This window comes from Pantoea sp. ARC270, from assembly GCF_003236725.1.
GTDB lineage: Bacteria > Pseudomonadota > Gammaproteobacteria > Enterobacterales > Enterobacteriaceae > Pantoea > Pantoea anthophila.
Genome location: NZ_PUGA01000052.1, coordinates 1 through 54,291, shown reverse-complemented (window position 1 = coordinate 54,291; position 54,291 = coordinate 1). Strand labels below are relative to the sequence as shown.

Below are 54,291 nucleotides of genomic sequence, written 5' to 3'. Positions count from 1 at the left end.
TTTTCTTGCGCGCCGCGCTGCCGCGTCCGAATCCCGCTATTCCCCTGCCGAACTTAAACCGTTGCACAACTCAGTAACAGATTAAGAGCGCGATGATGGACGAAACGCATCGCAATCAGCAGGATAGAGTGCTGTGAAATTAGCTATTTGTGCTGATTAACTGGGCGAGCGCGCTGGTGCTGACTGTTTTATTGCCGCTGTTATCAGAAGGCTGACCGGGTAGCGTCAGCCACTGTTAGCCGGGCTGTCTGCTGAGGAATCTATACCGGAATGGAAGAACTGAACCACTCACTGTTTACTGCCATTAATGCCACACCAGCGTCACCTGCCTGGTTACTGCAACTGGCGACCTTTATTGCCAAAGATCTGATTGCCATCGTGCCGCTGCTCATCGTGGTGATGTGGCTGTGGGGGCCACGCGATCAGCTCTCTTCGCAGCGGGCACTGGTGCTGAAAACCGGCATGGCGCTGATCTATGCACTGACGATCTCCTGGTGTGTGGGCCAGCTGCTGCCCCATCCGCGTCCGTTCGCCATTGGTTTCGGTTATCAGTTCCTGCATCATGCGGCGGATGACTCCTACCCCAGCGATCACGGCACCACGATTTTCACTTTTGCCCTGGCCTTTATTTTCTGGCATCGCCTCTGGTCGGGGGTGGTTCTGATGGGTGTGGGTTGCGCTATCGCCTGGTCACGGGTCTATCTTGGCGTTCACTGGCCGCTGGATATGCTGGGTGGATTCCTTGTCGGGCTGCTGAGCTGTCTGGCTTCGCATCTGGCATGGCAGTTCTATGGCGAGCGGATGCTGGCTGTTATCCATCCCCTCTATCGGGCGCTGTTTGCGGTGCCGATTCGCAAAGGCTGGACGCAGGACTAAGCTCCCTGTTTATTCAGCTCAGAAACGTCAGACAGCGTAATTTTTGCAGCGATAAACAAACCTGAGGCACAGGGAGCAGGGTCAGAATAGGAAAGCGTCCCGCGCCAGGGATGGCGCGGGCCGAGCAGTCAGGGATGACGGTTTTGCGTCTTTCCGATCTGACCCTGCTTCCTGTGCAGGCACGATCTTACCGCCAGAGGAATTTCTGTTATCAGGGACGCGTCAGCGTCCCGGATAACTTATGAAAACCATTTCCCAAACCAGCCGTTAAATTTCATCATCACGAAGTCAATCATCCGGCTGAAGAATCCGCCTTCCTGCACATCCTGCATCACCACCAGCGGGCGCTGTTCAATGGTTTTGCCGTCCAGCTGAAAATCGATCGTGCCCACCACCTGATTCTTCTTCAGCGGTGCTTCCAGCTGAGGTGTGGTCAGTTTAAAACTCGCCTTCAGGTTCTTCATCTGCCCTTTAGGGATGGTCAGCGCCGCATCTTTGGCGACGCCAAGATTGACCTGGCTGCGATCGCCGAACCAGACCCGCTGCTGAGCAAAAGGTGCATCGGCTTTAATGGGGGTTACCGTTTCAAAGAAGCGGAAGCCCCACGTCAGCAGCTTTTCACTTTCGCGGAAGCGGATCGCATCGCTGGTGGTGCCCAGCACCACGGAGATCAGGCGCATGTCACCTTCGGTCGCAGAGGCAACCAGATTGTTGCCCGCCCCGGAGGTGTGGCCGGTTTTAACGCCATCGACCTTGAGATTGGTGCTCCACAACAGACGGTTACGGTTGATCTGGCGGATATTATTGAAGGTGAACTCTTTCTCTTTGTTCAGCGCATACTCATCGGGGACATCGCGGATCAGCGCCTGCGCAATCAGGGCCATATCCCGTGCGGTGCTGTACTGCCCTTCTGCATCCAGGCCGTGAACCGTCATAAAGTGGGTGTTCTGCAGGCCCAGCGCTTTCACGTAGTTATTCATCAGGCCGATAAACGAATCCTGACTGCCCGCCACGTAATCCGCCAGCGCAATACAGGCATCGTTGCCGGACTGAATCACAATGCCTTTGTTCAGCTCATGCACCGGGATGCGGTCACCCGGCTTGAGAAACATCAGGGATGAACCGCGCAGCTTAGGATTGCCGGTCGCCCAGGCATCCTGTCCTACGGTAACCATATCATCCGGTTTAATTTTGCCCGCTTTAATCGCCTGACCCACCACGTAGCTGGTCATCATTTTGGTCAGACTGGCGGGATCGAGACGCTGATCGGCGCTGGATTCAGTTAAGACTTTACCGCTGGCGTAATCCATCAGGATCCACGCTTTTGCGTCAATGCCTGGCGCGGCGGGAGCCTGTTCAGCATAGGCGCTGATCGGGGCGATAATCAGTAATGAGGTAGCAGCGAGAAGCCGCAGGCGTGATGGGAAGCGAGTGTTTGTCATGGGCGTGGCCGGATTGTCCTTGTTAACGCGAAATTCCAGGGGCAGAAAATTCTCACTCAAACGCTAACCGTTGACGGCAGCGAAAAAAACCGCCGAATCGTAAAGTTTTTTAGAGTTTAGTCGATTTACCCTGGCACAACGGCCGCGCGCGTGCCCTTTCGCCTCGCTTCTGTCATTCCCAAAACTGCGTGAAATTCCGATTTTTCGCAGAAGAGTTAAGTCGGTCACAATTATCCGCTAACCTGAAAGCCAGTCAGCCGAGGAGACCGACCATGGACTTAGCCCTTTTTGATCTGGATGAAACACTTATTTGTGAAGACAGCACCAGCCTGTGGCTGCGCTGGCTGGTATCACAGGGGTTCGCCCCCAGCGAACTGATCGATCAGGAACAGGCACTGATGGCCCAGTACTATGCCGGCACGCTATCAATTGAAGAGTATATGAATAAAACCCTCTCACCGCTGTCGGGTATGGCTACCCTCACGGTGGAAGGCTGGGTGCGCCGCTTTATTCATCGCGACATCATGCCCCGCGTTTTTCCCGCAGCGCGGGAACGCATCGAGTGGCACCGGGCGCGCGGCGACCGCGTCATGATTATCTCTGCCAGCGGTGAGCATCTGGTGGTGCCGATTGCTCAGCAACTGGGGGCCTGCGGTGCGCTGGCGATTGGCGTTGAAATCGTGGACCAGCGTTACAGCGGCAATACCTACGGCACCATGACCTATAAAGAGGGCAAAGTGACCCGGCTGGGTGACTGGAAAGCGCTGCAGGCGGAGGAGACGTTTGACCGCACCTGGGCCTACAGCGATTCGATGAATGACCTGCCCCTGCTGGAGCAGGCCGATCACGCCCATGTCATCAACCCGGACGAAAGACTGCATCAGGAAGCGGTCAGCCGGGGATGGCAGGTTTATCACTGGGCACGCTGAATCAGCCGCGGGACGCGCCAGCGTCCTGCGCTAATCCCACTTTCAGCAGTTTGCCATTGGCCTCATCGGTCAGCACATAGAGCCAGCCATCCGGCCCCTGCCGCACATCGCGAATCCGCGCATTCTGGTCACCCAGCAGACGCTGCTCTTCCACCACTTTTTCACCGTTCACACTCAGCCGAATCAGGTTCTTCTCTTTCAGCGCGCCGATAAACAGCGAATTCTTCCACTGCGGAAAACGAGCGCTGTTGTAAAACGCCATGCCGCTGATGGCCGGAGAGACTTTCCAGTGCCAGATCGGCTGCTCGGTGCCTGCAACATGGGTACCCTTTGACTCCGGCACTTTATCGCCGCTGTAGTCAATGCCGTACGTCGCCAGCGGCCAGCCATAGTTTTTGCCACGGCTCATGATATTCACTTCATCGCCGCCGCGCGGGCCATGCTCATTTTCCCATATCATGCCGGTCCAGGGATTCAGCGCCAGCCCCTGCGGATTACGCAGGCCAAGCGCCCAGATCTCTGGCCGCGCGCCGGGCTGTTTCACAAACGGGTTATCATCCGGCACACTGCCGTCAGCATTCAGCCGCAGCAGTTTGCCCTGCAGTTTATCGAGGTCCTGCGCGGCGCTGCTGACAAAATTATCGCCGAAGGCGATCCAGAGATAGCCCTGAGTATCAAACGCCAGCCGGGTGCCGATGTTATTACCGCTGGAGAGCATCGGCGTCTGCCGGATCACCTCGCGGAAATCGCTGAGCTGGCGATTATCCCTGCTCAGTGTCCCGACACCTACCACCGCCCCCGCTTTGCCCTTGCTGTCAGCCTCGGTGTAACTGAGCCAGACACGACGGCTGCTGGCGAAGTCGGGAGCCAGCACCACATCCAGCAGGCCGCTCTGCCGCTGTGCCCAGACCTCTGGCACGCCCTGAATCGGCTGCGACAGGCCGCTCTCCGGGTTCCAGCTGCGCAGCTGCCCGCTCCGTTCGGTTATCAGCAGCGTTTTGTTGTCGGGCAGAAAGGCAACCGACCATGGATGTTGTAACTTATCCTGTAACACCTCAACCTGCAGGTTAGCGGCAAACAGCGGCGGGACTGAGAGCAGCGAACCGGTCAGCAGCAGAACGGTTGAAAAACGGGACATAGAGTTCTCCTCATGGGATAGCGTGCCTTAAGCGTAGTCAGCCCGCGCGCAGTGAACCTGAGGATTTACAAAAGATTAAACAGGAAAACCCGCCGCAGGACGCAGCGGGTGAGAGGCATTACTCGAAGCAGGTGTCCGGATTCTCAGACAGGGTGATGAACTGCTTGCCACCCTGGGTCAGCGCCATAATGGTGCCGCTTTCGATATCGTAAACCCAGCCATGCAGACGCAGTTTGCCGTTACGCAGCGCGACGGAAACCGAAGGGTGGGTTTTCATGTTGTTCAGCTGCGCGATCACGTTCTCTTTAACCATCTCATTCAGCTTCTTCTCCGGTGAGTCATACTCACGCTGCTCGACCACCGCTTTTGCCGCATCGGCATAGCGCAGCCAGTGCTCTACTGCGGGCATGGTGTCCATGCAGGCGCAGGAAGCAATGGCGTTCATGGCACCACAGTTGGAGTGACCGCAGATGATGATGTCGGAAACGCCCAGCGCGACCACGGCATATTCGATTGTCGCGGACACACCGCCAGGCTCCGGGCCAAATGAGGGAACGATGTTGCCCGCGTTGCGGATAACGAATAGCTCTCCTGGCTCCTGCTGCGTCACCAGCTCAGGCACCAGACGGCTGTCTGAACAGGAGATGAACAGGGCTTTCGGATTTTGATTTGACGCCAGGCTTTTGAAAAGATCCTTCCTTTCAGGAAACACATTCTGCTGGAAATTCAGAAATCCTTTGATGATCTCTTTCATTATTTAGCTCTCACATTATCCATTTCATTACCTGAGGGGCATAGCCCCCTCAGTGGGGTTAGCGGGTTTATTATTAATGAAAACAAGTGAATATCAACCCGCGTTTTTCATTCACTGTTCAGCCGGGGTTACGGACAGCGCTTCGCTTATCCGCCAGATAGCGGTCAAGGCGGCGATTTCTTTTTATAGCACGGTGAGTTACCACGACGCGCCCGTTTTTCTCTGAGCCTGATGCGGGTCTGCAAAGCGAACAGGCTTTTACGCGTTTTTTCACTACTTTACGTCGTGCGCCAGGCTGAAATCGTTTTCAGTCATTCACGCTCAGCGGACGCATCGCATCCGGCGGATTGCTGCGCCGTGCGCGTCATCCGCCGGGTGCAGTCAGCCAGCAGGGTTTTGACGGGAAGAAGCAGGAAAGATGAAGTAGCGCGGAAATAGGAGGCACTGCGGCGTGAAATGAATTTCGCCTCCCCGGCGCTGCAGACGCGCCGGACAGAAAAACGGTCATGCTGGTTCAGCGCTCAGCCATAAAGTTGCTGATGCGCCTTTTTCCGTTGCAGATAGTCCTCATCGGCCCGGAGACGGTCCCAGTAAGCTTTGAAAATGGCCGCCGCCGCGGCTTTTTCTTCGTTGACGCCACGCGGCAGCTCCTTGCCTTCCGCGTCATATTTTCGTCCGCCCTTGTGATTGCTGTAGCGGCGGGCACGGGTATAGCCCATCTGGATAAACTTGCGCGCCATATCCATGCCGACAAAATCATCCTGACGCCGGTAATCTTCAAACAGCGCCATGATCTTTTCTGCCGACTCTTCAGCAATGGGAACGGTGCGAAATCGCCAGTGAGGCAGTATTTCGCTCTTATAAGGCTCGACCATCAGCACACCCTGCTCCCCGCGGCCGACCTGATATCGCTCAGGGTGCTTACGGAAGTCGATAGTGCTGAAGTCCTGATCATAATCGAAAGGTTTCATGTCTTTAGTTTAGGATCAAGTGCGTCGCGCAGCCCGTCTCCGAGTAAATTAAATGCCAGAACAGTGAAGAAGATCGCCAGACTGGGGAAAATCGCCACGTGCGGCGCGATAACCATGTCGGCGCGCGCCTCGTTCAGCATGGCGCCCCACTCCGGCGTGGGCGGTTGTGCCCCTAAACCCAGAAAGGAGAGACTGGCAGCGGTGATGATGGAGGTGCCGACGCGCATGGTAAAATAGACCACAATCGGTGAGACCGTCCCCGGCAGGATATGTCGCATCAGAATGGTCCAGTCAGAGGCGCCGATGCTGCGCGCTGACTCAATAAAGGTCTGATGCTTGAGTACCAGCGTATTGCCGCGCACCAGGCGGGCAAAAGCCGGGATGCTGAAGATGGCTACCGCCACAATCACATTGCTCATGCCGCTGCCCATAATGGCGACGACCGCTATCGCCAGCAGAATGCCGGGAAAGGCAAACAGCACATCACAGATGCGCATGATGATGCGGTCCCACCACCCTTCATAATATCCCGCCAGCAGGCCAGAGAGGGTGCCAATCAGCGCGCCGATCAACACAGAGAAGAAGCCGGCAATCAGGGAAATACGCGTGCCGACCAGTACCCGGCTGAAGATGTCGCGCCCCAGCGAGTCCACACCAAACAGGTGCATCAGTGACGGCCCCTCATTGAGCCGGTCATAATCGAAATAGTTCTCCGCATCGAACGGCGCAACCCACGGTGCGATAAATGCCAGTACAATCAGCATCAGCACAAACAGGCCCGCCAGCAGCGCCACCGGCTGCCGTCTGAAACGCCGCCAGAACTCACGCCACGGCGTCCGCACCCGATTCTCCGCGAGCAGCGGCATGCTTTTCAGTGCCGCTTCGCGTCGCCAGTTTTTCATCGCGACTCCTTAAAGCGAATAGCGGGATTGATAACCGCATAGAGCATGTCGGTAAACAGATTGATCAGAATAAACTCCAGTGAAAACAGCAGGACCTCTGCCTGAATCACCGGGTAGTCGCGCATCGTCACAGAATCGACCAGCAGACGTCCCAGGCCAGGCCAGTTGAAAACCACTTCAACCACAATCGAGCCGCCCAGCAGAAAACCGAACTGCAGGCCCATCATGGTCACGACCGGGATCATGGCATTGCGCAGGCCATGTTTGACCACCACCAGCGACTCGCGTACCCCTTTGGCCCGCGCCGTCCGCATGTAGTCTTCCTGCATGACCTCGACAAAGGAGGCGCGGGTAAAACGGGCCATCACCGCCGCGACCGCGGCACCTAAGGTGATCGAAGGCAGGATGTAGTGTTTCCAGCTCTCTGCACCTACCGTCGGCAGCCATCCCAGCTCAACCGAGAAGACCTGCATCAGCAGCATGCCGAGTGCAAAGGCGGGGAACGAAATGCCCGACACCGCCAGCGTCATCCCCAGCCGATCGGGCCAGCGGTTGCGCCAGACGGCAGAGACAAGGCCAATCGCCATGCCAAAAATCACCGCCCAGACCATGCTGACCAGCGTCAGCCAGAGGGTCGGCATAAAACGCGTGGCGATCTCTTCAGCGACCGGCCGTTTCGACACCATCGACTGGCCAAAATCGCCCTGCAGCGCATTCAGTAAAAAGTGCCAGAACTGCTGCGGCAGCGGCAGATCCAGCCCCAGCTCCTGGCGCACCAGCGCCACCACGGAGGCATCCGCTTCCGGCCCGGCGATCAGGCGTGCGGGATCGCCCGGCAGCAGGTGCACAAACAGGAACACCAGCACCGCCACAATCAGCAGCGTCGGGATCAGCCCGAAAAGTCGTTTAATGAAATAGTTAAACATGCAACATCCTGCAGCTGCGGCCAGCCCGCGGGCTGGCCGGCTCCGTTACTTCAGAGTCGCCTCATCAAAATTGAATGAGGTATCGGGCATCACATAAAAACCGCTGAGGTTTTTGCTGTTAGCAGAGACCAGCTGCTCAACCACCAGCGGGATCCACGGGTGATCCTGCCAGATGGTATCCTGCGCATTTTTGTAAAGGCGCGCTTTCTCAGTACGGTCGGTGGTTTTCAGCGCATCGGCCAGATCTTTATCGACCTTTGGATTGCTGTAAAACGCGGTGTTGAAGATGGCCGGTGGCCAGGCTGCGGTGGCGAACAGCGGCGTCAGCGCCCAGTCTGCTTCGGCGGTTGAGGCGGACCAGCCGGTATAGAACATCCGCACGCCGCTCTCTTTCTGCCCTTTGCCCTCCACTTCCGCCGCACGCTGACCGGCATCCATCGCCGTGACCTTAACCTTCACGCCCACCTGTGCCAGCTGCTGCTGGGTGAACTGCAGCACCTTCTGCGCAGTACTGTGGTTGTGCGACGACCAGAGCGTGGTCTCAAAACCGTTCGGATAGCCCGCCTCTTTCAGCAGCGCTCTGGCTTTAGCCGGGTCGTAGCTTATCGCCGGATAGCTCTGTGCAAAGTCGATGGAGGGCGGCACAACGCCGGTCGCTGGCGTCGCATATCCGGAGAACGCCACTTTCGCCAGCGCCTGACGATTGATGGCGTATTCCAGCGCCTCGCGCACTTTCGGGTTATCGAACGGCTTCTGAGTCACGTTGAGGCTGATGTAACGCTGCATGATGGATGGCGTGGTCACCACATCCAGCTTGCTGTTCTGCTCCAGCCGCTTCGCCTGCTCATAAGGCACCGGGAAAGCGAAGTTCGCCTCACCGGTCTGGAGCATCGCCGCACGGGTGTTGTTATCCACCACCGGACGCCAGGTGATGCTGTCCAGCTTCGGATAGCCCGGCTTCCAGTAGCCATCCCACTTCTTCACCTTCACAAAGTCAGTCTGATTCCAGGTTTCAAACAGAAACGGACCGGTCCCGACCGGATGGAAACCGATCTCTTTGCCATATTTTTTCAGCGCAGTGGGCGAAATCATTGCCGCCGCCGGGTGCGCCAGGATGTTGATAAAGGCGGAGAACGGCTCCTTCAGCGTCACTTTAACCGTGGTCGGATCCACCACTTCGGTACTGGCGATATGTTTAAACAGGTTGTAGCGCTTGAGGTGATTATCGGGATTGCTGGCGCGATCGAGGTTGACCTTCACGGCTTCGGCATTGAAGTCCGTGCCGTCCTGGAATTTGATGCCGGAACGCAGCTTAATGGTGTAGGTCAGTCCGTCCGGGCTGGCCTGATAGCTTTCCGCCAGCACGTTGGTCAGCTTCATCGCTTTATCAAAGCCGAACAGGCCCTGATAGAAAGATTTGGCGACCGCCTGCGACAGCGTGTCGTTGGCATCATAGGGGTCGAGCGTCGTGAAATTGGACGCGACGGCAATCACCGCATCCTGTGCTGCCCAGGCGGGCAGTGCCATTGCGCTGCTTAACACGCCAGCCGCCAGTAACCCTTTACGCATCGTCATCTGCATCTTGTTCTCCTGTAATCCCTGTCGGGTTGGTCGCCGGGGCGACATCGTCACTGTTCAGGTCGCACTGATAACGTGGCGCGCGACGAAATGGCCCGGAGCCACCTCCATCAGCGGCGCCACTTCAGGCTCATCCCCTAATGCATGGATCGGGCTGGGGATCTCATCGACCAGTAAGGCTCGTTCACGACGGCGGTGAGCCGGATCGGCTACCGGCACCGCCGCCATAAGTTTGCGGGTATAGGGATGCTGCGGCTGCTCAAAGACCGCCTGACGCGGCCCTATCTCGACAATCTGACCGAGATACATCACCGCCACGCGGTGGCTGATCCGCTCGACCACCGCCATATCGTGAGAAATAAAGAGAAAGGCGATGCCAAACTCGCGCTGCAGGTCGAGCATCAGATTGATAATCTGCGCCTGAACTGACACATCCAGCGCAGAGACGGACTCGTCGGCGATCACCACTTTAGGGTTCAGCGCCAGCGCACGGGCGATGCAGATTCGCTGACGCTGTCCGCCGGAAAATTCATGCGGATAGCGCTGAGCATGCTCCGGCAGCAGACCCACTTTATCCAGCAGCCAGGCGACGCGCTGCTCCGCCTCGCGTCGCGGCATCACCTTATGTACCAGCAGCGGCTCCATAATTGAAAAACCCACCGTCAGGCGCGGATCGAGTGAGGCATAAGGGTCCTGAAAGATAAACTGAATGTCGCGTCGCAGATGGGCCAGCGCGGCACCGGAAAGCGTATCTATCCGCTGTCCGTCGAAGGTCAGCGTACCGCCCTGGCTCGCCACCAGCCTGAGCAGTGAACGTCCGGTGGTGGATTTACCGCAGCCTGATTCGCCCACCAGCGCCAGTGTCTCACCGGCATAGAGGTCAAAACTGACTTTTTCGACGGCGTGAACCCGGCTTTTAACCCGATTCAGCAGCCCGCCGCGAATATCGAAGCGGGTCACCAGATCGCGCACCTGTAAAATCGGGGGCTGCCGACGGCGTACCGTATCCTGCGGCACGTCGTCGGCCGCGTCGCTGTGCAGCAGGGGAAATTTCGCGGGCAACGGCTGGCCCTGCATGGCACCGAGCTTTGGCACGGCGGCCAGTAGCGCCTGGGTGTAAGGCTGTTCCGGTGCGCTGAACAGCCGGTCGACCGGGGCTTTTTCCACCACCTCGCCGCGGTACATCACCTGAACCCGGTCAGCCATTTCAGCCACTACGCCCATATCGTGAGTGATAAAAATCACCCCCATCTGCATCTCTTTCTGCAGCACGCGGATAAGCTGCAGAATCTGCGCCTGAATCGTCACATCGAGCGCCGTGGTTGGCTCATCGGCAATCAGCAGGGCGGGTTTACAGCAGAGAGCCATTGCAATCATCACCCGCTGGCGCATCCCGCCTGACAGCTGATGTGGAAACCGGGAGAGGACATTTTGCGCATCAGGGATCCGCACCAGGTCCAGCATCCGGCGCGCTTCCGCCAGCGCGGCGGCATGACTCTGTCCCTGATGCAGACGAATCGATTCGGCGATCTGCTCGCCGACGGAGAAGACGGGATTCAGCGAGGTCATCGGCTCCTGAAAGATCATCGCCATATCGGCGCCGCGCACCCGGCGCATCTGCTGCTTTGAGGCACGCATCAGATCCAGCACCTCCCCATTGCGACGGCGGAGCAGCGCTTCGCCACTGACCTGGCCTCCCGCCTGCTCAATGAGCCGCATCAGCGCCAGAGACGTGACCGATTTGCCTGAACCTGACTCGCCCACCAGCGCCAGCGTCTCGCCGCGAAACAGATCGAGTGACAAATGGCGCACCGCGCGGGTCAGAGTCGCCTCATGCTGAAATTCTACGCTGAGATCGCGCACCGCCAGCACCTGCTCAGGGGCCAGGGTCGGATGCGTTTGCCTGTCGCTCATCTCTGCTCCTTAACTTTCGCGGTAGATAGCGACTTCCGCTGGCTCGCCCACCCGGGCGACGCCGCGGTACATTCCCTCGCTGTTAAACGGCAGGGCCACATTGCCCGCACGATCGACAGCAATCAGGCCGCCGCTGCCGCCCAGCTCCAGCACGCTGTCATGAATGACATTGACGCTGGCCTGCTGCAGCGTACGACCGGCATAGCGCATCTGTGCCGCCACGTCATAAGCGGCCAGCGTGCGCATAAAGACTTCACCGGTGCCGGTACAGGAGACCGCCACGCTGTCGTTGCTGGCATAGCAGCCCGCACCCGGCAGCGGCGAGTCGCCTACCCGTCCGGCCTGTTTATTGGTCATGCCGCCCGTTGAGGTCGCCGCAGCCAGATTGCCCTCCAGGTCCAGCGCCACCGCGCCCACCGTGCCAAACTTGCGGTCAGGGTCGAGCGGGTCGTCGTGGTGAGCCGCGCCATCATGGTCCAGCACCGCCGAATCGCTATTCAGCGCGCGCTGCAACTGTTCCCACCGTTCCGGCGTCGAGAAGTAGTCGGGGCTCACCGGCGCCAGCCCGTTCGCCACCGCGAACTGTTCAGCACCTTCACCGATGAACAGCACATGCTCGCTTTTTTCCAGCACGGCACGCGCCGCCAGAACCGGATTGCGCACCCGCGTCACGCCGGCAACGGCGCCCGCCTCCAGCGTGCGCCCATCCATGATGCAGGCATCGAGTTCATGCGTGCCCTGATGGGTAAATACCGCGCCCTTACCGGCATTAAACAGCGGACACTCTTCAAGCAGCCGCACCGCCTCCGTTACCGCATCCAGTGCGCTGCCACCCTGCGCCAGGATCTGCTGGCCCTGAGTAACAATTTCGTGCAGCGCCTGACGATATGCCTGTTCTTTTTCAGCGCTCATCGCTGAGCGCGTAATGGCACCCGCGCCGCCGTGAATGGCAATCACTGCTTTAACCATAACGCTCTGCCCTGTTGCATCCGCATGAAAAACACTGATTTAAAATGGTTTTCATCCATTTTTGATGATTTTTGACTATAGAAAGCCTGCTAAGGGTTGTAAAGCGGAAACTGTTCCTGTGGTTATAACCTTTTCTTACCACCCTATATCATTTTGGCCCTTGTCGCGGGCAAGCCCGGGGTGACACCGATGTGACTCAGCGGCCAATTGCCACCATAATAGGCAGCATCTGAATTCACCAGGCTGGACCCTTATGGAAAGTTTTACTGCAGGTTTGATCTCCCTTGAGGAGGCGCAACAAAAAATGCTCGCGCAGCTGACGCCCATCGCCGACGCTGAGAACGTGTCGCTGGCCGCGGCGGCTGGCCGCATTACGGCAAAAGCGGTGACCTCCCCTATCGCCGTACCGCCCTTTGATAACTCCGCGATGGATGGTTACGCCGTCAGGCTGGCAGATATCAGCCGCGGTGAGCCGCTGCCGGTGGCCGGTAAAGCCTTCGCTGGCGCACCCTTCAGTGGTGAGTGGCCGCAGGGCAGCGTGATCCGCATCATGACCGGTGCGCCGGTTCCCGCAGGCTGCGACGCGGTGGTGATGCAGGAGCAGACGGAAACGCGGGAGGGGGCCGTTGTGATCACCGCACCGGTGCGTCCCGGCCAGAATATCCGCCTGACCGGCGACGATATTCAGCCCGGTCATGTCGTGCTGGAAGCGGGCACGCGGCTGGGCGCGGCGGAACTGCCGCTGCTGGCTTCGCTGGGGATCGCGCAGGTCAGCGTAGTGCGAAAAGTGCGGGTGGCGATCTTCTCCACCGGTGATGAACTGCAGCCGGTGGGGGAACCGCTGGCCGAAGGCGCAATTTACGATACTAACCGTTTCGCCGTGTCGCTGATGCTGAATAAGCTCGGCTGCGACGTCATCGACTTGGGGATTATCAAAGACGATCCGGCGGCCCTGCGGGCGGCTTTCGCAGAGGCGGATCGGCAGGCGGATGTGGTGATCAGCACCGGCGGTGTCTCGGTCGGGGAAGCGGACTTTACCAAAACGATGCTGGAAGAACTGGGGGCGATCAGCTTCTGGAAGCTGGCGATCAAACCCGGCAAACCCTTTGCTTTTGGCCGCCTCAGCCACAGCTGGTTCTGCGGTTTACCGGGTAATCCGGTCTCGGCGGCTGTCACCTTTTATCAGCTGGTTCAGCCGCTGCTGGCGAAACTTACCGGCCTGCAGAAATCGGCTCTGCCACCGCGTCAGAAAGTGCGCTGCGCCTCTGCGCTCAAAAAATCACCGGGCCGGCTCGACTTCCAGCGTGGCATCCTGCGCCAGAACGCGCAGGGTGAGCTGGAGGTGCAGACCACCGGCATGCAGGGTTCCCACGTCTTCAGCTCTTTTGCGCAGGCAAACTGCTTCATAGTGCTGGAGCGGGAGCGCGGCAATGTGGAGCCTGGCGAATGGGTTGAGGTGGAACCCTTCAACGCCCTGCTGGAGGCGTAAATGCTGCCTGAATTAAGCGATGAGGAGATGCTGCGCTACAACCGGCAGATCGTCCTGCGCGGTTTCGATTTTGACGGTCAGGAGCGACTTAAAGCCAGCCATGCGCTGATCGTCGGGCTGGGCGGACTTGGCTGTGCCGCCGCGCCCTGGCTGGCGTCAGCCGGGATCGGCAGCCTGACGCTGCTTGACTTCGACACCGTGTCGCACTCTAACCTGCAACGGCAGATACTGCATCATGACGCCGATATTGGCTGTGCCAAAGTCGAATCGGCGGCACAAAGCCTGGCGGCCATCAATCCTCACTGTCAGCTGCATCCGGTCAACGGCCAGCTGGATGATACGGCACTGCTGGCGCTGATAGCCCGCCAGCAGGTGGTGCTGGACTGTACCGACAATGTTGCGGTGCGGGAGCAGCTCAACCGGCTCTGTCGCCAGCAGGGCGTCCCGCTGGTCTCCGGGGCGGCAATTCGTATGGAGGGCCAGATCAGCGTATTCAACTGGCAGCCCGGCACGCCCTGCTATCGCTGTATCAGCCGCCTGTTTGGTGAACAGACCCTGAGTTGTGTCGAAGCAGGCGTCATGGCCCCGCTGGTTGGGGTGATTGGTGCAATGCAGGCGATGGAAGCGATTAAGGTCCTGACGGCCTTTGGCACGCCGGCCACCAGCCGGTTGCTGATGTACGATGCCATGAGTGCAGAATTCCGCAGCATGAAAGTGGCGCAGGATGCGCACTGTGAAGTGTGTGGCGATGGGGCATAGGCTCCCTGAAGCTGGCTCTGGCCTCAGAGTGATTACGTCACGGCCCATTCCGGGCCAAAAAAAGGGGTGGCCTGCGCCACCCCCTTTTATCAGACGATTCCCTGACTGCGCAGGTAATCTTCATAGTTGCCGGTGAAGTCCACCACCTTGTCTGCTTTCAGCTCAATCACGCGGGTTGCCAGCGAGCTGACAAATTCACGGTCGTGCGACACAAACACCAGTGTGCCTTCATACATCTCCAGCGCCATATTGAGCGATTCAATCGACTCCATATCCAGGTGGTTAGTCGGCTCATCCATAATCAGGATGTTCGGTTTCTGCATCATCAGCTTGCCGAACAGCATGCGCCCTTTCTCACCACCGGAAAGCACCTTCGCCGGTTTCTTAATATCATCCTGTGAAAACAGCAGGCGACCCAGAATACCGCGAATCGTCTGCTCATCATCACCGGGCTGTTTCCACTGACTCATCCAGTCAAATACGGTCAGATCATTAGCAAAATCTTCGGCGTGATCCTGCGCGTAATAACCAATGCGCGCATTCTCTGACCATTTAACGCTGCCATTATCGGGCTCAAGTTGCCCTACCAGCGTCTTCAGCAGCGTCGATTTACCAATACCGTTGGCGCCAATGATCGCCAGCTTTTCGCCCACTTCCATCAGCAGATTTAAATTCTTAAACAGCGGACCGTTATCAAACCCTTTGGTTAATCCTTCCACTTCCAGGGCATTTCGGAACAACTTCTTATCCTGCTCAAAACGGATAAACGGGTTCTGACGACTGGACGCTTTCACTTCTTCCAGTTTAATTTTATCCATCTGTTTTGCGCGCGATGTCGCCTGACGCGATTTAGAGGCGTTGGCGCTGAAACGGCTGACGAACGACTGCAGGTCAGCAATCTGCGCTTTTTTCTTGGCGTTGTCAGATAACAGACGTTCACGCGCCTGGGTTGCGGCGGTCATATATTCGTCATAATTACCGGAATAGACACGCAGCTCACCATAATCCAAATCCGCCATGTGGGTGCAGACCATATTAAGGAAGTGACGGTCATGCGAAATGATAATCATAGTGCTGTCACGTTCATTCAGCACCTGCTCCAGCCAGCGAATGGTATCGATGTCCAGGTTGTTGGTCGGTTCATCGAGTAACAGAATATCAGGATTGGAAAACAGCGCCTGCGCCAGCAGCACGCGTAATTTAAAGCCCGGCGCAATTTCGCTCATCGGGCCATAATGCTGTTCAACCGGAATACCGACACCGAGTAATAACTCACCGGCACGGGATTCGGCGCTATAGCCATCCATCTCACCGTAAAGCGCCTCAAGGTCACCGACCTTATACCCCTCTTCTTCGCTCATTTCTGGCAAAGAATAAATACGGTCGCGCTCCTGCTTAACTTCCCATAATTCATGGTGCCCCATGATCACGGTGTCCAGCACGCTGAATTGTTCAAAGGCGAACTGATCCTGACGCAGCTTACCGATACGCTCGTTGGGATCGTAAGAGACGTTGCCGGCTGAAGGCACCAGATCGCCACCCAAAATCTTCATGAAGGTGGATTTTCCGCTGCCGTTCGCACCGATTAAACCGTAACGATTACCGCCGCCAAATTTAACGGAGATATTCTCGAACAGTGGCTTGCTGCCAAACTGCATGGTGATATTGCTGCTAACTAACACGGCATTGACCTTTGTGAAGAGAGTGGATGAAAAAACGGCGGCTATTATGCCAGATGTGACGCAGCGCACGCCAGCGTCGGGGATGGATTGCCGGCCGGGTGATTGATATCCCGACAGAAATAAAAAAGCCGGCAGGCCATCATGGCCCCCGGCTCCCACTTACAAGGATTGTGTCGATCAATCGATCAGGAAGCTGTCCAGGCTTTTACCGGAATCCAGCGCTTTTTTAATCGCTGCCGGGGTACGGCCCTGGCCAGTCCAGGATTTCTGCTCACCGTTTTCGTCGGTGTAAGTATATTTAGCCGGACGCGGCGCACGCTTGGTGCGTTTTTTTCCGCTTTCCAGGGCACCTAATAATTCATTAGGATCGATGCCGTCAGCCAGCAGCATTTCGCGATATTTAGAGAGCTTTTCTTCTTTTTCGCGATTCTGCGTCTCTTCTGCTTCTGCTTCTTCGCGGCGCTCAGTCACAACAACAGTTAATTTTTCCAGGATCTCTTCAAGATCGGTCAGTGGCAGTTCACGAGCCTGGGCACGTAATGTGCGAATATTGTTCAGTACCTTAAATGCGTCACTCATCACAATGTCCTTGATTAAGGGGGGTTAATAAAACTGTAGCGGCAAGATTACCTAATTCAAATAAAAAAATAAATTATTTTTACGCCCCAGATAATTCTTAAGTATTAATTATGCCGAAATATGGCTTTTAAAATCGGACCCGCCTGAGGTTTATTAACGATGAATTAACAACAAACCGGGCCTGTGTCCCTGTATTGAAAACGATTTCAGCCGGACGATACCGCCTGCAGAGGCATAACCGCATCTGCGAAAGCGTGCAGGCTCAGGCCCGTTATTTCCGGTTTATCGCCCGTGCTCTGGCGATAAAAAAAAGCCGGAAAGGCTACCTCTGTCACAATAGTTTACAGTTCATGATTAAAAATTGCCCTTCTCATCGGGCCATAACGTTAAAGAATTATCGCCCTATTCGATTTTATTATGACAGTCGCGACGTTCCCGGCATGTTTTACCGCTGCGTTTTTCAGCAGCGTCAGATTATTCGCAGAGGAGACCGTTGAACAACAGCGGTCGCGTTCTGCAGACGCTGGCGAATAGTCATGCGCGTTCTGAGTGGCATTAAAAAAGCATCCTGAAATAAACGCAGAAAGGTGATGCAGCTCAAAATCTTAAATTGAACTGATGCCAGCCACATAAATAATAACGCCCTGACCGGTGCGCAGATAATAGCCCTGCTGTCAGGCCTGTTTTATTTTCGGCCATTTTATCCTGATGAATTCCGGCAACGATTGCCGCTGATTCAATGAGTTAGATTATCGGTAAACGGAAGATGGCGGGCTGACCGCGCAGTGGAGAGGGATAAGCAGGCGGTCACGGCAGCAGCGCCGCGACCGCCTGAGAACTAATTGGCCTGGGTGGCCGGACCGAAGACGGAGTAGTGCGGCATCTCAACAGTCTGGTATGTTTCCCAGCCGCCGCCCAGTGCTTTATAGAGCGCCACCAGATCGAGTGCGCTCTGCATCCGTGCCTGGGTTGCCTGCTCCTGTGCCTGTGCCAGCTGGCGCTGTGCATCCAGCACCTCCAGGAAGGTGGAGAGCCCCTGACGGTAGCTGTCGCTGGCGAGATCAAAGGCACGCTGAAGAGCACCGGTTGTCTCATCCAGTGCGGTAACACGCTGCTGATCGGCGCGATAGCTGACCAGCGCATTCTCCACATCCTGCAGCGCCGTCAGCACCGTCTGGCGATAATCCAGTGCGGCACTCGCTTGCTGTGCCCGCGCCAGCTTCACGCTCGACACCAGCTTTCCGCCCTGGAAAATCGGAATCGATAACGAGGGGCCAAAGCTGTAGAAATGGCTGCTCCAGTTATCCAGATAGCTGACGTCCGTGTTACGCACGCCCAGCTGGCCGGTCAGCGACAGGCTCGGGAAAAGCTGCGCGACAGAGACGCCAATTTCCGCGGTCTGCGCATGCAGTGTCGCTTCAGCCTGACGAATATCAGGACGACGGCGCGCCAGCGTTGAAGGGATACCCACCTGCACAAACTGAGGCAGCGGCGGCAACGGTTTCGGCGTACTGAGTTCCGCATCCAGCGCGCCCGGCGTCTTGCCGAGCAGCACCGCCAGGCCGTTCATCGCCTGCCGCGCCTGCGACTGATACTGCGGCAGTTGCGCCTGCAGCGTGCTCAGCTGGGCCCGGGCATTCTCCACGTCGGTCAGCGGCGCCAGACCATTACGCTGCTGGCTCTGCGTCAGCTCGGTCGTCTGCTGCGCTACACTGATCTGCTGCTCCAGCGTCTGGATGGTGCTCTGCGCGCCGCGCAGCTGCAGCCAGGCGCGCGCCACTTCCGCTTCCAGTGAGACCAGCGCATCATTGCGCTGCTCAATCGCCGCCTGCTGCTGGGCAGTGGCGGCCTCAACCTGACGTCGCACTTTGCCCCACAGATCCAGTTCCCAGCTCGCATCGAAGCTGCCCTGGTAGAGATTGACCGGCTGGGTCAGGCCGTTGAGCTGACTGGCTACGTTACTGTCGAGCTGATCGGTGGCCCCATTGGCTTTCAGCAAGCCTTCCAGACCGAGCTGCTGACGCGTCACTTTGGCCGAACCGCTCAGGCTGGGTAACAGGCTACCCTGCGCCTGTGTCAGCTGTTCGCGTGCCCCGGCAATACGCAGTACCGTCTGCTGCAGGCTCAGGTTGCCTGCTATCGCCCGCTCAATCAGGCTGTCGAGCTGCGGATCGTTAAAGCTTCGCCACCAGCGGGAATTAATCGCGGCGCTTTGGGGTACGGATGCCTCCTGCGACGCCATGGCGTTAAAACTGCCCGGCACGGCCGGTTTCGGCGCCTGATAGTCAGGCCCGACGGCGCAACCCGCCAGGGCGAGAGCCAGCAGTAAACTCACGGGTTTCAGGCGATGAGAGTAAAAAACCTTCATGTTAGTGTGCTCCTGCACTGCCTTCGCTCTTAATCGGCGACAGCAGCCAGCAAAATGGAATCAAAATCAGGGCGACAATACTCAGGCCTGAGAAGACATCGATATAAGCGAGAATGCGCGCCTGCGCGATCATCTCCTGATAAAGCTGACCGGTTGCCAGCGTAACGGGATCGCCAACCGCCGAAGTAAAGTCGCGTATCGCCTGCGCCCAGTGCTGCAGCGTGATGTTGAATTGCTCGTTCAGCGGCGTCATGTTGTGCACCATGTGCGCCGAGCGAACCTGCTCGCGCTCGGTAATGGCCGCGGTCGAGAGCGAAATCCCGATCGATCCGGCCACGTTGCGGAACATGGTAAACAGCGCCGAGGCGTCCGCATTAAGTCGCTGCGGAATGGTGACAAACGCGATGGTGGTCAGCGGAACAAACAGGAAGCCCAGCCCGATCGACTGCGCGCTGCGCATCATCACCAGCGTGGCAAAATCGACATTCGGTGCCAGGGTGGCGGAGTAGAAAAACGCTACCGCCAGACAGCTGAAGCCAAAGGCGATGATGTAACGCGTCTGAACAATCGGCATCAGCTTCAGCACCAGCGGAATCGTCAGCACGATCAGCACCGCACCGGGCGACAGCACCAGACCTGACCAGGTGGCGGTGTAACCCAGGTCCTGCTGCGCCAGCTGAGGCAGCACGACAGAGCTGCCATAGAGGATCATCGCCATACCCGCCATCAGCAAGCCCGCCACCCAGAAGTTGCGATCCTTCATCACCAGGATATCGACCACCGGTTTGCGGGCATACATCAGCCAGTAGACGGCTCCGACGATGCCGACCAGCGCCAGAATAGCGAACAGCACGATAAAGTGAGAGGCGAACCAGTCCTCATCTTCCCCGCGATCCAGCATCACCTGCAGGCAACCCAGCCCCAGGGTAATCAGGCTGATACCGATGTAATCGATCTTAAGTTTGCCTTTGGCCCATTTGCGCTCCCACGGTGGATCTTCCAGCAGCTGATAGATTGCCAGCACGGTCAGCACCCCGACCGGGATGTTGATAAAGAACACCCAGCGCCAGCTGTAGTTATCCGTAATCCAGCCACCCAGCGTCGGGCCAATCACCGGCGCAACGATGATGGCGATAGAGGAGAGACCAAAGGCTTTGCCGCGATCTTCCGCTTTAAAGTAGTCGAGCAGCACAGACTGCTGAACCGGCTGTAAGCCGCCGCCGAAAAAGCCCTGCAGGACGCGGAACAGAATGATCTGCCACAGTTCGGTGGCGATACCGCACAGGAACGAACAGATGGTAAACATCACGATGCAGATCAGGAAAAACTGTTTACGACCAAACAGACGGCTGAAGAATGCAGAGATAGGCAGCACGATGCCGTTCGCCACCAGATAGGAGGTCAGCACCCAGGTTGACTCATCGTAACTGGAGGAGAGTGAACCGGCGATATGCGGCAGCGCCACGTTGACGATGGTGGTGTCGAGGATCTCCATAAACACCGCCAGCGTCACCGTGATCGCCACTAACCACGGATTGCTGGCAGGTTTCCAGCTCTGCGCCGTACTCATTCCACCGTCACCTTGGGTTCAACAGAGAGACCCAGTGGCAATGGATGGTTGGGATCGAGCCCTTTATCAATCACGATTTTAACCGGCACGCGCTGCACGATTTTCACGTAGTTGCCGGTGGCGTTTTCTGACGGGAAGGTCGAAAAGCGTGAACCGGAGCCCATCTGAATGCTGTCGACATGCCCTTCCAGCTTCATATCCGGCCAGGCATCGACGCTGATTTCAACTTTATCGCCCGGATTCATGCGCTCAAGCTGAGACTCTTTAAAGTTTGCGGTGATCCAGATGTCCGGTGAGACCAGCGAGAACAGCGAAGAACCAGCCTGCACCAGGGTACCCAGCTGAACATTGCGCTTGGTGATGAAGCCATCATAGGGCGCACGAACCTGGGTATAGGAGAGATTAAGGTCAGCCGTGCTGAGCTGCGCTTTTGCCTGCTCAACCTGCTGCTGACGCGCTTCAACATTGGTTTCCTGCTGACGAATCTGCAGGGCAACCTGTGACGCGACTTCAACCTGCGCTTTAGCGCTCTGTAACTGCGCCTGCGCCGAGCGTAACTGCGCCGAGGCGCTGTCGATATTGCGCTGACTGGTGGCACGCGGATCGACGCCGCGCTGGCGACGATAATCGGCCTGGGCGTTCAGCAGGTTGGCTTCCGCTTTCGCCTGGTCCGCCAGCGCCTGATCGCGCTGAGCCGGATACTGAACCCGGGACAGGGCCAGCTGCGCCTGCGCCTGATGAAGCTGCGCGACAGCTAAGCCGAGCTGCGCCTGCGCCTGTTCACGCTGGGCACGGTTGTCGCTGGGGTCGATTTCCACCAGCAGATCACCCTTCTTCACCCGCTGGTTATCGTTTACCAGCAGCTTCACCACATAACCGGACGCTTTCGGCGCAATGGTCACCGCATCGCCTTCGGTAAAGGCGTCGTCGGTGGTTTCAATATTGCGGGTCGTAAACCAGAACCAGAATCCAACGATCAGCATGATCACTACCACGACCGCCAGAATAATCAGCGGCTTTTTACCGGGGCGTTTGCGTTCTGGCTGCTGGTCGTTGTCCTTGTTTTCATCTGACTGACGGTTTTTATCCGTCGCGTTATCGGCATCCTGCTGGTGTTGATCGTGTTGGTTGTTCTCGCTCATAGTTCCCATCACTGGCTAAGGCCCTGATTCCGGGCATAAAGGTCTAGTTAACCTTATATCGGAACCTGACAAAATCCAGCGCAACTTTACGAAACTTGAGAAATGGCGCACGTCCTGCCACCTGATGAGGGTGGCAGGCCGGGTGGGACTAATTGAGCAGCCGCAGCAGCAGCCAGCCGCTGGCCATCGACCAGGCGAGCAGAGGGAGTGAAAACAGGTGGAAACGCCACCAGACGGCCCGATCTTTTGCCATACGCAGCGCAATCAGGTTGGCCAGAGAACCCGGCAGCAGGCCGAATCCACCGATGTTTACCGCCCAGGCGAGCACATCCGTGGGTGGCACCTTTTGCAGCAGCAGAATCGTCGCCGGCACATTACTGATGACCTGTGACAGCCCGATAGCCAGCAGATAGAGCTGTCCATGACCGAAGTGGGAAACCGCATCAAAGTGCGCCTGCATCACCGGCAGACGCGTCAGCAGGAAGACATCAATGAACATGGCGATAAACACCGCCAGCAGGCTCCAGTCAATGCGCAGCAGCACCGGGCGCGCCATGACCAGGAAAGTGGCGAGAATCAGCAGCAGCACCCAGCCGGTGATTTCCAGCTCCAGGCCAGCGATAAACAGCAGGTAGAGCACCACACTGACAATAAACAGCGGTTTCTGCCACTCAGGCTGTTCAGGATTGTCATGCTTATCAATCGACCGCTTTGGAAAGCTGAACCAGGTCAGGATCATCAGGCTCAGCAGCAGCCATGCCGCCAGCGGCAGCATCTGCACAATAAACGCGACAACGCTGAGCTTGCCGTGACTCCATAACAGAATATTCTGCGGGTTGCCGACCGGCGTCAGCAGCGATCCGGCATTCACCGCCAGCGCTTCAAAGATGATTAGACGCGAGATGGGCAGATGAGAGAATTTGCGCAGAGTCAGGGTCAGCGGCACCAGAATAAACAGCGCCACATCATTGGTCAGAAAGGTCGAGAGCAGCGCAGCAGCCAGCACCATAAACAGCGCCAGCGCGCGTTCATGCCGGAAACGCGCAATCAGCCGTCCCCCCAGCACATCAAAATAGCCGCTGGTTTCCAGCCCTTTGGTCAGGATCAGCAAACCGGTCAGCGTGATGATGGTGTGCCAGTCTACGGCACCTGGCAGATCGCCCCAGCGGAAATCCGCCAGAAAAGCCAGAACCACACCCAACACGATTAATAAATGCAAAATAGAGTCGTGCAAAAAAGATCGAAGCAGTTGAGGCATGATGAGGGTACGCCTTAGCGTTAACGGGTTTCGGAGAACTTCTTAAACACAGCCAGAGTTTCATCACTGACGTGATGCTCAATCCCTTCTGAATCACGTCGGGCAGTTTCAGGACTGATGCCTAACGCCAGCAGAAAACTTTCAACAATATGATGACGGGCACGACTCTCTTCGGCCAGCTTCTCCCCTTCGCTGGTCAGAAAGACCCCGCGATAAGGGACCTGCTCGACCAGTCCGGCACTGCCCAGTCGTTTCAGCATTTTTGCCACGGTCGGCTGTGACACACCCAGGCGGGCTGCCATGTCGACCTGACGTGCTTCGCCAAATTCACCAATTAAATCAGAGATTAGCTCAACGTAGTCATCAATTAACTCCCGACGATGCGCTTCACGCACCTGCCGAAAACCTTCGACATGCTCTTCAATATCTTTCAGTGGTCCTTTTGGCGCAGAAACCACGCTTTTAGCACGACGACTCATTCAGCTTCCTCATTATTATTTCCCGTACGGGCACTGCTGTACGGATTTAGCTGCGCTTATTGTAAACCAGCCGCAAAGAAGCTCAAATTTTTCCTCGTTAGCCTTGGCTAAAGGATATAGCCAGTGCTATATTTGTTGATAATGTAAGCAGCACACAGAGGATCCTTTGCGATCCTGGGTGGATCCGGTGATGACGTATCTCACCTCAGGCTGCTGACAACCGCGTCGACAATGATTGGGAGGTGATTCTATGAGCACCCTGAAATGTTGCTTAGATTGCAGCAAATGCTTCCAGGCTGAGAAGAGAACAACCACGGAGATGAAATCCTGGCTGTGCCTGCTGACGCGTTCCCCCTTCACGCTGCGTCTGATGTTGATTGAGAAACTGCTGGGCCACAAACCTGCCGATCGTCGCTGTCAGAAGCTTATCTGGCGCGGCTGACCCCTTTTCAGCGCCTCTCAGCCCGGGAGGCGCTCTCCCCTTCTGCTTATTTTCTTTTCTCTTATTTCGCCTGACACTTCGCGCGCTCAACGGGCATCACGCTGCCGGCTATGTGAGGGCACAAAGATTGTCAGTGGGGGAAGAGAAAGGCGGGAGCCTGCATGGCGGGGAGAACATCAGCACAATAAAAAACGGCCCCATGAGGGGCCGTTTTTTGGCGGGTCAGCTAAGCTAAACTTAGAAGCTGTAACCTACGCCAGCGATCCAGGTACCCACGTCCACATTGCGGATGCGGCTCTGCTCGTAGCCAACGTCCAGCGCGACGTCCTGAATTGGGTTAAACTGCAGACCAGCACCGTAAGAGAAACCTACGTCGCTTGAATCAGTTTTAGCGCGTGAAGAAGTATCGTTCTGCTGGAATTTACCGTAGCCGATACCTACAACACCGTAGATGCTCGCCCAGTCGTTCAGACGGTAAGCAGGACCACCGGTCACACCGTAGTACTGGCCTTTGTTGTAAACGCCAGCTTCAGTGCGGTCTTTTTCGGTGTAGGTGAATGAACCGATCCAACCCAGTGGGTTAGAACCGTCTTCATAGCGGTATTTCAGGTTGAAGCCGTTAGCTTTGTTAGCCACGCCCTGATAGTCGCTCTGCGCGTAACCACCAGTTACGGTGCTCTGTGCCATTGCTGAACCTGCAGATACTGCCAGTACACAGGCTAATGCTGAAAGACATGCAATTTTTTTCATAACCACCTCAAATGTGAAAATACTTCTCTCCTGACAACGCTGAAAATATAACAAAAAATAGCGAGAAACTCTGCCCGGATTTTGTTGTCTAACAGAAAGTTTGGTGTAACAGGACGTTAATGCGACATCCTATGTCATTCATTTTTCTTATAAAATCCGTCATCTTCCTGCAACAATCATTTTGTGCTGAATTCCCTCTTTAAGTTAAATCCTAAAAAATCCTGACATTTCTTTACCAAAATGGCACTGAATTCGGGCAAAAACTGCGCAACCCGTTCGCATTTAAAACGCAAATTCGTGATTTTTTAGCCGCTCTTTCCTTTACACTGGTCGACTGATTTCGTTGATGACCAGGAAAAGTGAACAGGATGTCTGCCTCTCCCGCTGCTAAAAACCTTACCCCGATTTTATTGCCGGTCGCCGTACTGCTGATTGCGATGCTGTCGCTTCAGGGCGGTGCATCCCTGGCGAAGTCACTGTTTCCTGCCGTTGGGGCGACCGGCATCACCGCCCTGCGCCTGGGATTTGGCACACTGATACTCTGCATAATTTTCAAACCGTGGCGTTTACGCTTCAGCCGCGAGCAGCGTCTTCCCCTTCTGATGTATGGCCTGGCGCTGGGCACAATGAATTTCACGTTCTATCTGGCCATCCGGACGGTGCCGCTGGGTGTGGCGGTGGGTCTGGAGTTCACCGGCCCGCTGGCGCTGGCGCTGTTTGGTTCGCGCCGGCCGCTCGATTTTGTCTGGGTGGTGCTGGCCGTGATTGGCCTGTGGTTCCTGCTGCCGTTTGGCACAGGCATGACCGCCATTGACCCCGTGGGGGCCGCGCTGGCTGTCGCTGCCGGAGCCTGCTGGGCGATCTATATCCTGGCCGGACAACGGGCAGGCGCCGAGCATGGCCCTGCTACCGTGGCAATCGGCTCGCTGATCGCCTCGGTTATTTTTGTGCCACTGGGACTGACCTTTGCCGAGAGTGGCATCTGGAACTGGGCGGTTATGCCCATCGCGCTGCTGGTCGCCCTGCTCTCCAGCGCCATCCCCTACTCGCTGGAGATGGTCGCACTGACCCGCTTACCGGCGCGCATCTTCGGCACCTTGATGAGTCTTGAGCCGGCGATGGCTGCCTTTTCAGGTATGCTCTTTCTGGGGGAAACGCTGAGTGCACTGCAGTGGCTGGCGCTGCTGGCTATCATCGTCGCGTCGGCAGGATCAACGCTGACGATGCGGCCGAAAAAGAGCCAGCTGAACAACGTGGAATTATCCGGCGACACTCAGAAATAAGCGCGGCCTGCCCGCTGTTATGGCGGGCTAAATAACAATCATGCTCAACATGAGAATTATTCTTAACCGATTCATTCCTTTGCACTTTCTATTTTGAAACAGTCACTTACCGGTTATTTACAAAATAATTTAACTTACTGATTCATAATAAAATTTTCTTTATTTTATATTTTAACATAGTAGTAACCTTACTGAACCCGCGCGGCACCGGACAAAGAGAGATACTATTTCATCCATTGATAAAGTCGTTTCTGCAAAGTTAAAAAGCGCTGCTATACTTATCCGGTACTTGATTAGGACAACCATCAAAGAGAGGACTGAAACGATGAGTACCGCTAAATTGGTTAAAACTAAATCTTCTGATCTGATTTACACCCGCAATGACGTAGCCGAAGACGAAAAGAAAGCCACCATCGAGGTGCTGAATCGTCTGGTCGTCGAGTTTATCGACCTGTCATTGATCACTAAGCAGGCGCACTGGAACATGCGCGGTGCTAACTTTATCGGTGTACATGAGATGCTGGATGGTTTCCGCACCGCGATTACCGATCACCAGGATACGATTGCTGAACGTGTTGTGCAGCTGGGCGGCGTGGCACTGGGCACCGCACAAGTCGTGAACGACAAAACCCCGCTGAAAAGCTATCCGCTGAACATCCATAGCGTGCAGGATCATCTGAAAGCACTGGCCGATCGTTATGCCATCGTTGCTAACGATACCCGTAAAGCGATTACCGAAGTGAAAGATGAAGATACTGCTGACATCTTCACCGCGGCCTCTCGCGACCTGGACAAGTTCCTGTGGTTCATCGAAGCCAACATTGAATAAGACTTAATGCAGTGACTGTGCAGTCAATCAGGCGGGGAAACCCGCCTTTTTTACGTCTGTATAACCCCGTTTTATGACCCTGTTAACAGTTCTTCTCTTCTTCGCTTCAAAGCTTCAACAACTGAGGCACACTACCGCTTGCACCAAAATCGCCACCTGCACCACAATAGAGCACCAAAATGGTGCAAATGCAGAATAACCTGCAAAATCGCTTCAGCTGTGATATTTAACTCACTGATTTCGCGTATCTTGCAAAGTTGGCATAATTTTTTCATATGACAAGCCGAAAACGCAGGTCCTGCCGCCTGAGTGTAAAAAGGAAAAAATGATGAAGTCACTGTTAAAAGTTTCTGTGGCCGCGCTGGCGCTGGCCTTCTCCCTCTCTTCCACCGCAGCAGAAAAGAAGCTGGTCGTCGCGACCGATACCGCCTTTGTTCCGTTTGAATTCAAACAGGGTGACAAATATGTCGGCTTTGATGTGGATCTGTGGGATGCGATTGCCAAAGAACTGAAGCTCGATTACACCCTGAAGCCGATGGATTTCAGCGGCATCATCCCTGCCCTGCAGACACGCAATGTCGATCTGGCGCTGGCGGGTATCACCATTACTGAAGAGCGTAAGAAGGCGATTGAGTTTTCTGACGGCTACTACAAAAGCGGTTTGCAGGTGATGGTGCGTAACAATGAAAACAACATCAAAGGCATCAGCGATCTGAATGGCAAAGTGGTCGCCGTCAAAAGCGGCACCGGCTCTGTAGAGTATGCGAAAGCCAACATCAAAGCGAAAGATCTGCGTCAGTTCCCGAACATCGACAGCGCCTACATGGAGCTGGGCACCAACCGTGCTGACGCCGTGCTGCATGACACGCCAAACATCCTTTACTTCATTCACACCGCCGGTAAAGGCCGCTTTAAAGCGGTGGGCGATTCAATCGAAGCGCAGCAGTATGGTATTGCCTTCCCGAAAGGCAGCGACGATTTACGCGAGAAAGTCAACGGCGCGCTGAAAACCCTGAAAGAGAACGGCACCTACAATCAGCTTTATAAAAAATGGTTCGGCACTGAACCAAAATAATAATTTGTCCGTGAATTAATTTGAGCAGGGAAACTTTTCCCTGCTTTTTTCCATCGCAACATATCTGGAGTGACACCATGGAGTTTGACTGGAGCGTCATCTGGCCCGCCATGCCAGCGCTGCTCGAAGGCGCTAAACTGACCTTAATTATCTCAATCATCGGCCTGTGTGGCGGTCTGCTTATCGGTCTGGTGGCCGGTTTTGCCCGTGCTTACGGCGGCTGGATCACCAATAACATCGCGCTGGTGTTTATCGAAATCATCCGCGGTACGCCTATCGTGGTGCAGGTGATGTTCATCTACTTTGCCCTGCCAATGGCGTTTCCCGACCTGCGAATCGATCCCTTCAGTGCGGCGGTCGTAACCATCATGATTAACTCCGGCGCTTACATTGCCGAGATCACCCGTGGTGCCGTGCTGTCAATCAACAAAGGCTTCCGCGAAGCGGGTCTGGCACTGGGACTGTCGGGCCGTGAAACGCTGCGCTACGTGATTATGCCGCTGGCGCTGCGCCGTATGCTGCCGCCGCTGGGTAACCAGTGGATTGTCAGCATTAAAGATACGTCGCTGTTTATTGTTATCGGTGTGGCTGAACTGACGCGTCAGGGTCAGGAGATTATTGCCGGTAACTTCCGCGCTCTGGAAATCTGGAGCGCCGTCGCGATCATCTATCTGGTGATTACGCTGGTGCTGAGCTTTGTGCTGCGCCGCATTGAGAAAAGGGTGAAAATCCTGTGATTGAATTTAAAGATGTCTCCAAGCATTTTGGTCAGACCCAGGTGCTGCACAACATTGACCTGAAAATTAACCAGGGCGAAGTGGTGGTCATTATCGGTCCTTCCGGTTCCGGTAAATCAACCCTGCTGCGCTGCATTAACAAGCTGGAAGAGATCACCAGCGGCGAGCTGATTGTGGATGGTCTGCGCGTCAACGATCCCAAAGTCGATGACCGCCTGATTCGTCAGGAAGCAGGCATGGTGTTTCAGCAGTTTCATCTGTTCCCGCAGATGAGCGCGCTGGACAACGTGGCGTTCGGTCCGATCCGGGTGCGCGGTGCCAGCAAAGAGTCGGCACGCCAGCTGGCGCGCGAGCTGCTGGGCAAAGTGGGCCTCGCCGAGCGTGCGCATCACTTCCCGTCTGAGCTTTCCGGCGGTCAGCAGCAGCGCGTCGCGATTGCCCGTGCGCTGGCGGTGAAGCCGAAGATGATGCTGTTTGATGAGCCGACCTCCGCGCTTGACCCGGAGCTGCGTCACGAAGTGCTGAAGGTGATGCAGGACCTGGCGGAAGAAGGCATGACGATGGTGATTGTGACCCACGAAGTCGGCTTCGCTCAGAAGGTGGCCTCACGTCTGATCTTTATCGACAAAGGCCGGATTGCGGAAGATGGCGATCCCGACAGCCTGATCAGCAATCCCCCGAGTGAGCGTCTGCGCGAATTTCTGCAGCACGTCTCCTGATCACAACGGGCCGCTTAGCGGCCCGTTTTTATTGTTGGCAAAGTCTGCCCTGCCCAGCTGTGAGACCGACCCTGCGAAGGGAACACGGGCAGATCGGAAAGTCGCTTAAACCATCCCTGGTCGCTCGGCCCGCGCCGTCCATGGCGCGGGACGCTTTCCTCCTCTGCCCGTGTTCCCTGCGCTATTAGCTAATGTGTTGCTGCAAGAGCAACCCCGATTGGGTTTGTCAGCAGTCTGAAACGGCCGCATCGCAGCACGTCCTTTTTTCTCAGCAGATAGATTCCTGCTACCTGCGTAATGAGATGCCTCAGTTCCCCAGGCGACTCAGCAGTTTGCTGCGCTGGACAGCAGGCATAAAACTCCACGCCAGGAAGCGGCTCTGCTTCTGACCCTGCGCCATATTGACCACCCGCACCTCAGCCACGTCGAGCGCCTGCAGCTGTTTTTCCAGCGCAGGCAGATTCTCTTTGCGCGATACCAGTGAGGTAAACCAGCCGATCTGACGACCAAAGGCCACGCTCTCGGCGATCATCCTGCCGATAAAGGCTTTTTCACCGCCGGGATACCACAGCTCATTATGCTGACCGCCAAAGTTGAGCGGCGCCGCTTTATCGAGTCCGAGATTGCGCGATTTACGTTGCGACCCCGCCGCGGCCTCCTCCGCCGAGGCGTGGAAAGGCGGGTTACACATGACAGCACTGAAAAATTCGTTTTTGCTGATCACGCCCGCCAGCACCGCGTCGCTGTTTTTCTGACGACGCAGACGGATCTGGCGCGTCAGGCGCGGATTCGCGGCCAGGATGCGGTTGGCCGCTTTGAGTGCAACCTCGTTGATTTCGGTGCCGGTAAAGCGCCAGCCATATTCCGCCGCGCCAATCAGGGGATAGATACAGTTTGCGCCGCAGCCCACATCCAGGACGTCCGCTGCGGGGATTACGCCGCTGTTATCCAGCGCCAGCAAATCCGCAAGGTAGTGCAGATAGTCGGCTCGTCCCGGCACCGGCGGACAGAGTGAGCCGGGGGCCAGCTGCCAGTCGATATCATAAAACAGTTTGATCAGCGCCTGATTCAGCAGCATCACCGCCTCGGGGTCCGCAAAATCCACCGACTGCACACCATACCCGTTGGGCCGGACTTTGGCCGCCAGCGGCGGATGCGCGGCGGTTAACGCGGCAAAATCGTACTCGCCCTGATGGCGATTGCGGGCGTGGAAAGGCGAGGTGCTGGCTGACTTTTTCATACGTTCTCTCAGTTATTCAGGCGCGCGTACAATACGCTGTAGGCGAGTGAAAATAAACCCGCACCATCCGCTTACCGCTTTCCGATTCGACAGGCCATGCTGTCGCGCTAAGATTAATCATTATTCCCCGTTGGAGAGGTTATGAGCCAGAAACGCTATTCTTATCAACCCCGTGCCGGTCACGGTCTGCCGCACGATCCGCTGAATGCCATTATCGGCCCGCGCCCGATCGGCTGGATTAGCTCAGTCAGCGCCAGCGGCCAGCGCAATCTGGCACCCTACAGCTTCTTTAACTGCTTCAGCTATCATCCGCCGATTATCGGTTTTGCCAGCAGCGGCTGGAAAGACAGCGTCCGCAATATTGCTGAGACCAGAGAGTTTGTGTGGAACCTGGCGACCCGCCCGCTGGCGGAAGCGATGAATGAAAGCTCAGCGTCGCTGCCTGCCGATCAGGATGAGTTCACCTTCGCCGGTTTAACGCCGCAGGCCGGTTCCCAGGTCAGCGCCAGTCTGGTGGCGGAGAGCCCGGTCAACTTTGAGTGTCGTTTAACACAGCTGATACAGCTGCAGGATGCCGATGGCAACCCGCTCGACAGCTGGCTGGTCATGGGCGAAGCGGTGGCGATCCACATCAGTGAAACGCTGCTGGAAGAGGGCATTTATCAGACGGCCAAAGCGGAGCCGATTCTGCGCGCCGGGGGACCCAGCGCCTATTACGGCATCAGTGAAGCCCAGCGCTTCGACCTGGTCCGTCCGGACGCCCGCCGGTCATAACCCGCCTATCCCTCAAGCGCATCGCACCGGTGCGCTCTGATCTGTTCTGCCGCGCGGGCGATATCAGGCGCCAGCCAGCGATCCTGCTGCCAGCACGCCACCACCTGCCGTAACTGCTGCCAGGCACGCCGCGTTCCTGCGGCCAGCTGTGATTCACCGTGAAACTCCAGCGCCTGCGCCGCCAGCAGATACTCAATCGCGAGGATGTGCCCGACATTGCTGACCAGCTTCAGCAGCTTCAGTGCCGCACCGGTGCCGAGGCTCAGATGATCCTCCTGTAATCCCGACGTGACAAAGTTGTCGAGCACCGCCGGCTGAGCGAGCTGGCGGTTCTCCGCGCAGAGCGACGCCGCCACATATTGCGCAATCATCATGCCGGAGTTGACGCCCGGCTCGGCCACCAGAAACGGCGGCAGACCGCTGACCAGCGGATTCACCAGCCGATCAAGCCGTCGCTCCGCGATGCTGCCCAGCTCCGCCAGCGCAATTGCCAGCAGGTCGCAGGCCATCGCCACCGACTCGCCGTGCGGGTTCGACTGCGACACGACGCGCCAGGCGTCGGGGGTGCCCAGAATCAGCGGATTGTCGGTAGAGGCGTTAAGTTCGGTCTCCACCTGACGAACCGCATGGGTAAACTGGTCGCGGCAGGCACCGTGAACCTGCGGCATCGATCGCAGGCTCATCGCATCCTGTGTCCGGATACCGACGCTCGCTTTCAGCAGCGGGCTGTCACTTAACAACTGGCGCAGACGTTCGCCGCTGCGCTGAATCCCCGGACTGGCTTTCAGCGCCAGCACCTCAGGATCAAATGCCACCAGCTGGCCACGCAGCGCTTCAAAGCTCATCGCGCCCGTGACATCCGCCCAGTCCAGCAGACGCGCCGCATCATCCAGCGCCAGGCAGGCTAAGCCGGTCATGCACGGCGTGCCGTTTACCAGACTCAGCCCCTCTTTAGCGCCAGGCCGGTAGGGCGTCAGCCCTGCCTCCGCCAGCGCCTGCTCTGCCGGGACGACGCTGCCCTGCCACTCCACCTCACCGATGCCGATCAGCGTCAGCCCGATATGCGCCATGTGGGTCAGATAACCGACCGACCCCTGTGACGGCACCTGCGGGGTAATCCCCCGGTTGAGCAGCGCCAGCAGCTGCTGCACCAGCGCTACCGAGACGCCTGATTTACCGTGGCTGTAGTTGGCGATCGCCGCACACAGGATGGCGCGCACCTCGGCTCTGGCCAGTTTCGGGCCGACACCACAGGCGTGGCTCAGCAGGGTATTACGCGACAGCTGGCTCAGTTCATCCTCAGAGAGGGTGATGTTGCACAGCGCACCCAGCCCGGTATTGATGCCATAAGCCACCTGCCCCGTCGCCACGATGGTGCCGACGATCTCGCGGCTCTGCGCAATCCGCTGCCAGGCACTGTCGCTGAGGGTCAGAGGGGCATCGTGCCGGGCGACCTGCACCAGCGACGGCCAGGTCAGCGGGGCATCGCCCCACACCTGGGGAGGATTCAGCGTGCTGCTCATAACACCGGCTCCACCTGATGATGACGGGAGATAAACTGCCTGAAGCGCGCCGAGCCGCCGTCGCCAAACATCACTTCCGGCGTGCCCTGACAATCAATCGTGCCCTGATGCATAAACACCACCCGGTTAGAGACGTGGCGGGCAAAGCCCATCTCATGCGTCACCACCAGCATGGTGCGCCCCTCCTCCGCCAGGCTGCGCATCACCTTCAGCACCTCACCGACCAGTTCGGGGTCGAGTGCCGAGGTCGGCTCATCAAACAGCATCACCTCCGGGTCCATCGCCAGCGCGCGGGCAATCGCCACGCGCTGCTGCTGACCGCCGGAAAGCTGAGCGGGATAGAAATCTTTGCGGTTCAGTAAGCCGACCCGGTCCAGCAGCTGTTCCGCCTGGGCGATGCAGGCTTTTTTGTCGCGCTTCAGCACATAGTGCGGCCCTTCAATCACATTCTGCAGCACCGTCAGATGCGACCAGAGGTTAAAACTCTGGAACACCATGCCAAGCCGGGAACGCAGCCGTTCAATCTGGCGGGGATTAGCGGCCAGCTGATGCCCGCGGGCATGGCGCTTCATCTCAATGGTCTCACCACCGACGCTGACCACGCCCGAATCGGGCGTCTCCAGCAGATTAATGCAGCGCAGCAGCGTACTTTTGCCCGAGCCGCTGGCTCCGAGAATCGAGATGACATCGCCTTTGTGCGCCTGCAGTGAGATGCCCTTCAGCACCTCCATGGCACCAAAAGATTTGTGGATATCGCTGGCCGACAGCGTGACGGGTGACAAATCAGACATATTACTCTCCTCCGGGGATCGGCTTAGCGGACGGTAACGGCTTTTTTTCCGGTTTGTGCACCGGCGTCAGACGCCGCTCCAGCAGGGCATAGAGTTGCACAATGATGAAATTAAGGATCAGGTAGATCGCCGCCGCACAGAGAAAGACCTCCATGGTGCGGTAGGTGCGCTGGATGATCTGCTGCGCCACCCCGGTGACATCCCACACCGTCACCAGACTGGCGAGCGCGGTCGATTTCACCAGCAGAATCGCTTCGGTAGAGTAGGCAGGCAGCGCGTAACGCAGCATGACCGGCGCGATAATGCGCCGCAGCAGCAGCCCGCGTGACATCCCACACGCCAGCCCCGCCTCGACCTGGCCTGGCGGCACCGCCAGCAGCGCCCCGCGCAGGATCTCTGCGGTGTAGGCGGCGGTGCAGAGCGAGAGCGCGAGCACCGCACAGGTGAACGGCTCACGCAGAAATGGCCAGAGGAGGCTGTGACGGATCACGCCAAACTGTCCCAGACCGTAGTAGATCAGGAACAGCTGGATCATCAGCGGCGAACCGCGAAACACCAGAATGTAGCCGCGGGCAAAGCCGCTGAGCAGCCGCCAGCGGCTCATGCGCAGCGCCAGAATCCCTGTCGCCAGCACGCCACCACACAGAAAGGCGCTGATAAACAGACCGAGCGTCACCGGCAGCGCGGCGCTGAGTTTCAGGAAGGTGTCTGTGAGAAACGCAAAATCGATCATCAATCCCCCTAATGCTGTGCAGCGGTGCGGCTTTGCCAGGCGCGCCCCAGACGGGATTCAGCGCGCAGGAAGGCACGGTTGGACAGCAGCGTCAGCAGCAGATAGCAGCCTCCGCCCACCAGATAAAAGGCGAAGTAGTCACGGGTCGAACCGGCGGCAATCTGGCTCGCCCGCATCAGCTCGACAATGCCGGTGACCGACACCAGCGCCGAATCTTTCAGGCTCATCTGCCAGACGTTTGATAAACCCGGCAGCGCATAGCACGCCACCTGCGGCAGCAGGATACGTTGCCGGATGCGCCAGCGGGGCATGCCAATCGCGACCGCCGCTTCGATCTCCCCTTTCGCCAGCGCCAGCCGTGCGGCGCGATAGACTTCCGCCTGATAAGAGCCGGAGATAAGCCCGATGGCCAGCGCCCCGATCAGAAACGGCGGCGCTTCGATAAATCCGTCGGCACCAAACAGCTGGCCGATCTGCGTGATCAGCCCCGATCCCCCGAAGTAGAACAGGTAGATCACCAGCAGCTCAGGAATGCCGCGAAAGATCACCGAGTATCCCTCCCCCAGCCAGCGAACCGGCCGGTGGGGAGATAACTTCGCGGCGGCAACGCCCGATCCGACCACCGCCCCCACCACCAGCGCGGCAAACGACAGCAGCAGCGTGGTCAGCGCGGCACTCAGAATCAGCCGTCCCCAGCCGTCCGGGCCAAAACTCAGCAGGCTTATCATCAGTTACCTCACTCAGGGTGTGACATCCGTTTTGAACCACTTCTCGCTCAGCTTTTTCACTGTGCCATCGGCCAGTGCGGCTTTGATCGCCTCATCCAGCCGGGCTTTCAGATCGTTATCTGCCATGCGCACGCCCAGCGCCTCTCCCTCACCCCAGATCGGGCCACCCAGCTGCGGGCCGCTGAAGCTGAGATTGCGGTTTTCGGGCCGCGCCAGCATCGACTGCGCGAAGGTCACGTCGTCAAACACCGCATCAATCCGCCCCGCCTGCAGGTCGAGGATGGCGTCGGCCGAGCTGGTGTATTCACGGACATCCGCCACCTCTTTGAAATATTTGTCGATAAAGGGGGTGTAAACCGTGCCGGAGGCGATACCGATCGTTTTACCTTTCAGCGCCGCTTTCAAACCTGCAATGGCCGGCTCCACGGTTTTTGCGTCATCGGTCAGCTTGATAATCTGGCTGTCGGCAGGCAGCAGGCTCCCTTTCAGGGTGATGAAGGTGGCAGGCGTCGAGGCGTAAGGCAGGGTGAAGCTGACCACTTTCTTTCTTTCCGGGGTAATCACAATCGCATCCATGATCACGTCATATTTTCCGGCATTAAGCCCGGCGATCATGCCATCCCAGTTCTGCACCACCAGTTTGCATTGAATCGCCATACGCTGGCAGAGATTCGCCATCAGTTCCGGTTCAAAGCCGCCGAGCTTGCCGCCTGGCAGCGTCAGGTTCCAGGGTTCATAACTGCCTTCGGTGGCAATGGTGATCGACTTCCACTCTTTCGCCTGGGCGCTGACGCCACAGAGCAGCAGAGAGGAAACCAGGGTCGTGAGACATAAACGACGAAGAGTCAGTGGGTGCGTCATACGGTTCTCCTGAAAGTAGCGGCCTGGTGATCGCCCTGACGAGATTTAACATAAATTTCACAGGATGATATGTCATGTATATACAAGCTAACGCGGCGCAGTTCATTTCCGGCTTTACTGTTTTGTGAGCCAGACAGAATTTAAGGTGTGATAGATGCGCTGCTATACTTGTACATACAACCAAGCAAAGGTTATGCCAGCTCTGCAAAAGGGAAAAAGGCGGCCGGGAGCGCCGTGCAGTCAGGCGGCCTGCACCCGCCTGCACCGGTTCAGCGCGGCGATGCACCGGAGTGGCGCATCGCCGTGGTGGGATTATTGGGGTTTGCCCTCCGCCAGCATGGCGTGGATCAGTGCTTTCAGCGTTTTTTGCAACTGCGCAGCGCGCGCCTGCTGCCAGGCGTAAGGCGGGGTTTCATCCATGTAGTTCAGCTGCGCCAGCTCCAGCTGGACGGCCTGAGTCTGCTGCTGCGGCTGACCATAGGCGCGGGTAATGTAACCGCCTTTAAAACGTCCGTTGATCACCCAGCTGTAGTCGCGCTGCGCGGCGCAGACAGCCTCCAGCGCCGCGCTCATCGCCGGGCTGCAGCTGGCGCCGTCATTGGTGCCAAGGTTGATATCGGGCAGGCGGCCTTCAAACAGGCGGGGAATTTCACTGGCGATGGAGTGTGCATCAAACAGCAATGCATAGCCGTGCTCTGCTTTAAGCCGCGCCAGCTCCTGCTGGATCTGCTGGTGGTAAGGCTGCCAGATCTGGTCGATGTAGCCCTGACGCTGAGCCGCATCGGGCGTTTTGCCTGGCAGGAAAGTCGGAGTGCCATCGAACAGGGTTTCCGGGAACAGACCGGTGGTGGCGGTGGTGTAAAGTGGCTGATTATCGGGCGGACGATTCAGATCGACCACGAACCGCGAGTAACGCCCGATTAACATACTGGCTCCGAGGTCGCGCACGAAATCATAGAGCAGCGGGATGTGCCAGTCGGTGTCCGGTAATCCGCGCGCGGCGTCGCTCAGTCCGGCGTCCACCTCGGGCGTCAGTTCGGTGCCGGCATGGGGAATACTGACCAGCAGCGGCAGGCTGCCCCGGGTAAATATAAAGGGATTCATTGGGGTTCTCCACGATAGATAACGGTACAGGGCAGCTCACCGCCCAGCCAGTAAACCAGTTCCGCCGGACGGGCCAGCGGCCAGTGAACAAAGTTCGCCACTTTTCCCGCCTCCAGCGAGCCGTGGCTGTCAGCCAGCCCCAGCGCTTTTGCGCCCCACAGGGTCACGCCCGCCAGCGCCTCTTCCGGGGTCATGCCGAACAGGGTGCAGCCCATATTGAGCATCAGACGCAGCGACAGCGCCGGTGAGGTGCCGGGATTGGCATCGCTGGCCAGCGCCATCGGCACCCCGTGCTGCCGGAAGAGATCCACCGGGGGACGCCGGGTTTCCCGCAGCAGATAGAAAGCGCCCGGCAGCAGCACCGCCACGGTGCCGTGTGCCGCCATCGCTTTCGCATCCTCCTCGGTGGCGTATTCAAGGTGGTCGGCAGAAAGGGCACCGTAACGGGCCGCCAGGGCCGCTCCCCCCTGCGCCGAAAGCTGCTCCGCGTGCAGCTTCACCGGCAGACCCAGCGCCACCGCCCGATCAAACACCCGCGCGACCTGCTGCGGTGAAAAGGCAAGATGTTCACAGAAGGCGTCTACCGCATCCGCCAGTCCCAGCGCCTGCACCTGCGGCAGCAGCCGTTCACAGATGAGTTCAACCCACCCCTCCGGGTCATGCTTAAACTCCGGCGGAAAGGCGTGGGCGGCCAGACAGGTGGCACGGACATCGGCGGCCACACTCTGCCCCAGCTGGCGAATCGCCCGCAGCATCCGCAGTTCGCTCTCCTCATCCAGCCCGTAGCCGGACTTGATTTCCACCGTGGTGACCCCCTCTGCCAGCAGGCGGTCAAGCCGCCAGCGCGCCGACGCCACCAGCGCCTCCTCCGTGGCGGCGCGGGTCGCCCGTACCGTCGAGAGGATGCCGCCGCCCTGTGCGGCAATGTCGGCATAGCTGACGCCATTCAGGCGCTGTTCAAATTCCTGACTGCGGTCACCGCCAAACACCAGATGGGTATGGCAGTCCACCAGTCCCGGCGTCACGATACCGCCCGGCAGATGATGATGCCGCGCGGCGACGAAGGCGGGCATCTCAGCCGCCGGGCCGACCCACACCAGCTTACCCGCCCGCACCGCCATCGCCCCCTCAGGTATCAGGTGGTACTTTCCGTCCCGCATGGTGACCAGATCCGCCCCGGTCCAGACCGTCTCTACCTGCATATCTTCCGCCATCGCTGCCTCGTGCCTCCACCGTTTACACTGTGTCTTAAAGTATGTATATGTATATACAACTACATCCGACGAGGATCAACCATGGCGACTTTTTTTGCCCCGCGCGCACTGCTGGCGGAGGGCTGGCAGCAGCAGGTACGTATCACGGTCAATCAGGCCGGTTTTATCGACGCTCTTACCCCGGATAGCCACGCCGATCAGGCGGTGCTGCTCAACGGCGAGGTGATCCCGGCGATCGCTAATCTGCATTCGCACGCCTTTCAGCGCGCCATGGCCGGTCTGGCGGAAGTGGCGGGCGATCCGCAGGACAGCTTCTGGACGTGGCGTGACCGGATGTACCGCATGGTGCAGCGCCTGACGCCGCAGCAGGCGGGCGACATCGCCGCCCTGCTCTATATTGAGATGCTGAAAGGGGGCTACACCCAGGTCGCGGAGTTTCACTATCTGCATCACGATCCCAGCGGCGCGTCCTATGCAGATGACGCCATGCTGCAGCAGCTGATCGACGCCGCCGAACTGGCCGGTATCGGCCAGACGCTGCTGCCGGTGCTCTACAGCTACAGCGGCTTTGGCAGCCAGCCTCCGGCTGCCGGGCAGAAACGCTTTATTCAGCAGACCGATCGTTATCTGCAACAGCAGGCGCGACTGGATGCGTGGCAGCAGCAGCGGCCCCTGCTGAACCGCGGCCTCTGTTTTCATTCGCTGCGGGCCGTCAGTGAAAGTCAGATGGAGACGGTGCTGGCGGAGAGCGATCCGACGCTGCCGGTGCATATCCATGTGGCGGAGCAGCAGAAAGAGGTGAATGACTCGCTGGCGTGGAGCGGCGAACGCCCGGTGAGCTGGCTGCTGAACCGTTTTGCCGTGGATGCACGCTGGTGCCTGATCCACGCCACTCATCTGGATGAGAGCGAGCTGACGCGCCTTGCCCGCAGCGGTGCGGTTGCCGGTCTCTGCCCCACCACCGAAGCGAATCTCGGTGACGGCATTTTTCCGGCGGTGGAGTATATCGCGCAGGGGGGACGCTGGGGCATCGGCTCCGACAGCCATGTCTCGCTCAGCGCCCAGGAAGAGCTGCGCTGGCTGGAGTATGCGCAGCGACTGCGCGATCAGCGCCGCAACCGCATTACCCTGCCCGGCCAGCCGTCGGTCGGCGATCTGCTGTGGCAACAGGCGGCGGCAGGCGGTGCACAGGCGTGCGGCATTCAGCAGGGAACGCTGGCGGTGGGGCAGCGCGCCGACTGGCTGGTGCTGCGCGATGAGGCATGGCTCGGCAGCGTGGAATCTCAGGCGCTGCTGAACCGCTGGCTGTTTGCCGGTCAGCGCGATCAGATTCGGGATGTCTACGTGGCGGGTAAGGCGGTGATCGTCGATGGCGAGCATCCCCATCAGGCGGCGTGTGCCAGACGCTTCCGTCAGGCCATGGCGGCACTGCAATGATCGCCCACTTCTCTTACGCTGACCTGGCGGTCAGCCGCTGGCGTAATGGCGGAGGCGAAACCCGTGAAATTGTCAGCTTTCCGCCCGGTGCGGAATCCTTTGGCTGGCGCGCCAGCATTGCCACCCTGGCGCAGGATGGCCCCTTCTCAGCCTTTCCGGGCATCGATAGGATCATCACCCTGCTGCACGGCGACCCGGTCCTGCTTACCGCGCCAGGCGCAGCGCATCGGTTAATGCCGCAGCAGCCCTGGTCATTTGCCGGCGAACTGGCCCTGACCGCGCAGTTGCAGGGCAGCATCAGTGAAGACTTTAACATTATGACGCGGCGGGAGCAGTGGCAGGCCACGGTTGAGGTGGTTACCGCCCCCGTCAGCAGCCTGCACGGGGTTGCCTGGGTGCTGGCAGGCGCGTGGCGGAGCGATGACGGGAAACAGCTGACCGCCCGACAGGGCGCATGGTGGGTCGATGAGACGTGTAGCTTCACGCCCGACAGCCGGGACGCCCGGCTGCTGTTTACCCGGCTTAGCCGTGTCCCCTGAAGCGGCCCAGCAGTTTGTAACGTGAGCCGGGATAGAGCAGCCGCGCGTAGGTCACGATTTTGTTGTCGCTCCAGGTCTGACGGCGGATCAGCAGGCAGGGTTCGTGCTCATCCAGCGACAGATGTTTGCGCTGACGCACATCGGGCAGCACCGCCTCGACAATGTGCTCGCCCGCCGTCAGCGGCGCGACCCGCATCAGATAGGTATACGGGGTCATCTGCTGATAATCCTGCGCCAGATAATCGGGGGCGACCAGCGGATTGACCAGCCTGTCCTCCAGCTGTACCGGCAGATCGTTTTCGTAGTGCACAATCAGCGAATGATAGAGCGTCTGCCCGGTGGTCAGTCCCAGCACCGCCGCCTGTTCAGGATCGGCTTTGTTCTGGCCGATGGCGAGAATTTTACAGCTGTGCTGATGACCGCGCTGGGCGATCTCATCGGCGATGTTATGCACCTCCAGCATGGCGGTGTAGCCTTTCATCTCGGCCACAAAGGTGCCGACGCCCTGCATCCGGACCAGAAAGCCTTCGCTGGTCAGTTCACGCAGCGCCCGGTTGATGGTCATGCGGCTGACGCCCAGCTCATTAACCAGTTCACTTTCTGACGGCACACGCTGATTCGCTTTCCACATTCCTTCGCGGATCTGGCTGATGATCGCCTGCTTCACCCGCTGATAAATCGGGGCGGGCTCATCGCTCATCGCCGCCGCCAGTTGTGCCAGTGCCGTATGCTCGACCATTTGCTGTTCCTTTTCCTGATAGTGCCTTCAGTTTACTGTCTCACCGCGTGAATGTATATACATCCAGTCCGGCGCGCTGTGCCCCGCTGGTGCAGCGCCCGCCTCCTGATGGTGCAGCCTCCGCCTTCGTTTCCTCACCCACCCGCAGCAGGCAGGCATTCCATTTTTGTGATCGGCCTGGCACGCCCCTTGCTACTTGTATAGACAAGAATAGACACTTATGCTTCACTCGCATTATCCCGCTGGTTCAGAGCAGGAAAAACCGCTCAGCCGTGCCAGCACACTTGTATAGACAGGAGTAGACTATGTCAGGTTCGTCTCAGGCATTGCGCCTGGTGCCAGGTGAGGTAGACCTCGCCACCTTACGCGCCATCTATCAGGGTCACGTGACGCTGAGCCTCGATGACAGCGCGCGTCAGGCGATTGCAACGGCGCAGCAGACCGTGGAGGCGATCGTCGCCTCCGGCAACGTGGTGTATGGCATTAACACCGGCTTTGGCAAGCTGGCGCAGACGCAAATTCCGGCCAGCCGTCTGGCCGATCTGCAACGCAATCTGGTGCTGTCTCACAGCGTCGGGCTGGGGGATCTGCTGCCCGACAATGTCACCCGTCTGGTGGTCGCCACTAAAATCGTCAGCCTGGCCCGCGGTCACTCCGGCGTGCGGATCGAACTGGTGGAGGCGCTGCTGGCGCTGTTTAATGCCGGTGTGATGCCCTGCATTCCGGAAAAAGGATCGGTCGGAGCCTCTGGCGATCTCGCGCCGCTGGCGCACATGTCGCTGATGCTGCTGGGCGAAGGCCAGGTGCGGGTCGATGGCGCGCTGATTCCGGCAACAGAGGGACTGGCAAGCGTGGGCCTGTCGCCCTTTGTGCTCGGGCCGAAAGAGGGGCTGGCGCTGCTCAATGGCACCCAGGTTTCGACCGCGCTGGCGCTGCGCGGCCTGTTTGAAGGGGAGAATCTGTTTGCCGCCGGGCTGATGGCCGGTGCACTGTCGCTGGAGGCGATTAAAGGCTCCCTGAAACCGTTCGACGCCCGTATTCATCAGGCGCGGGGCCAGCAGGGCCAGATTGCGGTCGCGGCCGCCGTCAGCAGCCTGATCGAAGGAAGTGAAATTCTGCAGTCCCACACCCACTGTGGCCGCGTGCAGGACCCCTACTCCATCCGCTGCGTGCCGCAGGTGATGGGTGCCTGCCTGGACAATATCCGCCACGCGGCGCGGATTCTGGAAATCGAAGCGAACGCTGCCTCGGACAATCCGCTGGTGTTCAGCGACAGCGGTGAGGTGATCTCCGGCGGCAACTTCCATGCCGAGCCGGTGGCCTTTGCCGCTGACATCCTGGCGCTGGCGATTGCCGAAGTGGGCGCTATCTCTGAACGGCGGCTGGCGCTGCTGCTGGACAGCGGCTTATCCGGTCTGCCGCCCTTCCTGGTGCGTGACGGCGGCGTGAACTCCGGCTTCATGATCGCCCAGGTCACCGCCGCTGCGCTGGCCTCTGAGAACAAGTCGCTGGCCCATCCGGGCAGCGTCGACAGCCTCCCCACCTCTGCAAACCAGGAAGATCACGTCTCCATGGCGACCTACGCTGCGCGTCGTCTCGGCAGCATGTGCTTTAACAGCGCCGCCGTGGTGGGCATCGAGGCGATGGCTGCCGCGCAGGGTATTGAGTTTAACCGGCCGCTGAAAAGTTCTGCGCTGATTGAGCAGGCGTTAGATGAGATCCGTCAGCAGGTGGCCTTCCTGGAGGAAGATCGCCTGCTGGCACCCGATATCGACGCCATGCGTCAGTGGGCGAGTCGCGCTGACTGGCCTCAGGCATTGACCGCGCTGCTGCCGAGCATGCGCTCCACTTCTTGAATTAAGGAATCTGTAATGAGCGAAACTCTTTCTCAGGCTGTGGCACGTGAGATTCGTGCGCCACACGGCACTACGCTGCACTGCGCTAACTGGCTGATTGAAGCGGCTTACCGCATGATTCAGAACAACCTCGACCCCGATGTGGCCGAGCGGCCGGAAGATCTGGTGGTTTACGGCGGCATCGGAAAGGCGGCACGCAACTGGGAATGCTTCGAGCAGATCCTGCGTTCCCTGCAGCTTCTGCAGCCGGACGAAACCCTGCTGATCCAGAGCGGCAAGCCGGTCGGTGTCTTCCGCACCCACGCCGACGCGCCGCGCGTGCTGCTGGCGAACTCCAACCTGGTGCCGCACTGGGCAAACTGGGATCACTTCCATGAGCTGGATAAAGCGGGCCTGATGATGTACGGCCAGATGACGGCAGGCTCCTGGATCTATATCGGTGCGCAGGGCATCGTGCAGGGCACCTACGAAACCTTTGTCGAGGCGGGACGTCAGCACTACAACAGCGACCTGAGCGGACGCTGGATCCTCACCGCCGGACTGGGCGGCATGGGCGGCGCGCAGCCGCTGGCCGGGGTGCTGGCTGGCGCCTGTGTGCTGGCGATTGAGTGCCAGGAGTCGCGCATCGATTTCCGTCTGCGCACCCGCTACGTCGACTACAAAGCCACCACGCTGGATGAGGCGCTGGCGTTGATCAGCGACGCCACCGCCGCGAAAAAAGCGATTTCTGTCGGTCTGCTGGGCAATGCCGCTGAGATTCTGCCGGAGCTGGTAAAACGCGCCAGGGCGGGCGGGCCGAAGCCGGATATCGTGACCGATCAGACCTCGGCGCACGACCCGATCAATGGCTATCTGCCGATTGGCTGGGATCTGGCGCGCTGGGAGCGGGAGCGTGTTTCCCAGCCGAAAGCGGTAGAGAAAGCGGCGCGCGCCTCAATGGCGGTCCACGTCCAGGCGATGCTCGACTTCTGTCATATGGGCATTCCGACCGTGGATTACGGCAACAATATCCGCCAGGTGGCGCTGGATGAGGGTGTCAGCAACGCCTTCAATTTTCCCGGCTTTGTGCCCGCCTATATCCGTCCGCTGTTCTGTGAAGGCAAAGGCCCCTTCCGCTGGGTGGCGCTGTCAGGCGACCCGGAAGATATCTATAAGACCGACGCCCGACTCAAAGAGCTGTTCCCGCATCACAAAACGCTGCATCGCTGGCTCGATATGGCGCAGGAGCGCATCGCCTTCCAGGGACTGCCTGCCCGTATCTGCTGGCTGGGGCTGGGTGAACGGCATCTGGCCGGCCTGGCATTCAACGAAATGGTGCGCAACGGCGAGCTGAAAGCGCCGGTGGTGATTGGCCGCGACCATCTCGACTGTGGTTCGGTCGCCTCACCGAACCGCGAAACCGAGGCGATGAAAGATGGCTCTGATGCGGTCTCTGACTGGCCGCTGCTGAATGCGCTGCTGAACACCGCAGGCGGCGCGACCTGGGTCAGCCTGCATCATGGCGGCGGCGTGGGTATGGGCTTCTCTCAGCACTCGGGTGTGGTGATTGTCTGTGACGGCAGCAAAGAGGCGGATGCGCGTCTGGGTCGGGTGTTATGGAACGATCCGGCGACCGGAGTGATGCGTCATGCCGACGCCGGGTATGAGCTGGCGCAGCAGTGCGCCGCAGAGCACGACCTGAACCTGCCCATGCAGAAGTAACACCCTGACCGGGGCAGGCCGCAGCCTGCCCCGGCTTTCAACCTCACGCTTCGCACCCGGCGGCAGGCCGCTGACATCACTTCCTTATTACTTATTCCATTTTGATTTAGCCTATAGCCCGATTTAAGCCTGACGGCGATAGACGCCGCGCCAGACGACCTCTAAAGTGAAATCTTCTCATTCTGTATGGAGCGCGACTCTGCATGACCCTTTCCCCTGCCCTGCTAGAAGATGCCCTGCGCTGGCGCCGTGAGTTTCATCGCCACCCCGAATTAGGTTACCAGGAACAGCAAACCAGCCAGTTTATCGCGGAGGAGTTAGCCCGGGCGGGATTGCAGGTGTTTCGTGGCCTGGCGGGCACCGGGGTCATCGGCACGCTGGAGAATGGTCCTGGCCCGGTCATTGGCCTGCGGGCGGACATGGATGCGCTGCCGATCACGGAGAAAGGGGAAGCGGCGTGGCGCTCTGTCACACCGGGCGTGATGCACGCCTGCGGCCACGATGGTCACAGCGCCACGCTGCTGGCCGCTGCCCGCCAGCTGGCCGCGACGCGCCAGTTCAGCGGCACCGTGCATTTCATCTTTCAGCCTGCCGAGGAGAACCTCGGTGGCGCACGCAGAATGGTGGAAGAGGGGCTGTTCCAGCGCTTCCCGATGGATGCCATCTACGCGATGCATAACTGGCCGGGGCTGCCGCTGGGGTCACTGGCGGTGAATCCCGGTGCCATGATGGCGTCGCTGGACTCGTTTGAAATCACCCTGCACGGCAAAAGCTGCCACGCGGCGATGCCGGAAAGCGGAGCCGATCCGATGGTGGTCGCCGCCGAGCTGATTCTGGCGCTGCAGACGATCCCGTCGCGTCGCCTGTCACCGCTCGCCTCGGCGGTGGTGAGCGTAACCCAGATCCACGGTGGCGAGGCGATTAACGTTATCCCGGAGCAGATTGTGCTGCGCGGCACGGTGCGCTGTCTGCAGACCAGCGTGCGCGATAAGGTGCGCGGACTGATTGATGAGTTTGTGGCGACTCTGCCGCGTCCGTTTGGCGTCAGTGGTGAGGTGCACTGGTTGCCGGGCTATCCGGTGACCGCTAACCATGCGCTGCCCGCTGAGCAGGTGCGCAAGGTGGCGCTGGCGACGCTGGGTGCCGGACAGGTTCACTGGCAGGTGAGTCCCTCGATGGCGTCGGAAGATTTTGCCTGCATGCTGGAAGCCTGCCCTGGCGCTTACTTCTGGCTGGGCGCAGATGGAGAAACCCCCTCTGCGCCGCTGCACAACGCCCGCTATGATTTCAACGACGCACTGCTGCCGATTGGCATCCGTTTCTGGCAGGATCTGGTGGAACAGGCCCTGCCGCAATCCTGAGTCAGTAACCGGCGGCGCGGATCTGCTCCTCCGCCGCCGCCAGTGAATCGCACTGACCGCTGGCGCGCAGGCAGCAGGCGATCTGCAGCCGCAGCGATGCGGGCAGCGGGCGCTGCTGATTCAGCACCTCCTCAATCCAGCGCGCCGTCACCTCTGCCGTTTTATCTGCCGGCAGCTCAACGGCCACTTCTGGCTGACGCTCCACCCAGACTTCGGTTTCGGCTCCCGCGCCCTGAATCATGCTGATCGCCGGGCAGCGCTGCGGATTCGCATACACTTCCCCTTCGGTGCCATTAAGCAACAGGGCTGGCGCATCGATGTCGCTGAAGAATTTCGCCACACGCGGCACATACTCCGGATGCGAGACGCTCGACAGACGCAGCGCCGCCCGCTCCGCAAACGGGGTCGCCAGTTTTGCCAGCGTGTGCGCACTGTTACGCACGCCCATTCGCCAGCGCAGAGACAGCTGCTTCGCCATCGGCGGGCAGAGGTGATCGATGGTGATAAAAGCCAGCTCGCCCTGATCCAGTCTGGCCTGCGCCGCCTCTGCCGTGGTGACCGGTGCGATGCCGAGCGCCGCAAACACCGCCTCGCTGGTAATGCGCGTCGCGTCGTCGCTGACGCCATGCACCAGCACCGGAAAGCCGAATTTTACCAGCAGCAGCGCCAGCAGAGGCGTCAGGTTGCCCTGACGACGGGCACCGTTGTAGCTGGGGATCACGATCGGCATGGGCCGGTTTTCCGGCGCACGCAGCGGCATCATCTGCGCCTGCATCGCCTGATAAAAGCCGCGCATCTCCGCTTCGCCTTCGCCTTTGATGCGCAGCGCAATCAGGATACCGCCCAGTTCCAGATCGGGCACCTCGCCCGCCAGCATCGCGCTGTAGAGCGCCACGGCACTCTCAAAATCGATATCGCGGGCATGATTTTTACCGCGACCAATCTCTTTAATAATTTTATTCAGTTCCATCACTCGCTTCCGGTTAAGTGCGCGGCTCAGCGCCGCGTGGGACGTCGTTTTCGCACGCTGGTTTTGGGCACCACGGCGGCCGGTATCGCTTCCGGCTCGGGCGCTTCCGGCTGCTCAATCGGGAAGACGGGCAGCGCCGCCAGCAGCCGGCTGCCGTAAGCTTTACTCAGCAACCGGCGGTCATAAATCACGATTTCGCCATAGCATTGATGGCTGCGAATCAGGCGTCCGACCTGCTGAATCAGGGTAAATGAGGCGCTGGGCAGACTCTGCACCTCAAACGGGTAGCGCTTCAGGCTTTTCAGCCACTCGCCTTCGGTCAAAATTACCGGACTGTCTACCGGGGGAAAAGCGATTTTGTGAATATGCACCTGACTCAGCAGATCGCCTTTCAGATCCAGGCCTTCAGCGAAGGATTGCAGGCCAATCAGAATACTGGTTTCGCCTTTAGCAACCCGCTGCCGGTGCAGATCGACCAGGCGGCTGCGCGGCTGATCGCCCTGCACCAGCATCGACAGCCGCAGATCGGGCAGCGAGGTGACAAACTGCTGCATCGCCCGGTTGCTGGCAAACAGCACCAGCACCCCTTTGTGCTTTTTCTCTTTCATCTGCTGGCGGAAGAAACCGGCCATCTCGGCGATATGCTCCGCCTCATGCGACATCAGGGGTTCATAGCGCATCTGCGGGATGACCAGCTTGCCCTGCCCGACGTGGTTGAACGGGGAGTCGAGCGCCACAAAGCGGTCGCCCGCTTTTTCGCTCAGTCCCGACATCTCCTGCAGGCGGTTGAAGCTGTTGAGCGAACGCAGCGTGGCAGAGGTGACCACCACATGCGGGATTTTGCGCCACAGCATCTTCTCCAGCTGATCGCTGACGCGGATACCGGCGCAGTGAAACAGCAGGTGCGCCTGCCCTTCGCGCAGCTCGCGGGTGATCCATTTTGAAACCGGCGCGCCGGAGGCTTTCTCCATTGCCGCCAGCCGCCACAGTTTGCTGATCGATTCGAACCAGCCAAACTGGCGATTGAGCTGCAGCAGATTACGGTGCAGCCGCACTACGTCGACCTTGCCCGTCTGCTCACTTAGCGCATTGATCAGGCCTTCACTCAGCCCGCGCAGCGCGTCACTGAGTTTAAACAGCCGGGCGCAGAGGTCGAGTAACTCCTGCGGCAGCGCCCCCAGCACAAAGCGATATTCGCCCGGCTGGTTATGGGGCGGCAGCAGCGGATTCAGCGCCTGGGCGGTCACCGTAAGCAGTTCGCGCAGCTCATCGCAGTGCGCTTTCAGCCTTTCCGGGTTTGCCAGCGGCGGCGGCGATTTCGGCCGCATCTGGGTCATGATGCCGTCGACCAGCCGGATAAAGAGATCGAGCTGCAGGCTGCTCCAGCCCGGCGTGATATCGGCGCTCATCTCCAGCGCATCGCGGGCCACTTCCGGCAGATGATGCCCTTCATCCAGCACCAGCATCAGGTTTTTAGCGGGCGGCAGTACCGACTCGTTCTCCATCGCGGCCATCACCAGCGCATGGTTCGCCACCACCACATCCACCTGCTCAATCTCGCGGCGCGCGACAAAAAAGGGGCATTCACGATACCAGCGGCAGTGCGCGCCCAGGCAGCTCGCCTTGTCGGTGGAGAGCCGCTGCCACAGGCTGTCGCTGACGTTCTCCTCGCTGTGATCGCGCAGGCCATCCCACTGATAGCGATCCAGCGACTTCTGCAGGCGGCCACACTGCGTCTGCTCCTCTTTGGTGCTGCTGACGGCGTCGTCGTCCAGATAGAGCAGCAGATCGCCCTGCTGATCGTCATCGGCTGCCAGCGCGGCCAGATTGCGCGGACAGACATAGCGTCTGCGTCCAAAGGCGGCAGTAAAGGTCAGATCGGGAATGATTTTTTTGAGCAGCGGCAGATCTTTGGTGAAGATCTGATCCTGCAGCGCCACGTTGGCGGTGCTAATCACCAGCCGTTTTTCCTGGGCGCGGCTGGCCGCGATGCCGGGAATAAGATAGGAGAGCGTTTTGCCCACGCCGGTCGGCGCTTCCACCGCCAGGTGGCGCGCATCGTCACCAGCCAGACATTTTGCCACTTCGGCGATCATCTGACGCTGCGGCGCACGCGGAATGAAATCAGGCACCTGCTGCGAAAGCGCTTTATACCACTGCGCTATCTGGCTTTTTACTGCGGCTGTCAGGGCCATGAGTTGCGTTACCACACCGAAAAAATGGCCTGTATTTTTACACAGTATCCCGGCGGCGTCAGCTTTCGTGCTGAATTTTTCGTGCGCCGTCGGAAATTTCAGCGGATAGCGTGGAGGCGTTCAGCGCCGGGTCGTCCGGCGCGGAAGCAGCCTACGCCAGCACCTTATACATATAGGTAGTGGCATCCAGCACGCCCGCTGTCGACTCGGCATAAAAGGGGATCGACCCTGCCACCTGCCAGCCCAGCGAACGATAGAGATCGCTGGCAACGTCACCGCTGCGGGTATCCAGCACCAGCAGCGTTTTTCCCTGCCCGCGGGCCAGCTGCTCAGCGCGCTGCATCAGTTCGCGGGCAATCCCCTGACGCCGCGCCTGCGGATGCACCAGCAGCTTGCTGACGTCGGCCCGATGGCGGCCATTCGGCATCGCGCTGCGACTGAGGATCACCGTCGCCACAATCCGGTTGTGCTGACGCGCCACCAGCAGTTCGCTCTCCCCGCTGGTCAGACTGGCTACCCGCTGCTGCCAGAAGCGCGTCATCACCGCCACATCGGCGGCATCCACGAATCCGACACTGGCGCCATCGGCCACGCAGGCCTGAAGCACTGCCGTCAGCCCATCGATCTCCTGTTGTGCCTGTTCAGGTGAAAGCCTTTGATAATCGATCATGGTTTTGCCACCGCCAGCAGATAGTGTGCGCCTTCGGTCAGATGCGCCTCGAAAGCCGATTTTCCGGTGAGGTGAAAACGTAAACAGTCACCGGGCTTCAGCGTCCACTGCTGTTCGGCCACCGATACGGTCAGGCCGCCTGCCTGAAGCAGGATATGTTGCTCCAGTCCCTGGATGGGTGGCGCATCATATTCAATGCGTGCACCAGGCCGTAATTTGCCCTCTACCAGTTCGCATCTAAAATGAAGTGCGGGCGGTGAAACATTGCGGCGGATAAAACCGCTGGACGAGTCATGCCAGACCGGTTGCTGATCATAAGGCACCAGCAGACTCGACGACTCCTCAACCTCACTCAGCAGGCGAGACATGGTTAATCCGTAGGCGGCACACAGCCGGTTAAGCAATGCGGCAGTAGGGCTGGTCTCGCTTCGCTCAATGCGCGATAATGACGCGCGACTGATGCCGGTGGCGACAGAAAGTTCATCCAGTGACCAGCCGCGTTGCAGGCGTAATTCTGCCAGCCTTACCGCCAGTCGTTGCTCCGTATTCAGCTCCGGCATGGTATTTTCTCATATAAGGGAATTATTCTCTGAAATGAGATATAGCTGAAAACAGGCGTATCAGTCAAGTTGTACATTGCGAAATGTATTGTACAACTTAACTGGCTTCGTTATGGTAATCGCACTCAGACCAATCGAAAGAGGCATTTATGACCTTATACAGTATCGGTGACGTCGCCGAGCGCTGTGGCATAAACCCAGTCACCCTGCGCGCCTGGCAGCGTCGTTATGGCTTGCTGAAGCCACAGCGCACCGAAGGCGGGCATCGTCAGTTTGATGAAGAAGATGTACAGCGCATCGAAGAGATCATGCGCTGGATTGAAAGCGGCGTGCCGGTCGGTAAAGTCAAGGCACTGCTGGAAGGGGGCGACGTGGATGCCCATGATGGCTGGACAACCCTGCAGGATGAGCTGATCAGCGTGCTGCGCCATGTCAGACCCGCAAAACTTCGTAACAAAATTGCCGCGATTGGCCGCGAGCATCCGATTGATGCGCTGATCGACCACGTTTTTATGCCGGTGCGCCAGAAACTGAGTCTGGACCAGAACACCGCCCGCACGATGTGCAGCCTGCTGGATGGCCTGCTGATCGACTATGTCGCGTTCTGCCTGACGGGCAGCCGCAAAAAATCGGGCAAGGATGCGCTGATCATCGGCTGGGGTATCGAGGATCGCACCCGCATCTGGCTGGAAGGCTGGCGTCTGTCGCAGCACGGCTGGCGGATTGATGTACTGGCCGAACCGCTGGACGTGCCGCGTCCTGAACTCTTTCCCGGCATGAACATGTTTGTCTTTACCGGTAAAAAACTGACCCGTCGCCAGCAGGAACAGCTGTCACACTGGCAGGAACAGGGCTATTCCGTGCGGTTGCACGAACCCGCCTGATAACAAAAAACGCACGCCGGGCGCTTTGCCTGCTGCCTCGCGCGCGCTATTATCCCCGCCTCACTGTTAACACGCTCAGGTTTTCTCCATGAACTGCAAAAAAGCCTTTTTCGCCACGCTCTTTTTTATCATGGCCGTCGGCGGCACCAGCGGACTGATGCTGGTCGGATACTCTCTCATCGTTCACTCACGCTAAGCCAGCGTTGCAGGCGCTCAAACAGGCGGTCGCTGACGATAGCCAGCAGCGCCACCAGCAACGCCCCCTGAATCACATACGCCGTATTAAAACCGCTTAAGCCGATAATCACCGGTGACCCCAGACTTTTCGCCCCGACCGTCGAGGCGATGGCGGCGGTGCCGATATTAATGATCACCGAGGTGCGTATTCCGGCGATGATCACCGGCGCAGCCAGCGCCAGCTCGATCTGCCACAGCCGCTGCCAGGGGCTCATACCCAGCCCGTTGGCGATCTCCCGGCTGCTGGCGGGCACGCTGTCGAGTCCGGCCAGCGTGCCCTGTAAAATCGGCAGTAACCCATAGAGCAGCAGCGCAACGACGGCGGGCCAGGTCCCAAAGCCCATTACCGGCACGGCAATCGCCAGCACGGCCACCGGCGGAATCGTCTGCCCCGCCGCCACGATCGTCTCCATCAGCGGCCGGAAGGCGCGACCGGCGCGCCGCGTGACCAGCACGCCGCTGCCGATGCCCAGAACGATCGCCAGCAGGCTGGCCGTGATCACCAGCAGCAGATGCGCCAGCGTCAGCTGCCAGAAGCTCTCCTGCTGATAAAGTGGCCGCGCCAGGTCGGGAAACCATGTGTGAAACAGCGGCCCGCTGTAGGGCATCAGGGCCAGCAGCGCGCCATAAAGCAGCACCAGCCACAGCAGCGGATCTTTCAGCCAGCGCATGCTAATCCCTCGCGCAGTTGCAGCAGATCGCTAAAGTGCAGCACGCCCAGCGGCTGCTGCTGATCGTCGACCACCGGCAGTTTATCGGTGCGCCGGGTGATAAACTGCGACAGGGCGTCACGCAGCGTCAGCGTCGCGGCGATGGGTTCGCCCGTCAGCCACTCGCCGCGCCGGACGGCATCCCCGGCGTGCTCCAGCGACAGCAGTCTTACCCCCATTTCCGTGCGACCAAAGAAGTCGCGGACAAAATCATTTTCTGGCCGGGTCAGCAGCTCCACCGGCCTGCCCTGCTGAACAATCCCGCCGTTATCCATCAGTACAATGCGGTCCGCCAGGGTCAGCGCCTCGTCGATGTCATGGGTCACCAGCACGATGGTACGCCCCGACAGCCGGTGGATACGCAGCATCTCCTGCTGCAGCGCGCCCCGCGTTACCGGATCGAGCGCCCCGAACGGCTCATCCATCAGCAGCACCTCCGGATCGGCGGCCAGCGCTCGCGCGACGCCGACCCGCTGCTGCTGCCCGCCGGAGAGCTGATGCGGATAGCGCTTCAGCAGCTGTGCGTCCAGATTCAGCAGCGCCAGCAGCGCCGTGATGCGTTCGTTGATCTGCGCGCGGGGCCAGCCCAGCAGTTCGGGCACCGTGGCGATATTCTTCTGCACCGTCCAGTGCGGAAACAGCCCGATCGACTGGATGGCATAGCCCATGCGCCGCCGCAGGGTGCGGGCATTCAGCTGGCGAATTGACTCGCCGGCAAAGCGGATGTCACCGCTGTCGAACTCCACCAGCCGGTTGATCATCTTAAGGGTGGTTGATTTACCGGAGCCGGAGGTGCCGAGCAGCACGCAGAACTCCCCTTCCGCCACCTGTAACGACAGATCTTTTACCGCCGTTTTGCCGTTAAAGGCGCGGGAAACGCCCCTGAACTCAATCATCTTTTCTCTCCAGCAGTGAGATCAGCAGGCGGAACAGCGCATCGATCGCCACCGCCAGCGCGATCACCGGGATCACCCCCAGCAGCACCAGATCGAGCGCGCTGCTTAACAGGCCCTGAAAAATAATCGCACCAAAGCCGCCTGCCCCAATCAGCGCGGCGACCACCGCCATACCCAGCGTCTGTACCACCACTACCCGCAGACCCGCCAGCCAGACCGGCAGCGCCAGCGGCACATCGACGGCGACAAACTGCTGCCAGCCGCTCATCCCCGTGCCGCGCGCGCTTTCGCGCACCTCGTGTGGCACCTGCTGCAGCCCCACCACCACGCTGCGTACCAGCGGCAGCAGGGCGTAGAGCACCAGGGCGATCAGCGCCGGGGCCATGCCGATGCCGCTGATGCCCCAGGCCCCGAGCCACGGAAAGTGATTTGCCAGTCCGGCCAGTGGCGCAATCAGCAGGCCAAACAGCGCCACCGACGGCACCGTCTGGATCACATTCAGCACGCCAAAGACGCCGCTCTGCCAGACTGGCCGCCGGAACAGCAGGACCCCCAGCGGCAGCGCTATCAGTAACGCCGGCAGCACCGTACCGGCCAGCAGCGTGAGATGGCGTCCCAGTGCGGCATCAAACACCGCATGGCGGTTGGCATACTCTTTCAGCAGGGAGAGGTCGCTGAGCTGACCGCTGAAGAGCAGCAGCAGAGGCAGCAGCCAGACCTGCAGATTGAGCAGCAGCTGAGCCAGCCGGTGACGGGTGATCTGCCGCACCCGATCGGTGATCAGCAGCAGGAGCAGCGCGCCGCTGGACCACAGGCCGCTGGCAAAGCTGGTGCGTGCCAGACGACTGCCCTGCTGGCTGAGCAGCGTGGCCTGATGACCACTGAGCCAGAGGATCGCGGCCAGCATCAGCTGCGCTGCCAGCAGCGCCAGCACCAGGTTTATCCGCGTTGGCGGCCGCCATAACAGCAGCCAGAGCGTCAGCAGCGGCACAAGCAGCAGCCCGAACC

The 54,291-nt window shown here is 58.9% G+C and carries 50 protein-coding genes; 17 read left to right on the top strand and 33 right to left on the bottom strand.

What is annotated here, in order from left to right; all coding sequences use genetic code 11:
- Window positions 1-270: 270 nt before the first annotated feature.
- The gene (gene ybjG / locus CKF42_RS19560; RefSeq protein ID WP_046101501.1) at window positions 271-876 is read left to right on the top strand and encodes an undecaprenyl-diphosphate phosphatase; all 606 of its coding nucleotides are present in this window, start codon (window positions 271-273) and stop codon (window positions 874-876) included.
- A 239-nt stretch (window positions 877-1,115) separates the two neighbouring features.
- Here the strand turns inward: ybjG and CKF42_RS19555 are convergent, their stop codons facing one another.
- Window positions 1,116-2,318 (bottom strand): serine hydrolase, encoded by a 1,203-nt coding sequence (locus CKF42_RS19555; RefSeq protein WP_072052704.1) that lies wholly within the window; start codon window positions 2,316-2,318, stop codon window positions 1,116-1,118.
- Window positions 2,319-2,590: 272 nt separating this feature from the next.
- On the opposite strand from CKF42_RS19555, the gene CKF42_RS19550 reads away from it, so the two are divergent.
- The gene (locus tag CKF42_RS19550) at window positions 2,591-3,247 is read left to right on the top strand and encodes an HAD family phosphatase (protein WP_009091195.1); all 657 of its coding nucleotides are present in this window, start codon (window positions 2,591-2,593) and stop codon (window positions 3,245-3,247) included.
- A 1-nt stretch (window position 3,248) separates the two neighbouring features.
- Here CKF42_RS19550 and CKF42_RS19545 read toward each other — a convergent pair whose 3' ends face one another.
- From CKF42_RS19545 to CKF42_RS19510, 8 genes are all read right to left on the bottom strand, one after another.
- Window positions 3,249-4,385, bottom strand: coding sequence for a PQQ-dependent sugar dehydrogenase (locus CKF42_RS19545; RefSeq protein ID WP_111208983.1), 1,137 nt, complete (start codon window positions 4,383-4,385; stop codon window positions 3,249-3,251).
- A 118-nt stretch (window positions 4,386-4,503) separates the two neighbouring features.
- On the bottom strand, window positions 4,504-5,139 hold the full coding sequence (locus CKF42_RS19540) for a carbonic anhydrase (protein WP_009091197.1): 636 nt from the start codon (window positions 5,137-5,139) through the stop codon (window positions 4,504-4,506).
- A gap of 521 nt (window positions 5,140-5,660) precedes the next feature.
- Window positions 5,661-6,110: a DUF4385 domain-containing protein gene (locus tag CKF42_RS19535; protein ID WP_009091198.1), complete on the bottom strand. Its 450-nt coding sequence runs from the start codon at window positions 6,108-6,110 to the stop codon at window positions 5,661-5,663.
- On the bottom strand, window positions 6,107-7,012 hold the full coding sequence (gene gsiD, locus CKF42_RS19530; protein WP_009091199.1) for a glutathione ABC transporter permease GsiD: 906 nt from the start codon (window positions 7,010-7,012) through the stop codon (window positions 6,107-6,109). The genes CKF42_RS19535 and gsiD overlap by 4 nt, the downstream gene beginning before the upstream one ends.
- Complete coding sequence (gene gsiC, locus CKF42_RS19525; protein ID WP_009091200.1) at window positions 7,009-7,938, bottom strand: glutathione ABC transporter permease GsiC; 930 nt, start codon at window positions 7,936-7,938, stop codon at window positions 7,009-7,011. The genes gsiD and gsiC overlap by 4 nt, the downstream gene beginning before the upstream one ends.
- A 45-nt stretch (window positions 7,939-7,983) precedes the next feature.
- Window positions 7,984-9,519 (bottom strand): glutathione ABC transporter substrate-binding protein GsiB, encoded by a 1,536-nt coding sequence (gsiB, locus tag CKF42_RS19520; protein WP_111208982.1) that lies wholly within the window; start codon window positions 9,517-9,519, stop codon window positions 7,984-7,986.
- Window positions 9,520-9,573: 54 nt separating this feature from the next.
- The gene (gsiA, locus tag CKF42_RS19515; protein WP_111208981.1) at window positions 9,574-11,430 is read right to left on the bottom strand and encodes a glutathione ABC transporter ATP-binding protein GsiA; all 1,857 of its coding nucleotides are present in this window, start codon (window positions 11,428-11,430) and stop codon (window positions 9,574-9,576) included.
- Window positions 11,431-11,439: 9 nt separating this feature from the next.
- On the bottom strand, window positions 11,440-12,399 hold the full coding sequence (locus CKF42_RS19510) for an isoaspartyl peptidase/L-asparaginase family protein (protein WP_046101499.1): 960 nt from the start codon (window positions 12,397-12,399) through the stop codon (window positions 11,440-11,442).
- Between the two features lie 253 nt (window positions 12,400-12,652).
- Between CKF42_RS19510 and moeA the strand changes: the two genes are divergently transcribed.
- Together moeA and moeB are read left to right on the top strand one after the other, a co-directional pair.
- Window positions 12,653-13,888: a molybdopterin molybdotransferase MoeA gene (gene moeA, locus CKF42_RS19505; protein WP_058957701.1), complete on the top strand. Its 1,236-nt coding sequence runs from the start codon at window positions 12,653-12,655 to the stop codon at window positions 13,886-13,888.
- The gene (gene moeB, locus CKF42_RS19500; protein ID WP_111208980.1) at window positions 13,889-14,647 is read left to right on the top strand and encodes a molybdopterin-synthase adenylyltransferase MoeB; all 759 of its coding nucleotides are present in this window, start codon (window positions 13,889-13,891) and stop codon (window positions 14,645-14,647) included.
- 89 nt (window positions 14,648-14,736) lie between these two features.
- Here moeB and CKF42_RS19495 read toward each other — a convergent pair whose 3' ends face one another.
- The 7 genes from CKF42_RS19495 to mntR form a co-directional block, all read right to left on the bottom strand.
- Window positions 14,737-16,329, bottom strand: a complete 1,593-nt coding sequence (locus CKF42_RS19495; protein ID WP_009091206.1) for an ABC-F family ATPase — start codon at window positions 16,327-16,329, stop codon at window positions 14,737-14,739.
- Window positions 16,330-16,506: 177 nt separating this feature from the next.
- Window positions 16,507-16,908 (bottom strand): H-NS family nucleoid-associated regulatory protein, encoded by a 402-nt coding sequence (locus tag CKF42_RS19490; RefSeq protein ID WP_009091208.1) that lies wholly within the window; start codon window positions 16,906-16,908, stop codon window positions 16,507-16,509.
- A gap of 838 nt (window positions 16,909-17,746) precedes the next feature.
- A complete protein-coding gene (locus tag CKF42_RS19485; RefSeq protein ID WP_111208979.1) occupies window positions 17,747-19,276 on the bottom strand; it encodes an efflux transporter outer membrane subunit in 1,530 nt (509 codons plus the stop codon).
- 1 nt (window position 19,277) lies between these two features.
- Window positions 19,278-20,846 carry a DHA2 family efflux MFS transporter permease subunit gene (locus CKF42_RS19480; protein WP_058957704.1) on the bottom strand — a complete coding sequence of 523 codons (1,569 nt, stop codon included), beginning with the start codon at window positions 20,844-20,846 and terminating at the stop codon, window positions 19,278-19,280.
- Window positions 20,843-21,988: an HlyD family secretion protein gene (locus CKF42_RS19475; protein WP_009091215.1), complete on the bottom strand. Its 1,146-nt coding sequence runs from the start codon at window positions 21,986-21,988 to the stop codon at window positions 20,843-20,845. Before CKF42_RS19475 ends, CKF42_RS19480 begins: the two co-directional genes overlap by 4 nt.
- A 148-nt stretch (window positions 21,989-22,136) precedes the next feature.
- Window positions 22,137-23,246: an SLC13 family permease gene (locus tag CKF42_RS19470; RefSeq protein WP_111208978.1), complete on the bottom strand. Its 1,110-nt coding sequence runs from the start codon at window positions 23,244-23,246 to the stop codon at window positions 22,137-22,139.
- A gap of 20 nt (window positions 23,247-23,266) precedes the next feature.
- Window positions 23,267-23,725, bottom strand: coding sequence for a manganese-binding transcriptional regulator MntR (mntR, locus tag CKF42_RS19465; protein ID WP_003850512.1), 459 nt, complete (start codon window positions 23,723-23,725; stop codon window positions 23,267-23,269).
- 250 nt (window positions 23,726-23,975) lie between these two features.
- On the opposite strand from mntR, the gene CKF42_RS19460 reads away from it, so the two are divergent.
- Window positions 23,976-24,167 (top strand): hypothetical protein, encoded by a 192-nt coding sequence (locus CKF42_RS19460; RefSeq protein WP_033736362.1) that lies wholly within the window; start codon window positions 23,976-23,978, stop codon window positions 24,165-24,167.
- A 237-nt stretch (window positions 24,168-24,404) separates the two neighbouring features.
- Here CKF42_RS19460 and ompX read toward each other — a convergent pair whose 3' ends face one another.
- The gene (gene ompX, locus CKF42_RS19455; protein WP_009091221.1) at window positions 24,405-24,917 is read right to left on the bottom strand and encodes an outer membrane protein OmpX; all 513 of its coding nucleotides are present in this window, start codon (window positions 24,915-24,917) and stop codon (window positions 24,405-24,407) included.
- A 368-nt stretch (window positions 24,918-25,285) separates the two neighbouring features.
- On the opposite strand from ompX, the gene rhtA reads away from it, so the two are divergent.
- The 5 genes from rhtA to glnQ all read left to right on the top strand — a co-directional run bounded on the left by rhtA (window position 25,286) and on the right by glnQ (window position 29,560).
- Window positions 25,286-26,200, top strand: coding sequence for a threonine/homoserine exporter RhtA (gene rhtA, locus CKF42_RS19450; protein WP_009091223.1), 915 nt, complete (start codon window positions 25,286-25,288; stop codon window positions 26,198-26,200).
- A gap of 325 nt (window positions 26,201-26,525) precedes the next feature.
- On the top strand, window positions 26,526-27,029 hold the full coding sequence (gene dps / locus CKF42_RS19445; protein ID WP_009091225.1) for a DNA starvation/stationary phase protection protein Dps: 504 nt from the start codon (window positions 26,526-26,528) through the stop codon (window positions 27,027-27,029).
- A gap of 328 nt (window positions 27,030-27,357) precedes the next feature.
- A complete protein-coding gene (gene glnH, locus CKF42_RS19440) occupies window positions 27,358-28,104 on the top strand; it encodes a glutamine ABC transporter substrate-binding protein GlnH (protein ID WP_111208977.1) in 747 nt (248 codons plus the stop codon).
- Window positions 28,105-28,181: 77 nt separating this feature from the next.
- The gene (gene glnP, locus CKF42_RS19435) at window positions 28,182-28,841 is read left to right on the top strand and encodes a glutamine ABC transporter permease GlnP (RefSeq protein ID WP_009091229.1); all 660 of its coding nucleotides are present in this window, start codon (window positions 28,182-28,184) and stop codon (window positions 28,839-28,841) included.
- Window positions 28,838-29,560: a glutamine ABC transporter ATP-binding protein GlnQ gene (gene glnQ, locus CKF42_RS19430; RefSeq protein WP_009091231.1), complete on the top strand. Its 723-nt coding sequence runs from the start codon at window positions 28,838-28,840 to the stop codon at window positions 29,558-29,560. Before glnP ends, glnQ begins: the two co-directional genes overlap by 4 nt.
- 307 nt (window positions 29,561-29,867) lie before the next feature.
- Here glnQ and rlmF read toward each other — a convergent pair whose 3' ends face one another.
- Window positions 29,868-30,800 carry a 23S rRNA (adenine(1618)-N(6))-methyltransferase RlmF gene (rlmF, locus tag CKF42_RS19425; protein ID WP_111208976.1) on the bottom strand — a complete coding sequence of 311 codons (933 nt, stop codon included), beginning with the start codon at window positions 30,798-30,800 and terminating at the stop codon, window positions 29,868-29,870.
- A gap of 141 nt (window positions 30,801-30,941) precedes the next feature.
- Between rlmF and CKF42_RS19420 the strand changes: the two genes are divergently transcribed.
- Window positions 30,942-31,574 carry a flavin reductase family protein gene (locus CKF42_RS19420; RefSeq protein ID WP_009091235.1) on the top strand — a complete coding sequence of 211 codons (633 nt, stop codon included), beginning with the start codon at window positions 30,942-30,944 and terminating at the stop codon, window positions 31,572-31,574.
- Between the two features lie 5 nt (window positions 31,575-31,579).
- Here the strand turns inward: CKF42_RS19420 and hutH (CKF42_RS19415) are convergent, their stop codons facing one another.
- The 7 genes from hutH (CKF42_RS19415) to hutI all read right to left on the bottom strand — a co-directional run bounded on the left by hutH (CKF42_RS19415) (window position 31,580) and on the right by hutI (window position 38,528).
- Window positions 31,580-33,097, bottom strand: coding sequence for a histidine ammonia-lyase (gene hutH / locus CKF42_RS19415; RefSeq protein ID WP_199559891.1), 1,518 nt, complete (start codon window positions 33,095-33,097; stop codon window positions 31,580-31,582).
- Window positions 33,094-33,888: an ABC transporter ATP-binding protein gene (locus CKF42_RS19410; protein ID WP_111208975.1), complete on the bottom strand. Its 795-nt coding sequence runs from the start codon at window positions 33,886-33,888 to the stop codon at window positions 33,094-33,096. The genes hutH (CKF42_RS19415) and CKF42_RS19410 overlap by 4 nt, the downstream gene beginning before the upstream one ends.
- 1 nt (window position 33,889) lies before the next feature.
- The gene (locus tag CKF42_RS19405) at window positions 33,890-34,621 is read right to left on the bottom strand and encodes an ABC transporter permease (protein ID WP_046101491.1); all 732 of its coding nucleotides are present in this window, start codon (window positions 34,619-34,621) and stop codon (window positions 33,890-33,892) included.
- An 8-nt stretch (window positions 34,622-34,629) separates the two neighbouring features.
- On the bottom strand, window positions 34,630-35,349 hold the full coding sequence (locus tag CKF42_RS19400; RefSeq protein WP_111208974.1) for an ABC transporter permease: 720 nt from the start codon (window positions 35,347-35,349) through the stop codon (window positions 34,630-34,632).
- 12 nt (window positions 35,350-35,361) lie between these two features.
- Window positions 35,362-36,210, bottom strand: coding sequence for a transporter substrate-binding domain-containing protein (locus CKF42_RS19395; protein WP_111208973.1), 849 nt, complete (start codon window positions 36,208-36,210; stop codon window positions 35,362-35,364).
- Window positions 36,211-36,522: 312 nt separating this feature from the next.
- Window positions 36,523-37,314, bottom strand: a complete 792-nt coding sequence (gene hutG / locus CKF42_RS19390; RefSeq protein WP_111208972.1) for an N-formylglutamate deformylase — start codon at window positions 37,312-37,314, stop codon at window positions 36,523-36,525.
- Window positions 37,311-38,528 (bottom strand): imidazolonepropionase, encoded by a 1,218-nt coding sequence (hutI, locus tag CKF42_RS19385; protein ID WP_111208971.1) that lies wholly within the window; start codon window positions 38,526-38,528, stop codon window positions 37,311-37,313. Before hutI ends, hutG begins: the two co-directional genes overlap by 4 nt.
- Window positions 38,529-38,609: 81 nt before the next feature.
- Between hutI and CKF42_RS19380 the strand changes: the two genes are divergently transcribed.
- Both CKF42_RS19380 and CKF42_RS19375 read left to right on the top strand, forming a co-directional pair.
- Window positions 38,610-39,965, top strand: a complete 1,356-nt coding sequence (locus CKF42_RS19380; RefSeq protein ID WP_111208970.1) for a formimidoylglutamate deiminase — start codon at window positions 38,610-38,612, stop codon at window positions 39,963-39,965.
- Window positions 39,962-40,504 (top strand): HutD family protein, encoded by a 543-nt coding sequence (locus tag CKF42_RS19375; RefSeq protein WP_111208969.1) that lies wholly within the window; start codon window positions 39,962-39,964, stop codon window positions 40,502-40,504. Before CKF42_RS19380 ends, CKF42_RS19375 begins: the two co-directional genes overlap by 4 nt.
- Here CKF42_RS19375 and hutC read toward each other — a convergent pair.
- The gene (gene hutC, locus CKF42_RS19370) at window positions 40,488-41,243 is read right to left on the bottom strand and encodes a histidine utilization repressor (RefSeq protein ID WP_009091253.1); all 756 of its coding nucleotides are present in this window, start codon (window positions 41,241-41,243) and stop codon (window positions 40,488-40,490) included. The two genes, CKF42_RS19375 and hutC, sit on opposite strands and share 17 nt — an antisense overlap.
- Before the next feature lie 305 nt (window positions 41,244-41,548).
- Here hutC and hutH (CKF42_RS19365) point away from each other — a divergent pair, with 305 nt between their 5' ends.
- From hutH (CKF42_RS19365) to CKF42_RS19355, 3 genes are all read left to right on the top strand, one after another.
- A complete protein-coding gene (hutH, locus tag CKF42_RS19365; protein WP_111208968.1) occupies window positions 41,549-43,099 on the top strand; it encodes a histidine ammonia-lyase in 1,551 nt (516 codons plus the stop codon).
- Window positions 43,100-43,114: 15 nt separating this feature from the next.
- Window positions 43,115-44,800: a urocanate hydratase gene (gene hutU / locus CKF42_RS19360; protein WP_111208967.1), complete on the top strand. Its 1,686-nt coding sequence runs from the start codon at window positions 43,115-43,117 to the stop codon at window positions 44,798-44,800.
- 203 nt (window positions 44,801-45,003) lie between these two features.
- Window positions 45,004-46,161 (top strand): M20 aminoacylase family protein, encoded by a 1,158-nt coding sequence (locus CKF42_RS19355; RefSeq protein ID WP_111208966.1) that lies wholly within the window; start codon window positions 45,004-45,006, stop codon window positions 46,159-46,161.
- A gap of 1 nt (window position 46,162) precedes the next feature.
- Here the strand turns inward: CKF42_RS19355 and ybiB are convergent, their stop codons facing one another.
- From ybiB to CKF42_RS19335, 4 genes are all read right to left on the bottom strand, one after another.
- Entirely contained in the window at window positions 46,163-47,131 is a 969-nt protein-coding gene (ybiB, locus tag CKF42_RS19350; protein WP_111208965.1) for a DNA-binding protein YbiB, read from the bottom strand.
- Between the two features lie 26 nt (window positions 47,132-47,157).
- Complete coding sequence (dinG, locus tag CKF42_RS19345; RefSeq protein WP_009091262.1) at window positions 47,158-49,326, bottom strand: ATP-dependent DNA helicase DinG; 2,169 nt, start codon at window positions 49,324-49,326, stop codon at window positions 47,158-47,160.
- Between the two features lie 151 nt (window positions 49,327-49,477).
- Window positions 49,478-49,996 (bottom strand): GNAT family N-acetyltransferase, encoded by a 519-nt coding sequence (locus CKF42_RS19340; protein WP_111208964.1) that lies wholly within the window; start codon window positions 49,994-49,996, stop codon window positions 49,478-49,480.
- Window positions 49,993-50,556, bottom strand: coding sequence for a helix-turn-helix transcriptional regulator (locus CKF42_RS19335; protein ID WP_111208963.1), 564 nt, complete (start codon window positions 50,554-50,556; stop codon window positions 49,993-49,995). Before CKF42_RS19335 ends, CKF42_RS19340 begins: the two co-directional genes overlap by 4 nt.
- A 149-nt stretch (window positions 50,557-50,705) precedes the next feature.
- Here CKF42_RS19335 and CKF42_RS19330 point away from each other — a divergent pair, with 149 nt between their 5' ends.
- Window positions 50,706-51,440 carry a MerR family transcriptional regulator gene (locus CKF42_RS19330; RefSeq protein WP_009091268.1) on the top strand — a complete coding sequence of 245 codons (735 nt, stop codon included), beginning with the start codon at window positions 50,706-50,708 and terminating at the stop codon, window positions 51,438-51,440.
- A 176-nt stretch (window positions 51,441-51,616) separates the two neighbouring features.
- On the opposite strand, the gene CKF42_RS19325 is transcribed toward CKF42_RS19330, so the two are convergent.
- The 3 genes from CKF42_RS19325 to CKF42_RS19315 form a co-directional block, all read right to left on the bottom strand.
- Window positions 51,617-52,348 carry an ABC transporter permease gene (locus CKF42_RS19325; protein WP_111208962.1) on the bottom strand — a complete coding sequence of 244 codons (732 nt, stop codon included), beginning with the start codon at window positions 52,346-52,348 and terminating at the stop codon, window positions 51,617-51,619.
- Entirely contained in the window at window positions 52,336-53,283 is a 948-nt protein-coding gene (locus CKF42_RS19320) for an ABC transporter ATP-binding protein (protein ID WP_046101478.1), read from the bottom strand. Before CKF42_RS19320 ends, CKF42_RS19325 begins: the two co-directional genes overlap by 13 nt.
- On the bottom strand, window positions 53,276-54,291 hold a 1,016-nt coding region (locus CKF42_RS19315; protein ID WP_111208961.1), incomplete at its 5' end, for an ABC transporter permease. The genes CKF42_RS19315 and CKF42_RS19320, both read right to left, overlap by 8 nt.

What these genes read in the sequence shown, in the direction of transcription:
- ybjG (WP_046101501.1), top strand. Translation starts at nt 271, where the DNA reads ATGGAAGAACTGAACCACTCACTGTTTACTGCCATTAATGCCACACCA.
- CKF42_RS19555 (WP_072052704.1), bottom strand. Translation starts at nt 2,318, where the DNA reads ATGACAAACACTCGCTTCCCATCACGCCTGCGGCTTCTCGCTGCTACC.
- CKF42_RS19550 (WP_009091195.1), top strand. Translation starts at nt 2,591, where the DNA reads ATGGACTTAGCCCTTTTTGATCTGGATGAAACACTTATTTGTGAAGAC.
- CKF42_RS19545 (WP_111208983.1), bottom strand. Translation starts at nt 4,385, where the DNA reads ATGTCCCGTTTTTCAACCGTTCTGCTGCTGACCGGTTCGCTGCTCTCA.
- CKF42_RS19540 (WP_009091197.1), bottom strand. Translation starts at nt 5,139, where the DNA reads ATGAAAGAGATCATCAAAGGATTTCTGAATTTCCAGCAGAATGTGTTT.
- CKF42_RS19535 (WP_009091198.1), bottom strand. Translation starts at nt 6,110, where the DNA reads ATGAAACCTTTCGATTATGATCAGGACTTCAGCACTATCGACTTCCGT.
- gsiD (WP_009091199.1), bottom strand. Translation starts at nt 7,012, where the DNA reads ATGAAAAACTGGCGACGCGAAGCGGCACTGAAAAGCATGCCGCTGCTC.
- gsiC (WP_009091200.1), bottom strand. Translation starts at nt 7,938, where the DNA reads ATGTTTAACTATTTCATTAAACGACTTTTCGGGCTGATCCCGACGCTG.
- gsiB (WP_111208982.1), bottom strand. Translation starts at nt 9,519, where the DNA reads ATGCAGATGACGATGCGTAAAGGGTTACTGGCGGCTGGCGTGTTAAGC.
- gsiA (WP_111208981.1), bottom strand. Translation starts at nt 11,430, where the DNA reads ATGAGCGACAGGCAAACGCATCCGACCCTGGCCCCTGAGCAGGTGCTG.
- CKF42_RS19510 (WP_046101499.1), bottom strand. Translation starts at nt 12,399, where the DNA reads ATGGTTAAAGCAGTGATTGCCATTCACGGCGGCGCGGGTGCCATTACG.
- moeA (WP_058957701.1), top strand. Translation starts at nt 12,653, where the DNA reads ATGGAAAGTTTTACTGCAGGTTTGATCTCCCTTGAGGAGGCGCAACAA.
- moeB (WP_111208980.1), top strand. Translation starts at nt 13,889, where the DNA reads ATGCTGCCTGAATTAAGCGATGAGGAGATGCTGCGCTACAACCGGCAG.
- CKF42_RS19490 (WP_009091208.1), bottom strand. Translation starts at nt 16,908, where the DNA reads ATGAGTGACGCATTTAAGGTACTGAACAATATTCGCACATTACGTGCC.
- CKF42_RS19485 (WP_111208979.1), bottom strand. Translation starts at nt 19,276, where the DNA reads ATGAAGGTTTTTTACTCTCATCGCCTGAAACCCGTGAGTTTACTGCTG.
- CKF42_RS19480 (WP_058957704.1), bottom strand. Translation starts at nt 20,846, where the DNA reads ATGAGTACGGCGCAGAGCTGGAAACCTGCCAGCAATCCGTGGTTAGTG.
- CKF42_RS19475 (WP_009091215.1), bottom strand. Translation starts at nt 21,988, where the DNA reads ATGAGCGAGAACAACCAACACGATCAACACCAGCAGGATGCCGATAAC.
- CKF42_RS19470 (WP_111208978.1), bottom strand. Translation starts at nt 23,246, where the DNA reads ATGCCTCAACTGCTTCGATCTTTTTTGCACGACTCTATTTTGCATTTA.
- mntR (WP_003850512.1), bottom strand. Translation starts at nt 23,725, where the DNA reads ATGAGTCGTCGTGCTAAAAGCGTGGTTTCTGCGCCAAAAGGACCACTG.
- CKF42_RS19460 (WP_033736362.1), top strand. Translation starts at nt 23,976, where the DNA reads ATGAGCACCCTGAAATGTTGCTTAGATTGCAGCAAATGCTTCCAGGCT.
- ompX (WP_009091221.1), bottom strand. Translation starts at nt 24,917, where the DNA reads ATGAAAAAAATTGCATGTCTTTCAGCATTAGCCTGTGTACTGGCAGTA.
- rhtA (WP_009091223.1), top strand. Translation starts at nt 25,286, where the DNA reads ATGTCTGCCTCTCCCGCTGCTAAAAACCTTACCCCGATTTTATTGCCG.
- dps (WP_009091225.1), top strand. Translation starts at nt 26,526, where the DNA reads ATGAGTACCGCTAAATTGGTTAAAACTAAATCTTCTGATCTGATTTAC.
- glnH (WP_111208977.1), top strand. Translation starts at nt 27,358, where the DNA reads ATGAAGTCACTGTTAAAAGTTTCTGTGGCCGCGCTGGCGCTGGCCTTC.
- glnP (WP_009091229.1), top strand. Translation starts at nt 28,182, where the DNA reads ATGGAGTTTGACTGGAGCGTCATCTGGCCCGCCATGCCAGCGCTGCTC.
- rlmF (WP_111208976.1), bottom strand. Translation starts at nt 30,800, where the DNA reads ATGAAAAAGTCAGCCAGCACCTCGCCTTTCCACGCCCGCAATCGCCAT.
- CKF42_RS19420 (WP_009091235.1), top strand. Translation starts at nt 30,942, where the DNA reads ATGAGCCAGAAACGCTATTCTTATCAACCCCGTGCCGGTCACGGTCTG.
- hutH (WP_199559891.1), bottom strand. Translation starts at nt 33,097, where the DNA reads ATGAGCAGCACGCTGAATCCTCCCCAGGTGTGGGGCGATGCCCCGCTG.
- CKF42_RS19410 (WP_111208975.1), bottom strand. Translation starts at nt 33,888, where the DNA reads ATGTCTGATTTGTCACCCGTCACGCTGTCGGCCAGCGATATCCACAAA.
- CKF42_RS19405 (WP_046101491.1), bottom strand. Translation starts at nt 34,621, where the DNA reads ATGATCGATTTTGCGTTTCTCACAGACACCTTCCTGAAACTCAGCGCC.
- CKF42_RS19400 (WP_111208974.1), bottom strand. Translation starts at nt 35,349, where the DNA reads ATGATAAGCCTGCTGAGTTTTGGCCCGGACGGCTGGGGACGGCTGATT.
- CKF42_RS19395 (WP_111208973.1), bottom strand. Translation starts at nt 36,210, where the DNA reads ATGACGCACCCACTGACTCTTCGTCGTTTATGTCTCACGACCCTGGTT.
- hutG (WP_111208972.1), bottom strand. Translation starts at nt 37,314, where the DNA reads ATGAATCCCTTTATATTTACCCGGGGCAGCCTGCCGCTGCTGGTCAGT.
- hutI (WP_111208971.1), bottom strand. Translation starts at nt 38,528, where the DNA reads ATGGCGGAAGATATGCAGGTAGAGACGGTCTGGACCGGGGCGGATCTG.
- CKF42_RS19380 (WP_111208970.1), top strand. Translation starts at nt 38,610, where the DNA reads ATGGCGACTTTTTTTGCCCCGCGCGCACTGCTGGCGGAGGGCTGGCAG.
- CKF42_RS19375 (WP_111208969.1), top strand. Translation starts at nt 39,962, where the DNA reads ATGATCGCCCACTTCTCTTACGCTGACCTGGCGGTCAGCCGCTGGCGT.
- hutC (WP_009091253.1), bottom strand. Translation starts at nt 41,243, where the DNA reads ATGGTCGAGCATACGGCACTGGCACAACTGGCGGCGGCGATGAGCGAT.
- hutH (WP_111208968.1), top strand. Translation starts at nt 41,549, where the DNA reads ATGTCAGGTTCGTCTCAGGCATTGCGCCTGGTGCCAGGTGAGGTAGAC.
- hutU (WP_111208967.1), top strand. Translation starts at nt 43,115, where the DNA reads ATGAGCGAAACTCTTTCTCAGGCTGTGGCACGTGAGATTCGTGCGCCA.
- CKF42_RS19355 (WP_111208966.1), top strand. Translation starts at nt 45,004, where the DNA reads ATGACCCTTTCCCCTGCCCTGCTAGAAGATGCCCTGCGCTGGCGCCGT.
- ybiB (WP_111208965.1), bottom strand. Translation starts at nt 47,131, where the DNA reads ATGGAACTGAATAAAATTATTAAAGAGATTGGTCGCGGTAAAAATCAT.
- dinG (WP_009091262.1), bottom strand. Translation starts at nt 49,326, where the DNA reads ATGGCCCTGACAGCCGCAGTAAAAAGCCAGATAGCGCAGTGGTATAAA.
- CKF42_RS19340 (WP_111208964.1), bottom strand. Translation starts at nt 49,996, where the DNA reads ATGATCGATTATCAAAGGCTTTCACCTGAACAGGCACAACAGGAGATC.
- CKF42_RS19335 (WP_111208963.1), bottom strand. Translation starts at nt 50,556, where the DNA reads ATGCCGGAGCTGAATACGGAGCAACGACTGGCGGTAAGGCTGGCAGAA.
- CKF42_RS19330 (WP_009091268.1), top strand. Translation starts at nt 50,706, where the DNA reads ATGACCTTATACAGTATCGGTGACGTCGCCGAGCGCTGTGGCATAAAC.
- CKF42_RS19325 (WP_111208962.1), bottom strand. Translation starts at nt 52,348, where the DNA reads ATGCGCTGGCTGAAAGATCCGCTGCTGTGGCTGGTGCTGCTTTATGGC.
- CKF42_RS19320 (WP_046101478.1), bottom strand. Translation starts at nt 53,283, where the DNA reads ATGATTGAGTTCAGGGGCGTTTCCCGCGCCTTTAACGGCAAAACGGCG.